The organism is Streptomyces sp. P9(2023) (genome assembly GCF_032436795.1).
GTDB lineage: Bacteria > Actinomycetota > Actinomycetes > Streptomycetales > Streptomycetaceae > Streptomyces.
In genome coordinates this window covers 1-51,479 of the sequence record NZ_JAUPWM010000048.1, presented here as the reverse complement: position 1 = coordinate 51,479, position 51,479 = coordinate 1, and the positions used below count along the sequence as shown (strand labels likewise).

Below are 51,479 nucleotides of genomic sequence, written 5' to 3'. Positions count from 1 at the left end.
ATGTCGAACTCGTTCGCGGACCAGACCCTGGCCCAGATCGAGCTCTTCACCAAGCCGGAGCAGTACCCGACCGACGTCTACGTCCTCCCCAAGCACCTGGACGAGAAGGTCGCCCGCCTCCACCTCGACGCCCTCGGCGTCAAGCTGACCGAACTCCGCCCCGAGCAGGCCTCGTACATCGGCGTGCCCGTCGACGGTCCGTACAAGCCCGACCACTACCGCTACTGATGTACGCGGCCGACGAAGTGGTGTGCGTGCGCGACCCGTGGCTTCCGGACCGGCTCCTTCGGACCGAGCGGGACGCGCTGATGCCGCTGCTGCGGCGGACGCCCGAGGCGCGGTTCGAGCTGCGTACCGCCTGCCCGGGGTGGACCGCCCGGCAGGTGCTCGCGCACTGCGCGGCGGCCCTCGTCCGGATCGTCGAGGGCCGCCTTGAGGAGGGCGTCTTCCTCCCGGAAGCCAACGCGGCCGACGTCGCCGAGCGGGAGCCGTGGAAGCTGGGCAGGGTCCTCGACGAGCTGGAGCGCGGCTTCTCGGAGGCCGGGCCGGTGATCGCGGCGACGGAGGACGGCACGCTGGACGCCGTCGCCCTGGGGGAGTGGGTCCACGCCGGTGACGTACGGGAGGCGTTCGGCGAGCCCGGTGCGTACGGCGGGGCCTCCCTCGACCTCGCCCTGCCGCTCCTCTCCGTCACGAGCCGCCGCCGGGACACCCCGGCGCTGGTGGCCGTGGTGCCGGACCGCCCTGAGCCGCTAGCCCTGGGGGGTCCGGTAGAGGGCCGGGCCCCGGCCCGCTACCGGGGTGACGCGGCGACGCTCGTACGGCTCTACTCGGGCCGCCCGCTGGTGGGGACGCGCTACGAGCTGACGGGCGCGACGGAGCAGGAACTCCTCATCTACCGCTGAGTTGGGAGTGGGTGCACGAGGCGCACAACGACTCGTCCGCGACAGGCCGGAACAGCGTCGCCTGATCGTGTGCGCCCGTGCACTCCCGTGTGCCGACGAGCCGCGCCGACAACTGAGGCCGGGGCGGCGTGGACGCGGGGGTGGGTACGGGAGTCCTGGGCACAACCTCACGGAGCAGATACCGCACCAGCCCACCGGGCCGGTGTACGGGCGTACCGGTACCGGGCAGACCGCGCAGGATGTGTTCGTGCACGTCGGCGGAGCTGTGCCCAGCGGCCAGCCAGCGGGTGGCAAGGAGCTTCAACTCCTGGTGCATGACAGGCGGGATGTGCCGCAGGACGGGAGAGAGGAGCGGAAGCGCACCGACGAGAGCCTGGGCCTCGTCGAGGTGCTCGTCTACGGCCCTGTCGGGCGCGTCGGGCCCGTCGGGCTCAGCGGCGGCGGACGGAAGGTTGGAGGTGTCTCCTTCAGGATGTTTCTTTGGATGACCGCCGGTCGACGGGGCCTCTGGTTCACCGGCGGCCGGAATCCCGTGCCCCGGTGCGACCTGCGACGACGCTCGTACGGTGCTGGTCCGCACCGTGCTGGTCCGTACGGGCGTCCCGGCCAGGATCTTGGCGGCCTCGCCGGGGCTCAACGGCGTGCTGGAGATGAGCTGTTGGGTCTCCCAGAGCCCGCCGGCCCCCTGCACCCGCCGTTCGTGGACAAAGCCCTCGGCCATGAGCTCCCGCTTGGCGCGGGTGAAGGCACATGACCCGATCCGGGCACGTTCGGCGGTACGGGAGAGGGACTCCTTCGCGCCTTGTGGGAGGGAGAGTTGCCAGGTGAGCAGGCGTACGGCGTCGGAGCTGAGGCGCGGATGCCGGATGAGCTCGTGGGCGAACTGGGAGAAGGCGCGCGAGGGCGCGATAAAGTTCCGGTAGATCACGGTGGACGGCTTTCCACTAGTGGTTCAGGCCCTCGCGCATGGCTGCGAACCATCGCGGGGGCCGTTTTGCGTGAACGTATCGCACGGAATATGCCAACACCGACACGCAGCGTGAAGAACCGCCCGTACGAGTGACCCTTCCGCATGGGGCGGCACCGGTTCCACTGCCGGGCCACCTACACGGTGTTGTCGACCGGGACGGTGCGGTGGAGACCGTCGTCCGGCTACGTTGCCACCATGGCTGACTTCTTGATCGTGGTGACGACGGTGGATTCCCAGGACGCAGCGCGGAAGCTCTCACGTTCGGCGGTGGAGGCCAGCCTGGCGGCCTCGGGGCAGGTGACTGGTCCCATCGAGACGACGTATCGCCATCTCGGAGAGGTCTGCGACAGCACCGAGTGGCAGGTGACGTTTCGCACGGCAGCGGACCGGAGCGCGGCGTTGGCGGAGCACTTGGTCGCTCAGCACCCCTATGACTCACCGGAGGTAGTCGCTCTTCGGATCGAGGAGGGCCGCGCGGAGTATCTGGACTGGATCGCGCGGGCCACCCGCTAGTTCTCCGCACCTTCCAGCAGCGCCTTCACGGGAGCGAGGCCCCGGTACGGCTCCAGACGTTTCAACAACATCCGGGCTCGTCCTGCCGGGCGGGTGGATGCCAGACCCATGGAGAGGTCGAGGACTCGGGACGTGATCGCCGCGGCGTGCTCGATCTCACCCGCGTCCATGTAGGCCGACGCCAGCCACGACAGATAGAGCGCCTTGTCTCGGGCCCTGGTGTCGTCGTACCTGCTGAGTGCGTCGTCGAGCGCGGGGATGGCGCGCAGAGGCCGACGAAGCTCCGCCCAGCAACGACCGGTCATGATCGCGATTTCGTCGTGGTCGACCCAGTAGGCCCAGTCCGGTGTCGGGAGGTCCGAGGGCTCGTTGATCGCTTCTTCGGCAACCTTGAGTGTGTAGTCCGCCTCGTGGGCATTCCCTGAAGTGGCGTGCTGCCAAGCGAGCCGGTCTGCCAGCAGTGCGCGTACGGCAGGCGCCGTCCCGGCGTCGATCGCTTGGAAGCCGGTGGTGGCGTATGCGACACCGGAGTCGCCGCCTACGGTCCACTCCAGATAGGCGAGAAAGGCGAGGGAGTTACCTTCAAGTGCCGGGTCCCCCGCCGCTTTGGAGGCTGCCAGAGCAGTCATGTAGTGGCGCCGGGCGTCCTCCAGAAGCCCGGCGTCGTACGCGGCCCATCCTGCAAGCTGAGCCTGTTCGGCGATGATGCCGCGAAGAGCCCGCCCCGTGTGCTCGGTGTAGACGCCTTCGCCGGCGAGCCTGGTCGTGGCAGCCAGCTCTTGCACGTACAGGCGGTAGGTATCGCCTCCGCCGACGAAGTCATCCAAACGGCGCAAACGGGCGGTACGTTCACTCAACTGCCGTGGCGCATCAGCCCCCAGTCTGCGGCCCGATGCCAGCAGGAGGGAAGGTTGAACAACGGCGATGCCGACGCTCGCCGACGCGGAGATGAAGGAGCGGCGATCCACATCCCGATCGCTTTGACGGGTGTTCTGTTGCTGGCGGCGCAGTCGCCGGGCAAGGACGACCGCTCGTCTCAGCGTTTCCTCTGGCACCCCGAACTCGGCGGAAAGCAGCCGACGCGACTCCGGGTCCGGGAGCCGCTCCTCGTTCTCCCACCTCGACACGGTCGCCTGTTCCAGCGGGTATCCCCGGCGAGCGGACAGGGCAGCCGCCACTTCTTCCTGCGTCCTGCCTGTCGCCATGCGCAGCCGTCGTAAAAGTGGACCGATCGTTTCCATTTGGCCCTCGCTCGTGTTCATCATCGCCTCCACCGGACCGCACGCAGCTTTGTATGGCCAGCCTGGCCATACGTCCTGGCCATGTCGCCGGAATGGCCATGTCCTCTGGCCCATCTGCCCAAACGCGGGGACCCGTTGACTGGTCACACGCCGTCCGGATGCTGAAGGACCTCCGGGCAGCATTCCCGAAGCAGCGGACCGCACGCGCCCCGTCTGCCGCACTGCGCGGCCCCCCTGCCCTGCCACCACCGAGGAGAAGCCGATGCCCGAGTCCCTCCCGTGCCGTGCGCCGGCCACGGTCGACGACGACATGCCTCCGCCGTACGGCGCGCCGAGCCCCGGCCTCGTAGCCCGTGCGCAGTCCGGGCTGGAGAAGTTCTTGGAGCGCTGCGTGGACGACGGCCAGGCCGAGGAGGCCGCCCCGTGAGCGGCGCGGGATCCTCCTTCCACGAGGACGATCACCCATGGCTGCACAAGACCGTGCGGGACATCGCGAGTCGATGCGAGGGCGAACTTACGGCTGTCGTCCACGAGGAGACCAAGGGTGGCCACGTCGTGAGGGTTGCCTTAATCCGCTCCGAGTCCGGGGTCGAGTGGACCACCGCGGCGGACAACGTCCAGTTCGTGCCGTGACCCCGCCATCCTCGAGGACGGCCCGCTCCACCACCTCTGCCCAGGCGACCGCCCGGCAGATGCAGCACAACCAACCGAAGGGACACGCCATGTCGAAAAGCAGCGGCAGCGGAAGCAGCGGAAGCGGGAACGGAGGGGGCGGCAGCCACAGCGGCGGGTCCGCGCCGATCTCCACCCCGCCCCCGCCGCCCCCGTCCAACCCGGACACGAGCACGCCGTCCGGCGGCGGGAAGCACCGGTAGCCCGTGACACCGGCAGCACACCAGGAGCGCCCCAGCCGAACTGAGCTGGGGCGTTGCCTCATCGCATCGGGAGCCCTGCGATCAGACTGGGTTCCCACGTTCTCGGCCGTCGACCGGGCCTGGTTCCTGCCCGACGTGATGTGGCCGTTCCTCCCGGACGAGCAGCCCGGCGGCGCGGGCGCCGCCTGCTCTGCTGCCGTAGACCGGCGCACAGACCCCGCCGCCTGGTACGGGCATGCCGACTCGGACGTGTCGATCGTCACCCAGTGGGACGACGGTCGGCACCAGGGACTGAAGCCGGGCACCGTCCCCACCTCGTCCTCGTCTCAGCCCGGTGTGGTGTACCAGATGCTCGGCGCACTCGACGCCGAGGCCGGCATGACGGTGTTCGACGCCGGCACCGGCACCGGGGAGACCGCCGGTCTCCTCGCTCACCGGTGCGGGGCCCGTCAGGTGACGACCTGCGACGTCGATCAGGCCGTCTCAAACGCGGCACGCGCCCGTCTGCAGGGCCACGGGCTTCACGTCGGCGCGGTCACGGCGGATGCCCTCGCCGGACATGCGGAGGGCGGTCCGTACGACCGATTCCTCTGCACCTTCGGCGTCCGTGCGGTCCCGGCCGCCTGGCTCCGCCAGGTACGGGCGGGCGGGGTGATCGTCGTCCCGTACGGCACCCACTACAGCAACCGCGACACCGTCGTCCGCCTCACCGTCCACCCGGACGGAACCGCGTCCGGCCCGTTCGTGGCCCCGGTCGAGTTCATGAAGGCCCGTGCCCACCGCCTCCGATGGCCGGACGCGGAGGAGTACGTGACCGACTGGCCCAAGCCGTCGAGCACGCATGTACGTCCCGACCGGCTTGCAGATGCCGCGTTCGTCCTCAGCCATGCGGTGCCCCATGTCGCGCACGCCGCCGACAGCAACCCCGACGGGGCGCCGGCCGTCTGGCTGTACTCGATGACGGACCGGTCTTGGGCGGCCGTCACCTGGCCCGACGAGCATGGGCCCGGGAAGGTCTACCAGCGAGGTCCACGCCGCCTGTGGGACGCGGTGGAGGCCGTGTGCGGATGGTGGGGGAGCCAGGGGTGTCCTGGTCTCGAACGCTTTGGTCTCACTGTCACGCCGGAGGGTGCTGCACCATGGTTGGACAGCCCCGGGAACGTCCTGCCCGGGTGGTGATCGAGGAGGCGGGCGTCATGGCCGAGGAGCCGTTGGAGGAGTGGGCCGCACGTCGTAACCGGCGGCAGGCCTCGGACCGTCAGATCACTGGGGCACGACGGGTCGTGCCCCTTGCCGCCGGCTCGAACGCCGCCCACCTGGCCCCCGACGCGCCGCGTCTCCTGCTCGAACGCGGCGATACTGGTGGGTGGGTCCCGGTCGGTGTCGCCGAGAACGCGGCCGAGGCGGCCGCATTTCTGCACCAGTCCTGACCTTCCGGCGCGTACGGCTCTACTCGGGCCGCCCGCTGGTGGGGACGCGCTACGAGCTGACGGGCGCGACGGAGCAGGAGCTGCTGATCTACCGGTGAGGTCTACCGGTGCGCGCGGTCGGTAGCTCGTTCGGTCCCGGCCGCGATGCGGGGTGGGTGGGGTGCTGCTCGACTGAGGAGTACTCCCCTCACCCCCACAAGGAACTGGAGCACCAGCATGGCGGTCATCGTCATCGTCGAGTTTCCGGGCGCCACACAGGAGATGTACGAGCAGTCCAGTGCCCAGGTCACAGCGGCGCCGTGGTGGCCGGCCGAGGGCTTCATCGCCCACGCGGCGGGCCCGGACGGCAGCGGCGGCTGGCGGGTGGTGGACTTCTGGGAGTCGCAGGAGTCGTTCGTGGCCTTCACGGAGAAGGCGATGCCGATCCTCCAGTCGAGCGGGATGCCGACGCCGATCCCGACGTTCCAGGACGCGGTGAACGTCATCCTGAGGTAAGGCGCGGCGCCACGGAAAATGCGTTGCCGGGCCGGGAGGCCGGGCGTCACCCTTCAGTGCATGACCTCCCACTCCTCCCCTTCCGTGGCAGCCTCCGTCGCCGACCTGTTCTCCGCCGAGGGGCGCCTGAAGGCGATCCCGCGCCGGGCGCCCCGCCGCGCGCAGCTCCTCGCGTACCTGGCCGAGACCCTCTTCGAGCCGGCCCGCTCCTACAGCGAGCGTGAGGTCAACGACGCGCTGCTCACCGTCCACGAGGACTTCCCGGCCCTGCGCCGCTACCTCGTGACCGGCGGCGAACTCTCCCGTACGAAGGACGGCGCCGCCTATCGCCGCGCCCTCAAGCCGGCCCAGAAGCAGCAGCCCGGCTCCCCCGGAGGCGCGATCCCGTCCGTCGCGTGAGCGGCGCGGTGGTGGCCGGTCTGCTGGCCGGCTACGGCATCGCGATCCCGGTCGGCGCGGTCGGCGCCTATCTGGTGGCGGTCACGGCGCGCACCGGCTGGCGTACGGGAGTTGGCGCGGCCCTCGGGGTCGCGACGGCGGACGGGGTGTACGCCCTGGTGGCCGTCCTCGGCGGCTCCGCCCTCGTACCGCCGCTCGCCCCGGTGATGACCCCGCTGCGGTGGGTCTCGGCGGTGGTCCTGGTGGGGCTCGCGGCCCGCGCGGCCCGGTCGGCGGTACGGGAGTACCGGGCGAGGTCCCAGGCGACCCGCGACGGCGGCGCCACCGAGCGCCCTCTCAGCCCGCTCCGGGCGTACGTCACGTTCCTCGGCATCACGATCCTGAACCCCATGACCGTGATCTACTTCGCGGCCCTGATCCTCGCGACCGGCCCCGCGGGTCCGGCGACGCCCGTGGACCGTACGGCCTTCGTCCTGGCGGCCCTGGCCGCCTCCGCCAGTTGGCAGCTCTTCCTCGCCTCCGGCGGCGCGCTTCTCGGTCGTGGCCTGACGGGTCCGCGCGGGCGGCTCGGGACGGCGCTGGTGTCGAGCGCGCTGATCGCGGGACTGGCGGTGCACCTCGTGAGCTGACCGGATCCCTGGAAGGACCGCCGATATCCTTTCCGTACGGGGGAGTTGGCATGCCGGGGGTCGCGGGACAGCTGGTCGGCGGGCGCTACCGACTGGTCGAGGCGGTCGGGCGCGGGGGCATGGGGCGCGTGTGGCGCGCCCATGACGAGGTGCTCGACCGCGAGGTGGCGGTCAAGGAGGTGCTCTTCGAGGCTGTACCGCCGGAACTGCGCGCCGAGTTGATCGCCCGCACGCAGCGGGAGGCGCGGACCGCGGCGCGGCTGCGGCATCCGGGGATCGTGACGGTGCACGACGTGACGGAGTACGAGGGCGCGCCGTGGATCGTGATGGAGTTCGTCGCCGGGCCCTCGCTGGGCGCGCTGCCGGCCCGTGAGGGTTGCCTGTCGTGGGAGCGTACGGTGGCGATCGCGGCCACGCTGGTGGACGCTCTCGGGCACGCCCACGCGGCCGGGATCGTGCACCGGGACCTCAAGCCGGACAACGTGCTGCTGGCCGGGGACCGGCCGGTCATCACGGACTTCGGGATCGCCCGGGTCCTGGACTCGACGTAGCAGTTGACGCGTACGAACACGGTCATCGGGACCCCGCAGTTCATGCCGCCCGAACAGCGAGGGCAAGCCGGTGGGGCCGCCGGCGGACATGTGGGCGCTGGGCGCGACGCTGTACGCGACGGTGGAGGGCCGGCCGCCGTTCGGCGGCCCGTCGCTGACGGCCCTGATCGTCGCCGTCCTCACCCAGCCCTTCCCGGACCCCCGTCACGCGGGCCCGCTCGCGGAGCTCCTCGCCTCCCTGATCTCCAAGCCGGCGTCGGACCGCCCGGACGCGGGAACGGTGGCGGAGAGGCTGCGGGCGCTGTCGGCGGGGTACGTGCCGACGGTGGTGTCGGAGCGGGGGGCGGCGCCGGACGCGGGCGCGGCGGCCGACTCGGCTCCCGACGACCCGCGCGCGGCTCTGGCGAGCGCCCCGACTGCATCGGCTGGGTCCGCGCCCGCCCCCGCGCCCGCTCCGGCGCCGCCGCCTCCGGCGCCTCCGCCTCCGCCTCCGCCGCCTCCGCCGTCTCCGACGTCGACTCCCGACGCACCCGCCCTCGGACCGAGCCGCCGCAAGCTTCTGAGCTGGGGCGCCGTGGGCCTGGCCACGACCGCGATGGGCATCATGGATGGCGGGGCTGGCCTTCAGCCCCGACGGTACGAAGCTGTACGGGCTTCCCGCCGAGGATCTCGAACAGTGGGACGTCGCCACGCGCAAACGTACCGGCTTCACGGGCTTCTCCCTCGGCGCCCGAGCCGTCGCGTTCAGGAGGGACGGAAAGACGCTGGTCACGGCTGGCGACGGCCGGACCATCGCCATGGGCAGGGAGGGGGCTGTCGACCTCTGCCGCCGGACCTGACGCCCACCACGCCACGGGCGTTTCCGGCACGGCTTCACCTCCGGTACGGGGCGGCCGGGAAGGTCCGGGAAGGGCGGATTGCCCGTAGGTCTGCCCTTGTGGACTGCGACAGAGCCGGTCAAAGGCCGCGATGATGCGTGGGCCCACGCCAAGCGGCAGAGATGAGGAGTGGTCGATGCGTCGGTCGGCTCGTGACGGGACACAGCGGCAGGGAGCGGCTCCCTCGCCGACCCGTGACCGTGACCGGGACCGGGACCGGGCGGAGGCAGCCCCGAGCACGCGGTCGGGTCCCCTTCATCCCGCTCACCCCTCGGACCTGCTGGCGATGCAGCGCAGCGTGGGGAACGCGGCGGTCACGGCGGTGATCCAGCGCATGGAGGCGGCGCCGGGCAAGCGCAGGCGATCCGGGTCGCCGGAGGAGCAGGGGGCGGCGAAGCACATGCGGGAAGCCGAGTCCTCCTCGGACGAGGAAATGGAGAGCGCCTCGTCCGAGGACGCCGACTACTCCTCCGAAGAGGAGGAGGCGGAGGATCAGTTCTCGGAGGAGGTCATGGATCAGATCGCCGCCGAACAGAACCGGGTGACCGGACTGCTGGAGCAGATGGACGAGAGAGGCGCCCCCGAGCACATCAAGAGGACTGCCGAAGACAAGCTGGAGATACTCACCCTGCTTCGGAACCTGGGGACCTTGCGGTCGGTGGACACCGTGCACGAGGCCATCAGGCTCGTCAGCGCGAAGCCGGCGAGCCCGGCGAGGGCCAAGTATCTGACGAAACTCAACGCACAGCTCGGCTATCTCGCACAGGACTTCCCGACCGAGGGGCCGCCGACCGCGCAGACCCTCCAGGCCCTGTGGCCCGGCCTTGCGTCCGCCTTCGGCAGCAGCAGCGGCGAGGTGGGCGAGGACGGCTGCGAGGACCGGGCCCACGCGATCTGCCTGGCCATCGCCGAGGCGTCGCCGGCTATCGCCGCCCACCATCTCTCGAAGCGGTGGGCAACGCCGTCGGGGGGCCGGCTGCACGCGGACCACCAGTGGAACCACCACGTCGCGGCCTCGGTGACGACCGCCGGCGGAATCCTGGTCATCGACCCGATCTTCGACCGCGGGGGTCCGCTGACCCTGAGCGAGTGGGCCGCGCGTGTCCAGGTGGACCTGGACACGAACGTCCACGCAACCGCCTGGGGCTTCCTCGGAAAGCCGGGTCAGGACAACCGGCCGGACATGGCGAGCGCCGTGGAGTACACGCCGCCGTCCTGACCCCGGCCGCCATGCACGGGCCCCACGCCTCACACCCTGAGCGTCCGCCTGGAGTGGGCGCTGAGCGCGACCGTGACTGCGACCGCGGCCGTGGCGACGGCTCCGGCGGTCATCACGCCGCACCGGGAGCGCCAGGACATGACCGACCAGCACGACTGCGCCGACAGCAGCGACCCGGCGCTCAGCCAGGAGCCAACGGAGGCCACGGACGCGGCGGACCCGACGGAGCCGACGGAGAGCACGGATCCGACGGACCCGATCGACAGCACGGATCCCACGGACCCGATGGAGAGCACGGAGTCCCGTGACCAGAGGGAGAGCGCGGCAGCCATGTTCCGATCGTAGGCCCGGCCCGGCCTCGGGGCCCGGTCGACGGATGGCCGGAAACCGCTGGCGGTGAAGGATAGTGACGCTATCCTTCACCTGGTCGAAAGTGGTCACAAAGCTTCGGGGGAACGCGATGCACCGCTGGTCCGTACGTCACACCGCCACCGCCACGGCCCTTGCCGTCTGCGGCGCGCTCGCGCTGGCCGGCTGCTCCTCCGTTGAGGAGGTGGGTTTCGGGAAGACGGCCAACGTCGAGGTGGAGAAGGGGTATTCGGTCGATGTCACCGTCCTCGGTCTGGAGGCGGGCACGTCCGCCGACCTCGACCAGTTGAAGGACGCGTCCACGTACGAAGGCCGTACGCCGTACTACCTGCGCTACCGCTTCACCAAGACCGACGACGGTGCGGCGGCCGACTGGTCGGCCGACTTCGAAGTCCGGGACGGAGAGGGGTCGTTGACCCGGCTCAGCGTCCTGCCCTCGATCGACGCGACGGGCGACCTCGACGATCCCTTCGACGTCAACACCTTCGACAAGTGCCAGGGCAGCACCGGCTTCGACAAGCTGCCCAAGGGTGGCAGCGTGGAGGGCTGCGAGATATACCTCGCCGACTCCGGCGGCGGCGCCCCGGAGTCCGTGAACTGGGTCCTCGGCGACAAGACGCTCGTGACCTGGGAATAGCCCGGCCGCTCGGTACGCCGCTCGGCGCCCCGCGGCGATCCACGGGCGGGTGAAGAAGGGCGACCGTCCGGCGCACCGAGGCGTCGCTCACGCGGCGTCGCGAGAGTCCGGCGGCAAGGCTGATGGGCACGACCATCAGAGGAGGCAGGCGTGCCGGCCCACGACCAGGATTCCGTACTCTCCCGGCGGCGGTTCCTCGCCGCTGCCGCCGCCACCGGTGCCGCGTGCGCGGGCGCCCTCGCCGTGCCGTCCGTCGCCGGCGCGCGACCGGCCGCGGCGGCGACGTCGTACACCCTCAAGGTCACCAACGACTCGCCCCAGTACCAGAGCTTCTGCCTCTACCAGAAGCCGGTGAACCTCGGCCTCCCCGGCGCGTTCCCGTTGGCCTGGATGGTCGCGCCGCTCTGGCCGCGCAACTCCACGACCTTCACATGGTCCCTGGACTACAGCTTCGCCTGGGCGGTGACCGGCCCGCTCGCACCCGGCGGCACGTTCCAGCCCTGGCAGCAGGTCGCCGCCGACCCGGAGAACGAGTCCCAGAACCGGATCGGGTTCGACTTCGACAACGGAGTGTACGAGTTCGTGCCCCCCGCCTCCGGAGGAAGCCCTCAGCCGGGCTCGCTCGGCATCGAGGTCCATGCCGACGTGCCGGACGACACCGCCTCGGTCGGCATCGGCATGGCGTCCGGCCCGGTCTTCGCGGCGCAGGCCGAGCCCGGCGCGAACCCGGTGTTCACCCCGCATCCCCAGTACTGGATCACCGCCGGCACCTTCACCCGCGGCGAGATCCTGGACATCGAGGAGATCACGAACGAGATCGAGGTCCCCTTCGTCGACACCTTCTCGATGCGGGTCGTCCTCGGGGTGAGCGGCCAGTGGTCGGTGCTCCCCGGCTGAGGGCGGCCTTTCGCGCGAACGGGTGTGGTCGGCGTGGGAGCGGCGTGTTGGGGTCGGGGTCGAGAAGCGTGATTGGCAGAGCCACCCGGCCATGTGGACCACGGAACTGCTCGCCCGCCTCCAGGCCACCGACCAGCGCTACGACACCGACCGGGACGGGACCGTGTCGGCCGCCGAGATCAGGACGCCTTACCGCCTCAGTCGATGTGGACGATCTGGAAGGCCTCCGCCATGCGGCCCGGGGGGAGGCCGCCGGTTGTGGCGTGTTCGGTCAGCCAGGTGCGGAGGAGGCCTGCCAGGTCGTCGAAGTGGGCCGTCTGGGAGGTGTGGATGCGGAGGGCTTCCACCTTGCGGTCGAAGACCGTGGTGACGTCGACGTACTGGTTGGGCGTCGGGCCCGTCATCAGCCACAGTTCGTGGACGGTCCACGGCTCCAGGCCCTCCTCCTTCAGCAGGGAGGGGTGGGCGAAGGGGTTGCGGGCCTCCGGGTAGATCGCGCGGAGGCCGGCGTCGCCGACCGCGCGGTGGTCGGGGTGGAGGTCGGCCGCGCGGGCCCAGTTGATCTCCGGGGAGGGGATGATCACGCGCTGCGGGCGCACCTGGCGGATGACCCGGCACAGGTCGCGGCGGAGTTCCGCGCTCGGCTCCACGAAGCTGTCGGGGTAGCCGAGGAAGCGGACGTCCGCGACGCCGCTGAGCTTGGCGGAGTGGACCTGTTCGGCGCGGCGCAGGTCCGCCATCGCCTGGCGCGGCAGCCGTTCGTCGTAACCGCCCGCGTCGCCGTCCGTGACGATGCAGTACGTGACGCGGGTGCCGCGCTCGATCCACCGCATGACCGTGCCGCTGACGCAGAACTCGATGTCGTCCGGGTGCGCGGCCACCACCAGCAGGGACTCGGGGGGTGTGCGGTTGAAGTCCTCCATGGGGTCAGCGTGTTGGTGGGGGCGGGGGCGTCGCAAGGCCATGCCGTGGCGTGAACTGGACATGGCACTTACGCGCCATTCAAAAAGTTGGTAGGTTCAAATCAGCGAGTGAGTAGGTGTGACAGGGATGCAAGGGATGTCGACGATCCGGAGGCGACCGTCATGTGCAGGATTTTCGGCTCCTTCGCCGCTGGTGCCGGTGCTGGTGCCGGTGCGGCGGCTGCCCGAGCGGCCCGGCCCGACGCCGCCGAGCTCGCGGCGGTCTCCGCGCGTCAGCGCCACGGCGGCCCCGACGAACACGAGGTGCTCAGCGGGGCCGGCTGGTCGCTCGGCTGCGACCGGCTCGCCGTCACCGACCCCTGTGGCGGGCAACAGCCGTACCGGCTGGCGCACATGCCCGGCATCCTCGCCGTCCTCAACGGCGAGCTCTACAACCACACCGAGTTACGGCTGCACCTCGCCGCCCGCGGCCACCGCTTCCCGGACAAGTGCGACGGCACCCTGCTGCCCGCGCTGTACGCCGAGTACGGGCCCGCGTTCACCGAGCACCTGGAGGGCATGTTCGCCGTCGCCGTCCTCGACCTCAGGCCCGGACGTACCCAACTCGTGCTCGCCGTCGACGACATGGGCATGAAGCCCGTCCACTGGCACCACGACCCGGCCGACGGCTCCACCAGGTTCGCCTCCGAGATCCCCGCGCTGCTCGCCTTCGAGGGCGTACGGATCGCCCCGCGCGAGGACTCCCTCGACACGGTCCTCGCGACCCGCACCTCGTTCTCCTCCCGTACGGCCCTGGACGGCATCGAGGTCCTCGCGCCGGGCGCCACCGCCGTCGTACGGCCCGGGTGCCGGCCTGTCGTTCGTCGCCGAGCGCCTCAACCAGCCCAAAGCAGCCTTCAGTTCGATACCCAGGACGTCCTGCGCCGCGAAGTCCGCCGGCTCGCCGAGTCCGAGCTGCCCGTCTGCGCGATCACCAGCGGCGGGCTCGACTCGGGGCTCGTCACCGCCCTCGCCGCCGAGTACGCCCGCGAGACCGACGCGCCGCCGCTGCACACCTTCCACCTCACCTACAAGGGCCGCTGGCCCGACTCCGAGGTGGCGCACGCCCGCTCCGTCGCCCGCCGCGCCCGTACCGTCCACCACGAAGTCGCTCTGGATCCGGACGAGTTCGGCTCGCTCCTGACCCGTACGGTCCGCCACCTCGGCCAGCCCAACGCCGACCCGATCGCCCTCTCGACGTACGCCCTCTTCCGCGCCGTACGCGAGGCGGGCTTCACGGTCGCGCTCGCCGGGGACGGCGCGGACGAGCTGTTCGGCGGGTACGAACGGATGCGGGCCGCCCTCGACGCGCCCGAGGCCGACTGGGTCGGGGCGTACGTGGACGCGCTGTCGGCGGCGCCGCGGCTGCTGCGGGAGCACCTGTACACCCCCGCGTACCGCGCCTACATCGCCGAACAGGGCTCGGCCGCCGACCGCATCGAGCAGGAGCTGCGCGGACACGGAGGTGCCGGCGGGCCGGACCGGATGACAGCCCTGACCGCCTTCGAGACGCGCTGGCGGCTGCCCGCGTACCACCTGCGGCGGGTGGACCACCTGTCGATGGCGTGGGCGGTCGAGACCCGGCTGCCGTTCTGCCAGCCGGGCGTCGTCGCGCACGCCCGCTCCCTGCCGCCGGGGGCGCTGCGCGGCAAGCGGGCGCTGTACGAGGCGGGGCGCGAGCTGCTGCCGGCGTCGGTACTCGCCCGGCCCAAGCAGCCGTTCACGCTCCCGATCGCGGCGATGCTGACCCCGGGCAGCCCGCTCCTCGACACGGTCCGCGAACTCCTCTCGCCGGGCCGCCTGGTCCTCGGCGGCAAACTCCGCGCCGACCGCGTACGGAAGCTGCTCACCCGCCAGTTGGAACGCCCCAACCAGCGCGACGCCCAGGCCCTGTGGGCCCTGGCCGTGCACGAGCTGTGGACGGACGTGGTCCAGGGCATGCGGATCCCGGTCGGCTGCGTGGCGTGAGAGCCGCGGATCCCGGTCGGCCGCGTGGCGCGAGCGGCGGAAGACGCCGAACCGGGCTCGTCCCGGTCAGCGTCGTCCGGGCCGAGGACGCGCCCGGGCCGACGCTCGTCGTCGAGGTGGAGCGGCTGCCGTACGGGGCGATGGCGGTCGGCGAGGAGCTGTCCGCCCTGCGCGCGGCGCTCGAAGCCCGCACGCCGTACGGCCACCTCGACAAGATCGCGCTGTACGGGCCCTCGGCCCGCCCGGACAGCGACCTCGACTACCGCTTCGTGCAGGCCCTCCCGGGCGGCGGCTTCGACTTCCGTACCGGCTGCGGCCACTCGCTCCTCGCCTGCGTCGTCGCCGCCGCCCGCCCCGGCCCGGTCACGGTCCACGCGGTGACGACGGGAGACCTCGTCCGCTGCACACCCGAACCATCGGTGAAGAGTCCGGGCGGGGCCCACACCCTCCGCTTCCTCCGCGCCCCCACCGCCCCCGGCACCCTCCCCACCGGCCGCCCCCTCGACGTCCTGCGCGGCGGCGTCCCCGTGTCCCTCGTCCGGTACGGGAATCCGTACGTCTTCGTGGACGGCCGACACCTCGGCGTACGCACCGAACGCGCCCTCTTCCGCGCCGGGGACGACGTCCGGCGCGCCCTGCTCGGGCTCCGCGCTCATGCCGCCCGCCTCCTCGGCCACGACGACGCCTCCGCCCTCCCCAAGATCGCCGCGTTCACCCACCAGCAGACCGGAATCGCCGTCCGCGCCCTCACCGTCGGCGGCTGGCACCCCCGGCTCGCGCTCACCGGCGCCGCCGCGCTCGCCGCCGCCGGGGCGCTCCCCGGGACCGTCGTGCCGGACCTCGCCGGGCGGGCCGTCCGCACCCCCGGCGGGCGGACCGTCACCGTCTCCGCCGGCGCCCAGCACGTCGCCGTCCGGCACAAGCGCGCCACCGTGCTCGATCGCTTCGAACTGCCCTGGCGTATCCACGCAACGGCGTGAATGCGCACCCCTCTCACCGGGCCTTCACCGCCTTTCCTCTGCCACGCTGAAATCCGACCGGAAACCGGTATCCAGGGCATGGGGAGAGCGGACCAGTATGAAATTCGAGAACCTGCGTGTCGTCGTGACCGGAGCCTCCCGCTATTTCGGCCGCGCGCTCGCCGTCGGATTCGCCCATCTCGGCGCCGAGGTCTACGTCTCGGCCCGCACCGTCGAGGCCGCCGAACGCACCCGTACGGAAGTCATGGGCTCCGCCCGCGACCGCATCCACGCCTTCGGCTGCGACCTGTCCCGCCCCGCCGAGATCCGCGCCTTCGCCGCGCAGGTCGGCGAGCGCACCGACCGGGTCGACCTGCTCGTCAACAACGGCGCCCGCTGGCTCGACGCCATGGACCTGGAGGCGGCCAGCGACGAGAAGATCGTCGAGACGATCGAGTCGACGGCCGGCGGCACGGTCCTGATGGTCAAGCACTTCCTGCCGCTGCTGCGCGGCTCGCACCGCCCCGACATCGTCAACATGGTGGCCGTCCGCGACGCCGAGGGCGCCTCCGCCGCGGCCACCGGAGCCGGCGCCGCCCACGAGGCGTTCTGGGCGGCGAAGAGCGCGCAGGCCGGCTTCGCGGACATCCTCGCGCGCCGGCTGCGCCCCTCCGGCGTCCGGGTCTTCTCCCTCTACCCGCCGGACTTCTCCACCTCCGACCCGAGGTTCACGGAATGGGACGGAGTGCAGCCGGCCGACGGAATAGGGCCCGACGAAAAACTCACCACGCAGGCCCTTTTCGAATGCGTCGTCTACGCCGTCGAACAGCCCCGTGACTGCTTCATCCGCTCCTTCCATTTCGAACCCCGCTGAACCCCGCTCAACCCCGTGTCAAGGAGGTCCCATGAGCACCCCTGTCTGGATCACCGCGACCCCTCCGGCCACCCATGGCGAACTGCACATCGGTCATCTCGCGGGGCCGTACGTCGCCGCCGACGTCCTCACCCGGTTCCTGCGCGCCGAGGGCGAGCCCGTACGGTTCACCACCGGCACCGCCGACCACGCCAGCTCCGTCGAGGTCCGGGCGCTGCGTCACCACCGCAAGCCCGAGGAGGTCGCCGAGGGCTATCGCGCCGCGATCACCGCCGACTGGCTGCGCTCGGGCGTGGAGTTCGACCACATCGTGCGCCCGCGCCGGGACCGCGGCTACGGCCGCTGGGTGCAGGAGCTCTTCAGCCGGCTGTACGCGCAAGGCGTCATCGCGCCCCGGACCCGCCTGCTGCCCTACTGCGAGCCGTGCGAACGCTGGCTGTACGGCGCCCACGTCACCGGCACCTGCCCGCACTGCGGCGCGGTCAGCGGCGGCGGGACGTGCCACGAGTGCGCCCGCCCCAACGACGGCGGCGACCTCATCGCGCCCCGCTGCTCGCTCTGCGAGACCCCGGCGCTCTCTCGCCGCTGCCGCAGGCTCTACGTCCCCCTGGAGCCGTTCCGCGAGACGCTCGCCGAGTACTGGGCGACCGCCGGCCTCCCGCCCCGGCTCGCCGCGCTGTGCGAGTCGCTCGTGGAGGACGGGCTGCCGGACATCGCCGTCGGCCACCCGGCCGACTGGGGGCTCCAGGTGTCCGTCGAGGGCTTCCCCGACCACCGGATCGACGGCTGCTTCGAGGCAGCGGCGATGCACCTCTTCGGCTACGACGTGAAGGGGCCGCTGCCGCGCCGCGCCATCCACTTCTGCGGCTTCGGCCACGCCTTCTGCCACGCCGTGCTGCTGCCGGTGCTGCTTCTCGCCCAGGACATCAAGCTGCCGCAGGACTTCTGCGTCAACGAGTCGTACGTGGTCGAGGAGGGTGTCCAGGAGGGCAACGTCTGGGCGCTCGACCTGCTCACCGAGTACGGCTCCGACACCCTGCGCCGGCACGTCCTCCAGGCCCGCCCGCTGGGCCGCCGTACGGTCTTCCACCGGGACCGGCTCGCCGCCGCCCGCCGCGAGCTGGACGAGAGCTGGAACAGCTGGCTGGCCCGGCTCTTCACCGCCGTACGGGAGGAGTGCGCCGGGCTCGCCCCGCCGGCGCTGCCCGGTGGCACCGGCTGGGAGATCCTGGAGCGGCGGCTGCACCGGGCGGTCGAGGACCTGCGCGAGGCGTACGGCCCCGATGCCTTCGACCCGCGCCGTGCGGTCGCCGTCCTGGACGAGATGGTCCGCTCGGTGGCCGACTTCGGCCACGTCAACGCGCACGAACGCTGCCGCCCCAGCACCGCGTGCCCCCATCTGCCCGCGCTGTCGGCCCAGTTGGCGGTCGCCTCGGCGCTCTCCGCCTGGGCGCGGCCGGTGATGCCGGAGGGCGCCGACCGGCTGGCCGCCGCGCTCAAGACCGAGCCGGGCCGCGCGATCGACACGACGGCGCTCACCCCGCCCGCCCCGGGCACCCGGCTGGCACCCCCGTCGGGCCCGGTCTTCGGCTTCTGACGGGTCGGCCCCCCGACAAGCACCGCGCCCCCCACAAGCACCGCCCCCCAGCACCCCCCAGCGTCTCCGCCCGAGCACCCCCACCCCAGCGCCGCCCCCCACCCCATCCCTGCCGCGTGGACCGTGCGCGCGCGACGCGCGGGGGCACGTGGCCCGCCCTCACAGGAGCCCCACGTGTCCCTGCGCGTCGCCATGCTCAGCGTCCACACCTCCCCGCTGCACCAGCCGGGCACCGGGGACGCCGGTGGCATGAACGTCTACATGGTCGAACTCTCCCGCGCCCTCGCCGAACAGGGCGCCCAGGTCGACCTGTTCACCCGCTGCCGGGGCGAGGGCCGGCCCCCGCTGGTCGAGCTCGCTCCCGGCGTCCGGGTCCGCCATCTGCACGCGGGCCCGCGCCGGGCGCTCCCCAAGGAGGCGATGCCCGGCCTGGTCGTGCCGTTCTCGCTGGCCCTGCTCAAGGAGAGCACCCGCTACGACCTGGTCCACTCCCACTACTGGCTCTCCGGGCAGGCCGGCCGCATCGCCTCGGCCGGCTGGCGAATACCCCTGGTGCACACCGCGCACACCCTGGCCCGCGTGAAGAACGCGGCGCTCGCAGCGGGCGACACCCCCGAGCCGGAGCTCCGGGTCCGGGGCGAGCACCAAGTGGTCGAATCCGCCGACCGGTTGATCGCCAACACGGCGGACGAGGCCACGGCGCTCCAGACGCTCTACGGGGCGGCGGGCCCCCGCACGGAGGTCGTACGACCCGGGGTCGACCTGCGGACCTTCGGGCCGGGCGAGGGCGGCCGGGCGGCGGCCCGGGTCCGGCTCGGGCTGCCCGCCGACGCCTTCGTCCCCCTCTACGCCGGCCGCATCCAGCCCCTCAAGGGGCCCGACGTACTCGTCCGGGCCGTGGCGGAGCTGCTGCTCATGGCACCCGATCTGCGCCGGAGGCTGCTGGTGCCGGTGGTCGGGGGTCACTCGGGGGCGACCCGGGAGGGTTCGGCCTGGCGGCTCGCGCAGGAGCTCGGGGTCGCCGATGTGCTGCGGCCCTGTCCTCCCGTACCGCAGGAGCTGCTCGCGGACTGGTACCGGGCGGCCGACGTGCTCGTGGTGCCCTCGCGCAGCGAGTCCTTCGGGCTTGTGGCACTGGAGGCGCAGGCGTGCGGGACCCCGGTGCTCGCGGCGGCGGTCGGCGGGCTGCCGACGGCGGTGTGGGACGGGGTGACCGGGCTGCTCGTACGGGGGCACGACCCGGTGGAGTACGCCCGCAGGCTGCGGTGGCTCGCGGCGCATCCGCGGGCGCGGGCCACGATGGGCGAGGCGGCGGTCGCGCACGCCCGGGGGATGAGCTGGCGGGCGTCGGCCGCGCGGACGGTCGAGGTGTACGAGGCCGCCAGGCGGGATTCGGAGCATGGGCTCGGGGTGCGGGTGGGGCAGGGGCGGCGGCACGCCCCTGCCCCGGCGGCCCCTCTCTCCTGGAGGAACGAGAAGGCCGTCGTGCAAGTCTAGCATTTCTTTTGGTCCAACCAAAAGAGTGAGGAGTCCCGGATTCCTCAATTCCGATACGGCGAAAGCGGATTGGCGCTTTGACGCATCTACGCCATGGCAGATCCACGCATGGAGAAACTCTGGATCTGATTCCCGGGGCAGGCCACGATGGAGATGTCTTCAGGGAACGCCCGGCGGCACGGGCCCCCCGAAGCCGGAATTCGCTTTCCAACTCCTGGAGGAAACATGTCTGCTGCGCGTATCGCAGGAATTCGGAAGACCGTCCGCCAGTTCGCCGTCGCCATCGCCGCCTGTACGGCGGTCGCCGGCGGCGCCGCGCTGGTCGCGGCCCCCGACGCCCCCGCGCCGGCCGGCCCGAGCGCGGTGGCCGACGGCCAGGACAACGGCTGGCCCGTCCCGCCGCCGTCCCCGGCCCCGGTGCCCGTCAACTGATCGTCTGCCGAGCTGAATTCGTAAACGTAGTGCCAGGGAGTCGCAGAGGGCCCCGCAATCGCGCGCAGCGATTGCGGGGCCCTTCGCATGACGGGATGTGTGACGGAATATGCCGCGTCAGTCCAGCCAGCCGAGCTGAACGGCCCGCGCGCCCGCCTCGAAACGGCTCGACGCGCCCAATTCCTGCATGAGTTCGGAGATCATCCGGCTCACCGTCCGCAGCGACACCCCTAGGGTGCGCGCGATCTTCTCGTCCTTCATCCCCGAGGCGAGCATGTGCAGCGCCGCCCGCTGCTGCTCCGAGAGCCCGTCCCCGCCCCGCTCGGGCGCCACGTCGTTCCCGTAGGGGGTGGCCGTGTGCCAGCAATGCTCGTACAGGCTCAGATACGGCCGTACGAGCGCGCTGCCGCGGGCCAGGATCGCGCCCTCGCCCGGGTCCTCGGGCCGGATGGGGACCAGCGCGAACTGCCGGTCGGCGATGATCAGGTTCATCGGCACGGACGGCGCGAGCCGGATCTCCACGCCCAGCTCGGCGCGCTTGCCGAGGAACTCCGCCATGTCCGGCAGCGCCGCCTCCTGCCGCCCGTAGATGGCGCGGACCCGCACCCCGTTGCCGATCTGCCGGCGGTCGCGGTCGAGCATCCGCTCCGGGTTCTGCCGCCCGGGCGTCCCCGGGTGCAGGGAGGCCGAACTCTCCTGCATCACATCGGTGATGTCCTCGATGGCCTGCTGGATGCGGCGGTAGTCGGTGAGCGCCTCGACCTCCGCCTCGGCCCGGGTCAGCGCGTCGGCCCGCAGGAACGTGCCGGCCAGCGTCTCCAGCGTGCTGTACGCCCGGTCGGCCTCGGCGAGGTGCTCGCGAAGCCGCTCGCGCTCCCGCTCAAGGAGGCGGAGGAGCGCGATCTCGGGGTCGATCGCTGCGACGACGTCCGGGTCCGAGCGCCAACTGCCGTCCTGGACCGCGGTGATGGTGGCGTGCGCGGCGCCGGTCGGGACGATCAGGCCCAGCGAGACGAGGTCGTCACGACATCGCTCGTACTCCTCGGGCGCGAGCCCTAACTCTTTGCAGACCTCGCCGAAGCTCGACACACCGCGCCTGCGCAGCTCCTGATAGACGGTCAGGATCGGGTCGGATCGCTCGTCCCCGCCGCATCCGTCGCCAGCCGTGCCCGCTCCCAAGCCCGTGACCATGGCGAAGTGACCCCCCTCTTCGTCCGCGCCGCCGCCCCGCCTCACCTTGTCACAAGGCTCGGCGGGAGTCCGAGATGCCGATCTTGGATGTGTCGTGCCTCACGCGTCGGCTTCACCGTCCAGGAGGCCGATCCTGGCCGCCTTCACCCCGGCCTCGAAGCGGCTCGCCGCGCCCAGCTCCTGCATGACCTCGGAGAGCAGCCGGCTGACCGTCCGCAGCGACACCCCCAGGTTCTTCGCGATCTGCTCGTCCTTGATGCCGGAGGCGAGCATCCGCAGGGCCGCCCGCTGCTGTTCGGAGAGCCCGTCGCCGCCGCGCTCGGGCTTCTCCTCGTCGCCGTACCGGCCGGCGGCCTGCCAGCAGTACGCGTAGAGGGACAGGTACGAGCGGACCAGACCGGGCCCACGGGCCAGGATCGTCGCGGAGTCGGGGTCGTGGGGATCGGTGGGCAGCAGCGCGAAGTTCTCGTCGGCGAGCACCATGTTCATCGGCACGACCGGGGAGAGCCGGATCTCCACGCCGAGCGCGGCCCGCTCCTCCAGGTGCTGCGCCATGTCCGGTACGGAGCTGATCCGGCGGCTGTACATGGCGTGGACGCGCACCCCGCGCGCGGCCCAGCGGCAGTCGCGCGCCAGCTCGTCGGCCATGTCCTCACGCCGTACCGACCCGGTGTGCATGGAGTGCACGGAGGTGCGGACGGCGTCGGTGAGCGCGGCCAGTTCCTGGCGTACGCGCGCGGTGTCGGCGACGACCTCGACGTCGACCTCGGAGCGGGGCGCCGCACCGGCCCGCAGGAACGGTCCTGCCAGCGTCGCGAGGGTGGCCTGCGCCCGGCTGGTCTCGGCGAGCCGGTGCTCCAGCCGGTCGCGCTCGCGCTGGAGGAGGCGTACGAGAGCGGTGTCGGGCTCGACGACGGTGTGGGTGGCGGTGTCCGTGACGTCCGTGATCAGTCCGAGGGCGGTGAGTTCGGCGCGGCAGCGCAGCCGTTCGTCGGCGGAGAGCCCGAGGCCGTCCGCCACGTCTTCGAACGCGGTGCCGGAGCCGGAGTCGGAGGCGGGCCGGGCACGGAGTTCGAGATAGACCGCGAGAGCCTGTTCGCTTCCCGTACGCGTCCCGGTGGCGTGTTTGGACACTGAGCAGCAGACTCCCCTCGGACCAGCGGGTCCCGTTGAATCGCCCCGCTAGACCCTGCCACAAAATCGAACGACACGCACGGTGTTCAACCGGCTGCGCAGTCGGGGCACAGCCCCTTGAAGACGATCTCGGCGTCGTTCGTCCGCCAGTCGGGCAGGGCGCCGCGCGGCGGTTCGGGGGCGGGGGCGTCGACGTTCTCGACGCGGCCGCAGCGGACGCAGAGGGCGTGCTGGTGGGGCGGGCCGGTGATCTCGAAGACGGCGGGCAGGCCGGGGCGGTCGAACTTGGTGACCAGGCCGGTCTCCTGGAAGTGCCGCAGCATCTCGTAGACCGCCTGGCTGGTGAGCGTGCCGAGGCGTTCGCGGGCGGCGGCGGCGATGGCCTCCACGTCGAGGTGGGCGGCCGAGGCGAGCACCGTGAGCACTTCGAGGCGCGGGCCCGTGACCCGGAGGCCGACGTCGCGCAGCCGCTGGATCACCGCCTCGCGGTCCGAGAGTTCTTCCACGACTGCCTCTGGTCGATCGGGTCGATCTGGTCGGCTCAAACTTTTGCGGGCATCGTACCTCTTGTCTCCCCGGCGCGGCAGATGAGGAGCACGCTCTCGGTCCGTTCGTCGATACGGTGCCGCCGCCGGCCCTCGATGCGCAGGCCCGCGGAGTGCAGCTCGGCCGAGAGGTGTTCGGGGTCGACGATCCACTTGTCGGTGGTGAGCACGGCCCGCTCGGTGGAGAGCTTGCCGGTTCGGGCCGCGTAGTAGGTGATCCGCTCGCTCATCGTGGGCAGGTCGAAGACCTGCTGGGCGACGACCCACTCGTCGATGCCGTCGAACCTGGGGACCTGGAAGGCCCAGGTGCGCCGGGGCTCGGCGACCAGGCCGGGGCGCAGGTGGGAGGTGTAGTCGAGGGCGAGGGCGCCGCCGGTGTCCAGGTGCGTGGCGATCTCGCGCAGCAGGGCGGGGCGGGTGCGCGGGGGGACGGCGGAGACCATGGCGCCGGCGAGGAGGGCGAGGCGGTAGCTGCGGTGCAGGCGGAGTGCGGTGAGGTCGGCGCGGGTGGTGACGACGAGCCCGGCGACCTGGGGGCCGATGCGGCGCGCCCAGGCGTCGATCCGGGCCAGGGCGGCGGGGTCCCGGTCGACGGCCTCGACGGCGTAGCCGTGCCGGGCGAACGGGACGGCGAGCCGCCCGGCGCCGGCGCCGAGGTCGAGGACGGGGCCGTGGCCGTGGGTCGTGCGTGCGAGGTGGAGATAGCGGACGATGTCGGCGCTGTGGGGGCCGAGGAGGGCGTCGCACAGCCAGACGGCGTCCTCGCCCCAGGAGTCGACGGACTCGAGGCCGGGCAGCGCGTCGTCGTCGTACCGGGACGGCAGGACCGGCGCGAGCGCGGCGCCGCTCGGTGTGTGCATCGCTCCTCCAGGGGCTCGCTCGGTCCATGCCGTCCGGAACGCGCCGTCGCCCGTGCCGCCGGGCGCCGTACGCGTCGCGCATCCCATGCTGCCGGTGCGGCGGCGCGGCCTCCACCGTTCCCGACGGCGCAAACACGCGATGGCGTCCATCTGCCACGCCCGCGCCACGCTGCCCACAACCGGTCGGGCGGGCGGGTTACAGCTCCCGCGCCAGGCGCGTCGGGGTCAAAGGAGTGAAGCCCTGGTGGGTGTAGAAGGGGAGGGAGGGGTCCGGGGTCGACGGGAGCGTCACGTGCTGGGAGCCCGCTCCGAACGTTCGCATGCGTTCCGTCGCCGCCGACAGCAGCGCCGCCCCCACCCCCCGCCGCCGCGCCGCCTCCGCCACGCACAGCGCGTACAGCTCGCCCTCACCCGGCACCGGCACCCCGCCCGCCACCGCTCCGACGATCGCGCCGGAACCGTCCGTGGCCACCAGCCAGCCCAGCCACCCCGGCGCGCCACCCGGAATTTCAATTTCCGCGCGGATACGCGGAAGTGCACATTGAGTGGAGACCAGACGGTGCACCGGGATTTCCCCGAGGATTTCGTGGTAACTGCCCCGAATGGCATCCGCCAGCAGCCGGGATATCGTCGCCGCGTCGGCGGCCGCCGCCGCCCGCACGTCAGCCAGCTGCATTGGAAGTACCCTTCGACGTGCCGAGCCCCAGCGTCAACATACCCACACTAGCCGGGAATTCAGGGCCGTGTGACCGATGTGAAATCTACGAATTCACTTAGTAATGAGCTGCTGAAACGAGTCGCTTAACCGGGTACGGAACAACACGCGATGATCAGCGGCGCCATCGCCCCCGACGCCGTCCCCATCGCGAACAGCCCCCGCAGTACGGGGTGTCCCGCGCTCTGCGGAGTGAGAATGCGCCGCATCCGCAGCACCGCCGACGGTCCGCCCGCCGCGAACGCCTCACGCGGCGCGTGCCCCGCCGCCAGCGCGTACAGCGCCGTCGCCAGCGCGTCGCGCGAACAGCGCCGCAACGCCCGGTCGTCCGCGACCATTTCGAGCAGCAGCGGTACGGACGTGCCGCCGTGGCGCGCGAGGGGCAGCCCCGGGAACACCGTCGCGAAGGCCTCCGCCGCCGCGACGAGGAGATGGTGCCGGCCGGCGATGTGCGCGCGCTCGTGCGCCAGCGCCGCCGCCAACTGGGCCGTGGTGAGCGTGTCCAGGGCCCCGGACGAGACGACGACCCGGCGGGAGCGGCCCGGCAGGCAGTAGACGGCCGGCCGCGCGTGGTCGAGCACGGTCGCCCGCAGCTCCGGGTCGTACCGCCCCACCAGCCGCAGGACCCCCGCGTGCCGCAGCCGCGTCCGCCGCGCCCGCAGCAACTCCCGTACGAAACCGGCGGCGGGCAGCGCGAGTACGGCGAGGGCCAGCGCGGCCGCCACGTACTGGCGGGCCGTCAGGTCGAGCAGGGCGCCGGGAGAGGGGAAGGAGAGCGTGAGGACCATGTCGGTCAGCCGGTGACTGCTGCGCCCGTCGAGGACGAGCTGCATGGGCAGGAGCGCGGCCGAACCGGCGAACATCGTGCCCGTCGCCGCCCACGCGGCGAGTCCGAGCCGCGGCGCCTGCTGGGCCCAGCGGGCCGGGACGAGGAGCCAGGGGATCAGCACCCCGGAGACGAGGATGAACCCGAGTGGGATCAGCAGGTGATGACTCACGCGCCGCCACCCCCGAGCCCCTCGCCCAGGGAGCCGCCCCCGCCCCCGTCCCGACCACGCGCCGTCCTCAGCGCCGCGTCCAGGGCCTGGATGTCCTCCGGGGAGATGGTCTCCACGAAGCGGAGCAGCGCCGCCGGGCGGTCGGCGCTGTCGCCGAGGGCGTCCTGCATCAGGGCCGCGGTGTACTCCTCGCGGCTGCGGACCGGTTCGTACAGCCAGGCCCGGCCCGCCTTCTCGCGGCGGAGCCAGCCCTTGCGGTGGAGGATGTCCGCCACCGTCATCACCGTCGTGTAGGCGACCCTGCGCCCCCGATTGATGTCGTCGACGATCTCCCGGACCGTGGCGGGCCGTTGCCAGGCCCACAGTCGGTCCATGATCTCGGCCTCCAGCTCTCCCAGCCGGCGCACGCGCATCCCCTTCCCCTACGGAGCGGCCCATCGTACGGGCCGTCAACCCGGCGCAGATATACCCCCCAGGGGTACGATGGCGGGATGTCGATCCTTACGGAGACCCTCATGAGGAACCGCCCCTGCGCGAAGGTCTGCGGCCCCGGTCTGCCCGGTTCGGTGGAGCTGACGCTCCTCCGTTCGGTGCTCGGGCTCTGTCTTCGCCTGAGCGTCCGACTGTCCGCCGACTGCCCTTCGCACAAGGGCGGTTGATCCCCGGAGGGATGTCGTGCCTACGCCGCCTACGTCCTGATCAGGCGGGCGATCGCCTTCGACGCCTCGCCCACCTTCACCTTCGCCTGGTCCCCGCCCTGGGCGATCGCCTCGGTGACGCAGCAGCTGAGGTGCTCGTCCAGGAGGGCCACGGCGCAGGACTGCAGGGCCGCGTTGATGGCCGAGACCTGGGTCAGGACGTCGATGCAGTACACGTCCTCGTCCACCATCCGCTGCACGCCCCTCACCTGCCCCTCGATCCGCCTCAGCCGTCTGATGATGTCTTCCTTGTGCTGTCCGTACCCGGCCATGGCGGGCTCCTCGTCTAGTCGGCGGCCTGGAAGCCGCGCAGCCGCAGGCTGTTGCCGACCACGAAGACCGAGGAGAAGGCCATCGCGGCGCCCGCGATCATCGGGTTGAGCAGCCCGGCCGCGGCGAGCGGCAGAGCGGCCACGTTGTAGGCGAAGGCCCAGAACAGGTTCGAGCGGATCGTGCCGAGCGTGCGCCGGGAGAGCCGGATCGCGTCGGCGGCGGCCCGCAGGTCCCCCCGTACCAGCGTCAGGTCGCCGGCCTCGATCGCCGCGTCCGTGCCCGTACCCATCGCCAGGCCCAGGTCGGCCTGGGCGAGCGCGGCGGCGTCGTTGACGCCGTCGCCGACCATGGCGACCGAACGCCCCTCGCCCTGAAGGCGCTTGACGACGTCGACCTTGTCCTGCGGCATGACCTCCGCGATGACCTCGTCGATGCCGACCTCGGCCGCGACGGCCTCCGCGACCGCCTTGTTGTCACCGGTGAGCAGGATCGGGGTCAGCCCCAGGCCGCGCAGCCGGCGGATCGCCTCCGCGCTGGTCTCCTTGACGGCGTCGGCGACCTCCAGGACCGCGCGGGCCTCGCCGTCCCAGGCGACCACGATCGCGGTCTTGCCGGTCTTCTCCGCCGCGTCCTTCGCGGACTTCAGCGAGCCCGGCAGCTCCATCGCCCACTCCGTGAGCAGCTTCTCGCGGCCGACGAGGACCGCGTGGCCCTCGACGACGCCCTGGACGCCGAGTCCGGGGAGGTTGGCGAAGTCCTCGGGGGTGGGGAGCGTACCGACCTTGGCGGCGGCGCCGGTGGCGACGGCCTGCGCGATCGGGTGCTCGGAGGAGTGCTCCAGGGCGCCCGCGAGCCGCAGTACGTCCGTCTCGTCCGTGCCGACGGCGGTGTGGACCTTGATGAGCGTCATCCGGCCGGTGGTGACCGTGCCGGTCTTGTCGAGCACGATGGTGTCGACCTTGCGGGTGGTCTCCAGGACCTCGGGGCCCTTGATCAGGATGCCGAGCTGCGCGCCGCGTCCGGTGCCGACCATGAGCGCGGTCGGCGTGGCCAGGCCCAGGGCGCAGGGGCAGGCGATGATCAGTACGGCGACGGCGGCGGTGAACGCGGCCGTCAGGCCGGAGCCGGTGCCGAGCCAGAAGCCGAGCGTGCCGAGCGCGAGCGCGATGACGATCGGTACGAAGACGGCGGAGATCCGGTCGGCGAGCCGCTGGGCCGCCGCCTTGCCGTTCTGGGCGTCCTCCACCAGCTTGGCCATCCGGGCCAGTTGGGTGTCGGCGCCGACGCGGGTGGCCTCCACGACGAGTCGGCCGCCGGCGTTCAGGGTGGCGCCGGTGACGGAGTCGCCGACCCCGACCTCGACCGGTACGGACTCGCCGGTGAGCATCGAGGCGTCGACGGCGGAGGAACCTTCGACCACGGTGCCGTCGGTGGCGATCTTCTCGCCGGGGCGGACCAGGAAGCGCATCCCGACCTGGAGTTCGGCCGTCGGTACGGTCACCTCGGTGGAGCCGCGCAGGACGGTGACCTCCTTGGCGCCCAGCTGCATCAGCGCCTTGAGCGCCGCGCCCGCCTTGCGCTTGGAGCGGGCCTCGAAGTAGCGGCCGGCCAGGATGAAGGCGGTGACACCGGCCGCGGCCTCCAGGTAGATGTTCCCGGCGCCGTCACTGCGGGCGATCGTGAACTCGAAGGGGTGGGTCATCCCCGGCGTACCGGCGGTGCCGAAGAACAGCGCCCACAGCGACCACAGGAACGCGGCGATCGTGCCCACCGAGATCAGGGTGTCCATGGTCGCGGCGCCGTGCTTGGCGTTGGTCCAGGCGGCCTTGTGGAAGGGCCAGGCGGCGTAGACGACGACCGGCGCGGCGAGCGTGAGGCTGAGCCACTGCCAGTACTCGATCTGCAGCGCCGGGACCATCGCCATCGCGATGACGGGGAGGGCGAGCGCGACGGCGGTGATCAGGCGCTGCTTGAGGGGGCGCAGCTCCTCGTCGGCCTTCTCCTCGTCGGTGGGGCCGCTGTCGGTCGCGTCCGTCTGCGGGGGAGCGGGCTCGGCGGCGGTGTATCCGGTGGCCTCGACGGTGGCGATGAGGTCGGCGACGTCGATGTCGGCGTCGAAGGTGACCTTCGCCTTCTCGGTGGCGTAGTTGACGGTCGCCTCGACCCCGTCCATGCGGTTGAGCTTCTTCTCGATCCGGGCGGCGCACGAGGCGCAGGTCATGCCGCCGATGGCGAGCTCGACCTGGGCGGCGCCTGGGGTGGTGGTGGTCATTTCCTGCTCCTCGGTACAGCGGGTTCGGGGGCCGGGGCCCGTGGCCCTGGTGGACGGGCGGGCCCCGGCGGCCGGATGTGGCGTGGGCCGGCGGTCAGGCGCGGCCGGTGAGGTCGTAGCCGGCGTCCTCGACGGCGGCGGCGATCGCGGTGTCGTCGGGCGCGCCGCCGGTGGTCACGGTCACCAGGCCGCCGGCGACGTCGACGTCGACGGAGATGACGCCGTCGAGCGCGGAGACGGAGGTGGTGATCGCGGTCTTGCAGTGCCCGCAGGTCATGCCGGACACGGCGTAGACGGTGGTGGTGGCGTCGGCGACGGCGGTGGCCGTGGTGGCCTCGGCGGCGTCGGTGGAGCAGCTGCCGTCAGGAGTACAGCAGGAAGACATGGGTTCCTCCTTGATGATGGCGATACCCTGTGGGGGTATCCCGAACTGAGTCCAATGTATACCCCCCAGTGGTATCCGACGCAAGGGTGGATCCGGCTTGACTTGATACCCCCCAGGGGTATGGTGAAATGCATCGAAGCGTCATCGCGCGACCACTCATCACTCACGTACGTACGGGAGAGCAGTCATGAACACCGGAGTGAAGATCACCGCCTTCGCCGCCGCGCTCGCCGCGACCTTCGGGACCGCGTACGGCGTCGGCAAGGGCGTCGGACCCGTGGGCGAACCGGCGAAGGCGGGCCACGGGGAGCACGCGGCCGCGGAGCCGGGCTCGGGGTCGGGGTCCGACGCGGCCGCGAACGCGCCCGCCGCCGGCGGCCTCCAGGTCTCCGAGGGCGGTTACACGCTGGCCCTGGAGACGCGGACCCCGGCGCAGGGTAAGAGCGTCCTGAAGTTCTCGGTCAAGGACGCGGGCGGCAAGAAGGTCACCGCGTACACCACCGAGCACGGCAAGGAGCTGCACTTCATCGTGGCCTCGCGCGACCTCACGGTCTACCGCCACCTGCACCCGGTGCGGGCGGCCGACGGCACCTGGACGACGCCGGTCGACCTGCCCGACGCGGGCGGCTACAAGGCCTTCGCCGACTTCAAGCCGGCGGGGAAGAACGCGAAGGGCGTGACGCTGGGCGCGGACCTGTCGGTACCCGGGGCGTACGCACCCCGGCCGCTGCCGGCCGCCGCGCGGACCGCGACCGTCGAGGACGGCTACGAGGTCCGGCTGGGCGGCACCCTCACCCCGGGCCGGGCGGGCGAGCTGAAGCTCACCGTCAGCAAGGACGGGAAGCCGGTACGGGACCTGGAGCCGTACCTCGGCGCGTACGGCCACCTCGTCGCCCTGCGCGACGGCGACCTCGCCTACCTGCACGTGCACCCCAACGAGGGCGGCCCCGGACCGGACGTCTCCTTCACGGCGACGGCGCCGAGCGCCGGTTCGTACCGCCTCTTCTTCGACTTCCAGCACGGCGGGAAGGTGCGGACCGCGGCCTTCACGGTGCAGGCGGGACCGGGCCAGGCGCCTGCGACCGGTGCGTCGGACGGTGCGTCGGATGGGGCGTCGCACGATGCGGGAGGGCGCGCGCACGGCTAGGGTGGTCATTGGACTAGACCTGTAGCCGTCATTCATGGAGGAATCGGCTCGATGAGCAACCGTGCAGTCCTTGAGGTGATCGCCCTCGACGAGAAGGACGCGGTCGCCGCCCAGGCCGGTGGGGCGGACCGCCTTGAGCTGGTCACCGACATGGCGGCCGACGGGCTGACCCCGTCACGGACCGGCTTCGCCGCGATCCGCGCCGCCGTGGACATTCCGCTGCGCGTGATGCTCAGGCTGACGGACGGCTTCGCGGCGGGAGACATCGCCGCGCTGGTGTCCCGTGCGTCCGAACTCCGGGAGGCGGGCGCGGACCAGTTCGTGCTCGGCTTCCTGACGGCGGACGGCGACGCGGACCTGGTGGCGATGGAGCGGCTGATCGCGGTCCTGGACGGCTGCCGGTGGACCTTCCACCGGGCGATCGACCGCACGGGCGACCGCGACGCACTGCGCAAGCAGCTCGCGGACCTGCCCGGACTCGACACCTACCTCACGGCGGGCGCGGCGACCGGCGTCGACGACGGCCTCCCCGTCCTCAAGGCGGAGGCCGCCCGGTCCGGCGAGCCGGGGTACGAGCCCCAGATCCTGGTGGGCGGCGGCCTGCGCCTCGACCACCTCCCGGAACTCCGCGCGGCCGGCCTCGACGCCTTCCACATCGGCGGCGCAGCCCGTCCCCGGGGCTGGACGTCCCCGGTCGACGCGGCGGCGGTCCGGGTGTGGCGCGAGGCGCTGGGCGGGTAGGGCGCCGGGCGCTCGGTTGGTTCCTTGACCTTGACCTTGGGGCAGGGCTCAGACTCCTCGGCATGGCGTCGGCCGCAACGGCCGACGCGTCCTGCCGAGCGAGGGGGAACGACCATGAGCGAGCCCGTCCAGACCGTCGAGAACAGGAACGACACCAAGCGGGCCCGGCGGATGCCGTTGGCCGTGGCGGCCGCGGGGGTGGTGGTCGCGCTGGTGGGCGGGGTGGCCGCGCCCGGGATGGCCGCCGCGGACAGCCGGGTGGCGGCCGCGCCGAAGGCCGCCGCCGGGCAGGAGCGGCCCGAACTGCGGGAGACCATGCGGGCGTTGGTCGAGGCCGGTTTCGCCGGGGTGCAGGTGCGCGTGCGCGACGAGCGGGGCGACTGGGTCGGCAGCGCCGGGGTGCGTAAGCTGGGCGGGAGCGCCAAGCCGTCGACCGACGGAGCGTTCCGGGTGGGCAGTTCCACCAAGACCTTCGTCTCGACCGTGATGCTCCAGCTGGTGGCCGAGGGCAAGGTCGGCCTCGACGCCCCCGCGGCCGACTACCTGCCCCGGTTCGAGCTGGACCGGCGGATCACCGTACGGATGCTGCTCCAGCACACCAGCGGGCTCTTCAACTTCACCGGCGAGTACTACCCCGACGGGACGGTCGTGCCCGGGATCCCCTGGCAGGGCCAGGAGTGGGTGGACAAGCGGTTCCACACCTACCAGCCGGAAGAGCTCGTACGGTTCTCCCTGGCCAGGCCGACGCGGTTCGAGCCGGGGACGGACTGGAGCTACGCCAACACCAACTACGTACTGGCCGCGCTGCTGATCGAGCAGGTCACCGGGCGTCCGTACGGCGACGAGATCGCGCGCCGGATCCTTCGGCCGCTCGGGCTGCGGGACACCCTGGTGCCCGGCACCGCGCCGGGGATCCCCGGGCCGTACGCCCACGGCTACCACCGGTACCAGGACGCCACCGGCGCGTGGAAGACGCTCGACGTCTCCCGCCAGAACCCGTCCTGGATCTCCGCGGGCGGCGAGATGATCTCGACCACCGAGGACCTCGCGACGTTCGCGTCCGCGCTCAACGGCGGCCGGCTCCTGCCGGACCACCTGCTGGCCGAGATGCGCGTTCCGCACCCCAAGAGCGGTGAACACCGGTACGGGCTCGGGCTGTTCGTGCAGGATATGGGCGAGGACTGCGGTGGCGGTACGGTCTTCCACCACAACGGCGGGGTCAACGGCTACGGGACGCTGATGTACAGCTCGCCCGACGGCAGCAGGACCCTGACCGCCTCGGTGACCATGGGGGACAAGGAGATCGACTTGGTGAAGACCTTTCCGAAGCTGCGGGAGAGGCTCGTCAAGGAGGTCTTCTGCGACGGGCCGACGACGAACTGAGGGTGGGCGAGCGGGGATGGCGGGGAAGACGGCCGGCGGCGTCACGATCGGGCAGGCGGCGGCGTTCGCCGGCGTCACGGTGAAGACCGTGCGCCACTACCACCAGCACGGCCTGGTCGGCGAGCCACGCCGGGACAGCTCCGGCTACCGGCGGTACGGATCGGCCGACCTGCTGCGCCTTGTCCAGGTCCGGACCCTGGCCGCCGCCGGCGTACCGCTGGCCGAGGTCGGGCCGCTGCTCGACGCGGACGCCGAGCGGTTCGCCGTCGCGCTCGCCGACGTCGAGCAACGGCTCACCGACCGGATCGCCGACCTCGCCGCCCGGCGGGACACCCTGCGCCAACTCGCCGACGGCGACCGGCTCCTGCTGCCCGCCCCCGCCCTCGCGGTCCTGGACCGGCTCACCGAGCTCGGCTTCGACCCCGAGTACGTGGCCGCCCAGCGGGAAGCCCTCGTCCTGGCCAGGGCGATGGCGCCGGCGGTCTACGACAGCTTCCTGACCCAGCTCGCCCACCGCCTCGACGATCCCGAGTACGTCCGGCTCACGAAGCTCTGCCTGGAGGCCGAGGGCTGGCGACCGGACGACCCGCGGATCGAGGAGCTGGCCTCCGCCCTGGCCGACAACCTGCTGGCCCGCCCCGAGCTGCTGGCTGTGCCGAAGGGCTTCCGGGCCCAGCCCGACGCCGACACCCGGTACGAGATGATCAACTCGCACCGGGAGGAGCAGCTGCCGAACTCGGTCCGGGTGACCGCCCTGGTCGAGGAGAAGCTGCGCGCGGCCGGCTTCCCGGTCCCGCGCCACTGACGGCCTCAGCACGGCGCTTCCGGGGAATCGTAGATCCCCAGCTCCAGGCGGTCGTTGGGCCGCCGCACAGCATGCGCCGCCGTCAGGCTGGGCGCTCGGCCAGCCGGAGCGTCAGCAGCCCCAAGTAGCAGCCGAGCAGGAACCGGTCGTTCTCCAGGGACCGTTCCGTGAGGAACATGGCGCTGGGCACCGTGCAGGCGACGGTGGGCGGGACGGCCGCCCTCGGCTGGTTCGCCACCCTGTGGTGGCTGGGCCCGGCCCGCCGCCGCCGGGCCCGCCGCCGCCCGGCCCGCCGCCGCCGGGCCCGCCGCCGCCGGGCCCGGCGGCGCGGATGAGGGCCCAGGGCCGGACTCTCAGCGGCCGCCGGCCACCCTCAGTACCGTTCCGGTCGTGTACGAGGCGTCGGCGGACAGCAGCCACGCCACCGCCGCCGCGATCTCGTCCGGCCGCCCCGGGCGGCCCAGCGGGATCGTCGCCGCCGCCCGCGTGGGGCGGTCCGGGTCGCCCATCGCCGCGTGCATGTCGGTCTCGACGAGGCCGGGGGCCACCGCGTTGACCCGGATGCCGTCCGGGCCCAGCTCCTTCGAGAGGCCCACGGTCAGCGCGTCGGTCGCCGCCTTCGCCGCCGCGTAGTGGACGTAGTCGCCGGGGCTGCCGAGGGTGGCGGCGGCGGAGGAGATGTTCACGATCGCCCCGCCGCCCCGGGCGGCCATGTCGCGGGCGGCTCGGCGGCAACAGAGCAGGTAGCCGAGGAGGTTGACCTCCACCACCCGGCGCAGGTCCTCGGTCGTGGCGTCCGCCAGGCGCCCGAGCGGCCCGGTCACACCGGCGTTGTTGACGAGCCCGGTCACCGGACCGCCCAGTTCCGCCTCGGCCGTGTCGAAGAGCCGCTCGACGTCGGCCTCGACCGACGTGTCCACCCGCACGACCACGCACCGCGCACCGGCCGCCCGGACGGCTGCCGCCGTCTCCTCGGCGGCGGTGACATCCCGTACGTAACCGAGCACGAGATCGTGCCCCTCCGATGCCAGCCGTACGCAGGTCGCGGCGCCGATCCCCCGGCTGCCGCCCGTGACGACGGTCGTACGTGACATGGTGTCCCACCCTTCTCGCGGTCGCGCCGCCCCCACCGTAAATCGCTCGCCGCAAATCGCTCGCCGCGCCGACGGCCCGCTGGCTACCCTGCGCGCCATGGCCGAGCTCGTACGCAGACTGATCGCAGCCCAGTTCCCGCAGTGGGCGGAGCTGCCTGTCACGCGCGTGCGCTCGGCCGGCACGGACAACGACATGTACCGCCTCGGCGAGCGCCTCGCGGTCCGGCTGCCCAAGAACGCCGGGAGCGCCGGGTCCATCGCCAAGGAGCAGCGCTGGCTGCCGTACCTGGCCCCGCACCTGCCGCTGCCCGTACCGGTGCCGGTGGGCCACGGCGTGCCCGGGGAGGGCTTCGGCCTGCCCTGGTCGGTGTACGACTGGCTCGACGGCGCCAACGCCTACGACGAGCCGATCGCCGATCTCGCCCACGCGGCCGTCGAGTTGGGCCGGTTCGGTGCGGCGATGCGCCGCGTGGACGCGACCGGCGGCCCGAGGTCGTTCCGGGGCGGCCATGTCACCGAGTGGGCGGAGGGCGCCACCGAGGGCGCGATCCGGGACCTCGGCGCGGACGGCCTGTTCGACCCGGACCAGGTGACCGAGGCCTGGGAGTCGGTGCTGCGGCTGCCGCAGTGGGACGGGCCGCCCCGGTGGGTCCACGGCGATCTGCTGCCCGGCAACCTGCTGGCCCGCGCCGGCCGGCTGAGCGCCGTCATCGACTTCGGCGCCGTCGGCACCGGCGACCCCGCCTGCGACATGATGGCCGCCTGGACCCTCCTCACCGCCGAGACCCGCCCGCTCTTCCGGGGGGCGGCGGAGGTCGACGACGCGACGTGGGCGCGCGGGCGCGGCTGGGCGCTGTGCTGGGGCGTGGTGACGGAGCGCGAGTACGCCGGCGTCAACCCGGTCCTGGCGGCGGTGGCACGCCGGTCGTGGTCGGAGGCGCTCGCCGAGTTCTGACCGGAACGTGGGGGCAGGGGGCTTCTCATCGCTGCCCTCAGGTCTCACCATGCACCTGACTACTCGTGCGTAACACCGCGTAGGGGGAAGCGTGTTGAGGCTCCGTGTCAGTTTCGTGGCGTTGCCGGCCCTGGTGACATCCATGCTCGTCGCCCAGGCCGCCGCCCCTGCTCAAGCGTCCGCCCGTACCCCCGTCGTCTTCGTCCACGGCTACAACGCCGACCCGGGTGTCTGGGGCGGCCTGCGCGAGGACCTCAAGGCGGACGGCTACACGGACGCCGAGCTGTTCTCCTTCGGCTACGACACCCACCGGTCGGTCAACGAGTCCATCGCCGGCGAGCTGGCCGCGTACGTGGAGGACGTCAAGCAGCGTACGGGCGCGAGCCGGGTCGACCTCGTCGCCCACTCCTTCGGCAGCCTGGTCACGCGCTGGTACGTGAAGTTCGACGGCGCCGGTCAGTCGTCCGTCGCCCACTGGGTCTCGCTCGCGGGCCCCAACCACGGCACCGGCACCGCCTGGGCCTGCGCGCTGTGGGACCAGGCCTGCCGCGACATGACCCCGGGCTCGTACGTACAGAAGAAGCTCGCGGAGGGCGACGAGACACCCGGCGCCGTCCGCTACGCCACCTGGTGGTCCAACTGCGACGAGGTCATCAACCCGGACGACAGCGTCCCCCTGACCGGCGCCACCAACAACGCGGCGGGCTGCCTCGACCACAACGCGCTGCTGGGCGACGACGGGGTGTCCCAGGGGGTACGAGCCTTCCTCGCGTCCTGAGCGCCCGGCTGAGCCGGCGCTATGCGTCCAACTGCTCGGGCAGCGGCGAGGAGTGGACGACCGTCAGCCCGGAGACGGCACGCGTCAGGGCCACGTACAGCCGCCGCAGGCCCGTCCGCTCGTCCGGTTCGCCGTCCACGACGGCGGCCGGGTCGTCCAGGACCACGTAGTCGTACTCCAGGCCCTTGGCGAGCGAGGCGGGGACGAGGGTCAGCCGGGACTCGGCCGTCGTCTCCTCGCCGGGGGAGAGGTACGCGAGGCCCGCGCCGGTCAGCGCCTCGGCGAGCGGCGCGATCCGGGCGTCGGCGGCGATCAGGCCGATGGAGCCCTCGCGCTCCAGGGCCTCCAGGCAGGCCGCGACGACCGCCGTGTCCAGCTCCTGCGGTTCGCGGTGGCGGATCGACAGGGAGCCCGGGTTCTCCCGGACCGACTCGACGGCCGCGAGCCCCGGCGACATGTGCGGCAGCAGCCTCGACGCGTACGCGATGACCTCGCGCGGCACACGGAAACCGGCGGTCAGCTCCTCGACCACGGCCTCCGGCTTGCCCAGGTGCCCGAGGGCCTGTGCCCAACTCCCGGTCGCCCAGGGCGTGGTGCCCTGCGCCAGGTCGCCGAGGATCGTCGCCGAACCGGTCGTACAGCGGCGGCCCACGGCCCGGTACTGCATCGGGGACAGGTCCTGCGCCTCGTCGATGACCACGTGGCCGAGCGAGTGCGTGCGCTCCACCAGGTCCTTCGCCTCGTCGATGAGGACGGCGTCCGCCGCCGACCACTTCGCCGACTTCACCGACCGGGCGGGCTTCGCCCACAGCAGCAGCTTCTGCTCGTCGTCGGTCAGGATGCCGGCCGCGTGCTCGGCGAGGAAGTCGGCATCGCTCAGGAGCCGCAGCACCAGCTTCGCCGGGTCGACCGGCGGCCAGAGCGTCTTGACGGCCGCCTTCACGGCCGCGTTGCGGGCGACCGCGTCCTGCACCCGGTCGTCGGGGGCCTCGCCCGCCTGCTCCATGCGGACCAGGACGGTGTGGGCGATGCGCTGCGGGAGGGCGTCGCGGGCGGCGCCGTAACGGATGTCGCGGTCGAGCAGCTCGCGGACGATCTCCTCCAGTTCGTACGCGGGGACGCGCCAGCGGCGCGAGCCGCGCACCACGACCAGCGGCTCGGTCGGCAGCGTGACGTGCGAGCGGACCGCCCGCCGCAGCACCTCCGCCATCCGCGCGTCGCCCTTGACGACCGCCGTCGCCGCCTCGTCCGTACCCCGGACCTCGACGTGCGCGACGAGGTCGTCGACGGTCGACTGCTGCACCTCCAACTCGCCGAGGGCGGGGAGAACCTGCTCGATGTAGTGAAGGAAGGACCGGTTCGGCCCGATGACGAGCGTGCCGGTACGGGCGAGCCGCTCCCGGTGCGCGTAGAGCAGGTACGCGACCCGGTGCAGGCCCACGGCGGTCTTTCCGGTGCCGGGGCCGCCCTGCACACAGACGCTGCCGGCGAGCCCGGACCGGACGATCTCGTCCTGCTCGGGCTGGATGGTGGCGACGATGTCCCGCATCGGCCCGACGCGGGGCCGCTCGATCTCGGCCTGGAGCAGCTTGCTGGTCTGTTCCAGCTCGGCCGGGTCGGAGAGGTGCTCGTCCTCGTACGCGGTGAGGTCACCGCCCGTGTAACCGAACCGGCGCCGCAGCCCGACGTCCTGCGGGTCCTTCTTCGAGGCCCGGTAGAAGGGCTGGGAGACGGGTGCGCGCCAGTCGATGACCATGGGGTCGCCGCCGGCGTCGTGCACGTGCCGGCGCCCGATGTACAGCGCTGAATCAGCTGCCTCCGGCAGCGGGCGCTGCCCCTCCTGGATGGTGTGCAGATAGTCGAGCCGCCCGAAGAAGAGGGGCGTGTGGGACAGGTCGGCGAGCGCCTTGATGCGCTCCTCGATCTGGCGGCCGAGGACGGCGGCGTTGACCCAGTTCGCGGTGACGTCCTTGATGTCGAGCGCCTCGACGTCCTCACGCATCGCGCGCAGCGCGGCACGCGAGTCGGCGAGATGGGCGCGCTCGCGCGCGAGCGGGTCGGACATGGCGGTGCCTCCGGTGGGCGTACATGTGCGGGCATGCGGACATGACAGGGCGGCCGCCGGTTTCCGACCGGGCGAAACCAATGGGGCTGCCCGTAGGGCATCAGTTGAGGGTGGTGGTGGGAGACGGGCGGGAGCGCTCCACGGGGGAGGCGGGGGAAGTCGGAGATTGTAGCTTCGGGGGTGAGGGGGAGGCGAACGATTATTTACGGCCGGCGCCCCGTAGGGGACGGTCTCCGACCTGAGGGGGACGAGAGTTCCACCCCCAGCCGGATGTGTTCGGAATGTCCGGATTCCATCATGGAGGCATGGCTACAGCGACCTTCACCCCGGACCGTACGATCCCCCACCCCCGCTCCCACCACCCGGTCGGCCTCGCGCTCCGCGCGATACGCGCCTACGGCGCGGCCGCCGTCGGCGTCGTCGTCCTCGGCGAGTACCCGGAGGAGGCGGGGGTGCGGAACCCCCGCCCCCGCTACCGGGGCCACCCGGACTGAGCGTCAGTCCTCCGGCAGCAGGATGTCGGCGTCGTCGAAGATCCGCAGCACGACGAGCAGCAACCGCCCCCGGGACACCACGTACTCCGCCAGGATCTGCGAGGTCAGCCGGATCTCCCGGTCCTGCTCTCCAGGCCCTATGGGCCGGGAGAGCTCGGTGTACGGGTCACGGGCCAGGATCTCGACAGCCTTGTCGAACGAGGCTCGCCGCGCAGGGTCCAGGCGATCGCGGGAACTCGCGGCCGACTCGGTGAACAGCACCTCGTAGATGTCCTGATGAGGCATGGCTCCTCCCGCCCTCCTACTCGTCCCGCTCCAGCGTACCGAGCGCCGACGGGGCGCGGCACGGCTTGGGCGGGCCGCCCTGGCCCGCCTGATCAGCCCGCCTGCTCGCCGTCGGTCTGCTTCCCGTCGGTCTGCTTCCCGTCGGCCGCCAGCAGCTCGTCCGCGTCGACGATCCGGTACGCGTACCCCTGCTCCGCCAGGAACCGCTGCCGGTGGGCGGCGAAGTCCTGGTCGATCGTGTCGCGGGCGACGACGGAGTAGAAGTGCGCCTGGTGGCCGTCGGCCTTCGGCCGGAGCACGCGCCCGAGCCGCTGCGCCTCCTCCTGCCGGGACCCGAAGGTGCCGGACACCTGGATGGCGACGGTGGCCTCGGGCAGGTCGATGGAGAAGTTGGCGACCTTCGAGACGACGAGGACGCTGATCTCGCCGTTCCGGAAGGCGTCGAAGAGCTTCTCGCGCTGCGCGTTCGAGGTCTCGCCCTTGATGACGGGCGCGTCCAGGTGCTCGCCGAGCTCGTCGAGCTGGTCGATGTACTGGCCGATGACGAGGATCTGCTGCCCGGCGAACTTCCGTACCAGCGCCTCGGTGACCTTGCGCTTCGTCGCCGTCGTGGCGCAGAAGCGGTACTTCTCCTCCTGTTCGGCGGTCGCGTACGCGAGCCGCTCGGAGTCGGTGAGGTTGACCCGTACCTCGACGCAGTCGGCGGGCGCGATGTACCCCTGCGCCTCGATCTCCTTCCACGGCGCGTCGAACCGCTTCGGCCCGATGAGCGAGAAGACGTCCGACTCGCGCCCGTCCTCGCGCACGAGGGTGGCGGTGAGCCCGAGCCGCCGCCGGGCCTGCAGGTCGGCGGTGAACTTGAAGACGGGCGCGGGCAGCAGGTGCACCTCGTCGTAGACGATGAGGCCCCAGTCGCGGGAGTCGAAGAGTTCCAGGTGGGGGTAGATCCCCTTCCGCTTGGTCGTCAGCACCTGGTAGGTGGCGATGGTGACCGGGCGGATCTCCTTCTTCGTACCGGAGTACTCGCCGATCTCGTCCTCGGTGAGCGAGGTCCGCTTGACGAGCTCGTGCTTCCACTGGCGGGCGGAGACGGTGTTGGTCACGAGGATGAGCGTGGTGGCCTTGGCCTGAGCCATGGCACCGGCTCCGACCAGCGTCTTTCCTGCGCCACAGGGCAGCACGACGACCCCGGAGCCGCCGTGCCAGAAGCCCTCGACGGCCTGCTTCTGGTACGGGCGGAGGGCCCAGCCGTCCTCGGCGAGGTCGATCCGGTGGGCCTCGCCGTCGACGTAACCGGCGAGGTCCTCGGCCGGCCAGCCCAATTTCAGCAGGGTCTGCTTGATCTGCCCGCGCTCGGAGGGGTGCACGGCGACGGTGTCCTGGTCGATCCGGACGCCGACGAGCGGCTGCACCTTCTTCGACCGGAGGATCTCCTCCAGGACGGGCCGGTCGGTGCTGGTCAGGACGAGCCCGTGGGTGGGGTGCTTGGAGAGCGTGAGCCGCCCGTACCGCGCCATGGTCTCGGCGACGTCCACGAGGAGCGCGTGCGGCACGGGGTACCGCGAGAACTCCACGAGCGCGTCGACGACCTGCTCGGCGTCGTGCCCGGCGGCCCGCGCGTTCCACAGCCCGAGCGGCGTGACCCGGTACGTATGAATGTGCTCGGGCGCCCGCTCCAGCTCCGCGAACGGCGCGATGGCCCGCCGGCAGGCATCGGCCTGCTCGTGGTCGACCTCCAGGAGCAGCGTCTTGTCGCTCTGGACGATGAGTGGTCCGTTCACGTACGTACATCCCTTCGCACGGGCCAAACATCCAGTGTGCCTGAGGTCCGGCCGTTGTCGGTGTGGCCTGCCACACTGAAGGCGACCGGTTCCGCGAGAGGGAGGTGGCGAGATGAGCGTCGCGCACGATCCGCACTATGGGCCCTGGACCATAGAAGAAGTCCTGGCATTGGGGGAGGACCGTGGTCAGCGTCGTGAATTGATGGGGGAAGCGCTCGTGATGTCTCCGGCTCCGGGATTCAAGCACCAGCGGGCGTCGCTCCGCCTGGCGATGCTGCTGGATAGCGCCGTTCAAGCCTCGGGAGCCCCGGCCGAAGTCCTCGAAGCGGTCAATCTCGTCCTGCCCGACGGGCTCTTCATCCCGGACATCGTGGTGGTCGAGGCGGCCGCCGCCGCCGAGAACCCGGTGACGTGCGACGCCGACGACGTGCTGCTCGTCGTGGAGATCGTCTCGCCCTCGTCGTCCGGCCGCCGCACCGACCGGCTGCTGAAGCCGCCGTACTACGCGGAGGCGGGCATCGAGCACCTGTGGCGGCTCGAACTGGAGCCGGTGCCGACGCTGGTCGTCTGCGAGCTGCAGGACGGCCGCTATGTGGAGCGGACCGTCGCGGAGGCGGGGCGGACGACGCTGATCGAGAAGCCGTTCCCGGCGGAGGTCGATCCAGCGGCCCTCGTCGCCCCCAGGACCTAGACCTGGTCCTCCGCCAGTTCCGCCACCCCTGTGATCCGGTGCAGCGGGTACGTGCGGACCTCGTCCGCCGTGTGGTCGTAGCCGGTGACGAAGCCGCCCTCCACGCGGACCGGGGCGATCACGCGCTGGCTGGCCGCGCCCTCCGCGTTGACGTAGCCGATCCAGACGGCCGAGCCCGTCATCGCCGCGGCCTGGACCGTGGCCAGGGTCTCGGCCGACGAGGTGCGGGGGAGTTCGCCCGCCGCGCGGGCCGGGGCTTCCGGGCGTTCCTTCCGGACGGCCGTCGACGCCAGGTCGCCCGCCCGGATCGCCCGGACCGCCGCCCCGAGCAGCGTCGCGTCCGGGGCGGGCGGGCCGTCGGGGACGGGGGCGGGCGCGGTGCGGGCGCCCGTGCGGTACGCGTCGGCGCGGGTGATCAGGACGTCGCCGGCGGCGGACTCGGCGGCCGGGGCGTACCCCATCGACCGCAGCCCGTCGAGCAGCGCCCCCGGGTCCGTCTGCGCGGCCAGCACCGTCGGCGCGAGGCGCCGCAGCCGCAGCGACGCGGACCGCTTGTCGGCCAGGATCTCGCCCAGCATCGCGTCGTCGTCGCACCGTACGTACGCCGACGCCGCGCCGATCCGGAGGTGGCCGTGCCGCCGCGCCACGTCGTCGATCAGGTACGAGAGCGGCTGCGGCACCGGCGTACGGGAGTGGGCCGTCAGGAAATCCTGCAGGTCGGAGGCGCTGCGACCGGCGTCGAGCGCGCGCCGGACCGAGCCGGGGGTGAACCGGTACACCGTCGCGCCACCCTTCGACTCCACGTCCGCGAGCACGGACAGCGTGTCGGCGAGCGGCCGCCGGAGGGGTCCTGGCGCCACGGCGGTCAGGTCGGCCTGGAGGAGGACGTGGTCCACGGCCTCCGGGAGCAGCGGGGCGAGCAGCGTCGCCGCCCGTGCGGCGGCGACCGACAGCTCCACGCCGTGCTCCGCCACCGGCTCGGCGACCGCCTCCGCGAGCGGCAGGTTCAGCAGCGCCCGCGCGGGCGAGGCGAGGGCCCCGCGCCCGGTGATCCCGAGCATCTCGGCCTCCCCGAGCGTCCAGAGGGCCAGCCGGGAGCGGAGGTCGGTGGGGCCGGGGGTGGTGCCGTACGCGGTGGGCGCCATGCCCATCCCTGTGCCCGCGCTCGCGCCCCTGCCCGCCCCATCCTGCGCCTGCGCCTGCGCCGTCCCGCCCCGCAGCGGGCGTTCCCACCGCAGCCGGGCCAGCAGCGCCGCCGGGTCCGCCGCCGCGCCCGGCTCCAGCGTCGCCTGCAGCGTCAGGACCCGGCGCCGTACCTCCGGGGCCGCGCCCCGGTCGAGGTCCGGGCCCAGGGTCGAGAGCGTGCGGCCCTTCGCGTCCTGGCCGCCCACCAGGCCCGCCGTGCGCGTCGCGGTCAGCCAGGCCGTGGCGAGGCGGGCCCAGCGTTCGGCGGGCGGCAGGTCGAGCCAGTCGTCGTACGCGGGCGTCGGCGCGTACCGCTCGTCCGCCTCGCCGTCCGAGGCCAGCAGCCCCGCCCCGTAACAGAGCTCCAGCCAGAACGCGGCGACCGGCTCCGCCACGTCCAGGGCGACGGCGGTCCGCTTGAGGTCCCGTACGGACAACCCGCCCGCCCGGAGCACGGCGGGGCCGCCCTGGTCCCAGCTCTTCAGCAGCTCCTCGACCGTCGCCAGCGCCGCGTGCGCCTGGCCCGCCGCCGCGTTGTCCACAACCTGGGGACGGTACTCGCGCAGAACCGTCAGCTCGGGCGCGCGCGGCTCCGGCGACCGGTGCGCGCGGCCGCCGCGCAGATGCAGGGCGGCCTCCCGGGGCAGCACGACCGTACGGGGCGAGGCGGGCAGCAGCAGACCGCGGTCGCGCAGCCAGCGCACCGGCGGGGCGGGGTTCGCCGTCACCTCGCCGTACGGCGGGCCCCAGACCAGCCGGTCGAGGACCGCCAGGGCCTCCGGCGGCGCGGTGTCGAGCAGCGCGCCCATCCGGTCCCGGTCGGTGAACAGCTCCGTCAGCGCGGCGACGGCCGAGACGGGATCGTGGGTCGCCGGCAGCCCGGCGGCGGCGATGATCTCCTGGATCCGGCCGGGCGACATGCCGGCCGTCGACTCGGAGACCGTCGGCCCGAGACCGGTCGGGGACGGGTGCTGCGGCGACGGCGCGAGCAGCTCGCGAGCGGTTCGGACGAGCCGCAGCCGGTCGTCCTCGCCCCAGACCAGGGCCTGTTCGCGCAGCGACTCGACGGCCCGGGGCAGCGCCGCCTCGATGTCCGGGTCACCGTCGTCGCCGGTGAGGAGGGCGAGGAGTACGGCGTACGGGGCGGGGTCCGGGGCCACCGCGAGCGCCTCGGCGGTCTGGAGCGCGAACCGGTCGAGCCGTTCGAGCGCGCGGACGACGGAACCGCGGGTACCGGCCCGGGTCGCCAGCTGGGTCAGGTCGTTCGGCACCGGGGAGAGCAGGTCCGGGCGGGCGCGCAGCAGCGCGACGAGCCCCTCGTCGCCCCGCGCGCGCAGCGCCTCCGCGAGCGTGCGCGGCGCGGCGGCGGCACTGGTTTCTCCGGGCACGTGCGCCTCCCGATCGAGCTCACCGATCCCCATCCGGACCACGTTAGCCCCTGCGCGGGCGCTAACGTCGGGGCGTACCGGCTGTGAAGGGGACTGAAGGGGACTGGTGGGGGACTGTGGGGATCGAGAGCGACCAGTTGGTCTTCGACTATCTGAGCCGGGTGGGCGATCTGGCGCAGCAGCGACAGCTGCCGTCGGCGGCGCGGATGAAGCTCGTCTCGTCGCTCCGGGGCGAGATCGACCGCCGGCGCGCCACGTTCGGCCGGCAGAGTCCGGCGGCGATACGGGGCATCCTCGACGAACTCGGCTCGCCGGACGAGGTGGTGGACCGGGCGGCGGGTACGGCGCCGCAGCCGGAGGTACGGGAGGTTCTTCCGGAGGTACCGGCGCAGCGGCGTGGCGGCCTGTCGCGGAAGAAGAAGCCCCCCGTACCGAAGCCGCGTCGTGCGGAGGACGCCGAGTCCTGGCCGACGCCGCCGCACCTCGCGGGGACGGACGAGGTCGGCGCGGCGGACACGGATCCGGACTGGTGGCGGCTTGACGACGAGGTCGAGGAGTCGCTGCCGGGGGACGAGCTGGTGCCGGGGTTCCGGGGCGGGGTGGAGATCCCGGACCTGCTGAAGCCGCCGGTGGTGGAGGGGGAGGAGGACGGGGAGCCCGGAGAGGCCGACGGGTCCGAAGAGTGGGAAGGGTCCGACGAGGAGGCTGAGCGGCCGCCGCTGTGGCGACGCGTCCTGCGGGTGCGCCGGCCCGCGGCGGAGGAGGGCGGCGGCGGCTTCCGCCTGGGCAGCCCGGTCCTCGTCCTGGCGGCACTCCTGCTCCTGGGCGGCGTGATCTTCGGCAACCTGCTGGCCCTGGCCCTGGGCTGGCTCCTGGCCTACGCCTCGCGCCGCCTGTCCCGTACGGAGTCCCAGTGGGCGGTCGTCGTCCTCCCGGCCCTGGCCGCCGCGGCGGGCGCGGCCTGGCTCTGGGGCCGCGTGGAGGGCCGCTGGGGGGAGCCGGTCGGGGCGGGCGGCGAGGCGATGGGGGCGGCGGTCTCGGAGACCTGGCCGTGGACGCTCAAGGGCGCGGCCCTCGCCTCGGCCGCCTTCCTCCTCTGGCGCGCCCGCCGCACCTCGTAGGACGGCTCAGGGCGTCCGCCGGACCGGCAGCGGTCCGCGCCGGGCGGACGGCCTCGGGCAGGGACGGCCCGGGCACGTACAGGGTGGCCGGCCAGGGCGGTACGCCGTCGGCGTCGGCGTCGATCAGCTCGGCGGTATAGGCGCCGCGGACCCGTCGAGCCGCCGTGATCTCCCGGCGGGACCGGTGCCGGAAGTCCGGGTCGCCGGCCGGCTCCGGCCGTACGACCTTGATGGCCACCGCCCGGCCGCCCGGTGTGTGCGACGGATGGACCCGGCCCATGCCGCCCGCGCCGAGCCTGGCGGCGAGGCGGTAACCCGCCTCCACGAGCGGATCCTCCGGCCCCAGTGGCTGGAACACCTCGGTCGCGTCGCGCATCGGCATGTCGTCCCCCTGAACCCCGGATTCCCCTGATCAGCCCCGCCAGGGTTCGCGGTCAAGGACCGTACGATCCCTCGCCCTCCAGCGCCTCGCCCTTCAGCGCCTCGCCCTTCAGCGCCTCGCCCTTCAGCGCCCCGGCCTCCAGCGCCCCGGCCTCCAGCGCCCCGGCCTCCCGTGCCGCGTCCCCCGCCCACGGCGCCCCCGGCACGACGAGCGGCGAGCCCGTCACCGGGTCCGGGACCACCACCGACTCCAGGCCGAAGACGTCCCGTACCAGGTCCGCCGTCACGATCTCCGCCGGCGGGCCCTCCGCCACCACCCGGCCCGCCTTCATGGCGACCAGGTGGTCCGCGTACCGCGCCGCCTGGTTCAGGTCGTGCAGGACGACGACCACCGTCCGGCCCCGCGTCACGTTCAGGCGCCGTACCAGGTCCAGGACCTCCACCTGGTGGGCGATGTCCAGGTACGTCGTCGGCTCGTCGAGCAGCAACAGCTCCGTCTCCTGCGCGAGCGCCATCGCGATCCAGACCCGCTGCCGCTGCCCGCCCGACAGCTCGTCCACCGACCGGTCGGCGAGCGCGGCGACGTCCGTCCGCTCCATCGCCTCCACGACCGCCCGCTCGTCCGCCTCCGACCACTGCTTCCACCACGCCTGGTGCGGCTGGCGGCCCCGCGACACCAGGTCGCCGACCGTGATCGCGTCCGGCGCCACCGGCGTCTGCGGCAGCAGCCCGATCGACTGCGCGATCCGCTTCGTCGGCAGCTTCGCCAGCGACTCCCCGTCGAGCAGCACCGCCCCGCCCGCCGGCTTGAGCAGCCGCCCGAGCGCCCGCAGCGTCGTCGACTTCCCGCACGCGTTCGGTCCGACGATCACCGTCACCCTACCGTCCGGAACGCCCAGGTCGAGGTCCTCCACGACCGTACGGTCCTCGTACGCGAGCGTCAGCCCACGCGCGGTCAGCCGGCTCTGGCCCAGGCTCACGTCGTTCCTCCCACAGTTCGGCTCCGCACGATGAGCCAGATCAGATACGGCGCGCCCACCGCCGCCGTCAGCACACCCACCGGCAGCTCGGTCGGCGAGAACAGCCGCTTGCCCAGCAGGTCCGCCAGGACCACCACGAACGCCCCCATCAGGGCCGACGACAGCAGCGGGATCTGTGCCGTACGCGTCATCCGCCGGGCGATCTGCGGAGCGAGCAGCGCCACGAAGTCCACCGGCCCGGCCACCCCCGTCGCCACCGACGCGAGCACCACGCCCACCACCACGAGCCCGAGCCGGACCCGCCCCAGCGAGACGCCCAGCGCCGTCGCCGTGTCGTCGTCGAGCGACACCGTGCGCTGCGCCCGCGCCGCCCACAGGATCGCGGGGAGCGCGAGCAGCAGCGTCCAGCGGATCGGCGCGGCCTCGTCCCAGCCGCGCCCGTTGAGCGAGCCGGTCATCCAGACCTGGGCCTGCTGGGCGACCAGGTAGTCGCCCTTCGTCATGAAGAGGGTGATCAGGGAGCGCAGCGCGATCGCGAAGCCGATGCCGATGAGTACGAACCGGGTCGCGTGCAGCCCGCCGCGCCAGGCGAAGGCGTACACGAGCGCGGCCGCGGCGATCCCGCCGACGATCGAGAGGTACGGCAGGACGGTGAACGACGTGAGGCCGAAGGTCATCGCGCCGACCGTCAGCGCGCCCGCGCCCTGGCTGATGCCGATGATGTCGGGGCTGGCGAGCGGGTTGCGGGCGACGGTCTGGATGAGCGCGCCCGCGACGCCGAACGCGGCGCCGACCATCAGGCCCACCGCGAGCCGGGGCATCCGCAGCTCCTCGACGACGAACGCGGACCGCGAGTCCTGCCCCAGGAGCACCTTCAGCACCTCGGACGGCTCGACGAACTTCTCGCCGACACAGAGGTACGCGACCGAGACGGCCGCGAGCAGCACCACAAGCCCCACGGCCACCACCGCGGACCGCCGGTGCAGCAGGAACGATCCGCTGCCCGCGCGTACGACCCCGTACCCAGCAGGCCTGACCTTGAGGCCGGTGGTCGTCACGCCGGCACCGCCTTCCGCCGCACCAGCGTCACCAGGAACGGCACCCCGATGAGCGCCGTCATCACCCCCGCCGGGACCTCGCCCGGCGGGAAGAGGATCCGCCCGATCACATCCGCGACCAGCAGCATCACGGGCCCCACGAGCGCCGCCATCGGCAGCACCCAGCGGTGGTCGCTGCCCACGATCGCGCGGGCGATGTGCGGGACCGCGAGGCCGACGAACGCGAGCGGACCGGCCGCCGCGACCGCCGCGCCGGTCAGTACGGTCGCCCCGAGCCCGCCGACGATCCGTACGGTCGCGACCCGCTGGCCGAGCCCCTTCGCCACGTCCTCGCCGAGCGCGAGCGCGTCCAGGCCGCGGGCCACGGACACCACGAGCACCGCGCCGAGGATCAGGAAGGGCCAGACCTGGCCGACGACCTCCGCGTCCCGCCCGTCGAGCGAGCCCATCTGCCAGAACCGGAACTCGTCGAGCGCCGACGCCTTCGTCGTGAGGATCCCGGTCGTCACCGACAGCAGCAGCGCGTTGATCGCGGCGCCGCCGAGCGCCAGCTTCACCGGGGTCGCCCCGCCGCGCCCGCCGGAGGCGATGGCGTACGCCGCGACCGAGGCGAGCGCCGCGCCGGCGAAGCCGAACCAGACGTACCCGGTCAGCGTGTGCACCCCGGCGAAGGCGATCGCGACGACCACACCCACCGAGGCGCCCTGGCTGATGCCGAGGATGCCGGGGTCGGCGATCGGGTTGCGGGTGATGCCCTGGAGGGCCGTACCGGCCAGCGCGAGCGCGGCGCCGACCATCAGCCCGATCAGCGTCCGCGGCACCCGCATCTGCCGTACGACCTCGGCGTCGGGGCTCGTCCCACCGCGCAGCAGGGCGTCCAGGACGGTGGAGGGGGCCACGGGCCTGGCCCCCACGGCGAGGCTCAGCAGGACCGCCACGAGCAGGGCGACGACGGCGACGGCGGTGGCCAGAACGCGTCTGGAACGGAGAGCGGCGGTCATCGAGGCCCATCGGGAGGTGCGCGGTCGGTTCGGTAAGGCTTGGCTCAGTGCGCCCACAGTCTAAGCAGCGGCCGGATTCGAACACCCAGGCACAATGTCCCTCATGACTCCCACCGTCGGCTTCGACCTCGACATGACGCTCATCGACTCCCGCCCCGGCATCAAGGCCACCTACCAGGCCTTCTCCGCGCAGGTCGGCGTCCCGATCGACGCCGACCTCGCCGTGTCCCGGCTCGGCCCGCCGCTGGAGCACGAGCTGGCGAACTGGTTCCCGGCGGTGGAGATAGCGGAGCGGGTCGTCCAGTACCGCGCGCTCTACCCGACGTACGCGATCGAGCCCTCGCTCGCGCTGCCCGGCGCCAGGGATGCGATTCAAGCCGTTCGCGAGGCGGGTGGCCGGGCGATCGTCGTCACCGCCAAGAACGAGCCGCACGCCAAGCTGCACCTCTCCCACCTCGGCATCGACCCCGACGCCGTCATCGGCGGACTGTGGGCCGAGGGCAAGGCGGAGGCGCTGCGCGAGTACGGCGCGGGGGTGTACGTCGGCGACCACACCGGCGACGTACGCGGCGCCGCGACCGCGGGCGCCCTGTCGGTGGCCGTGGCGACCGGCCCGTGCGACGAGAACGAGCTGCGCGGGGCGGGCGCGGACGTCGTCCTGGCCGACCTGACGGAGTTCCGTGCCTGGTGGGAGGCGTACCGGGGCTAGTTGCCCCCGGCCGCGACCGCCTTCGCCTGGCGCCGCTGGGCGCCGATCGACCGCAGCACGCCGGCGCCCGCGACCAGGAATCCGACGCCCATCAGCATGCACACGCCGTACGCGATCGGCGGGAACGGGTCGGTGCCCAGGAACAGCGGCGCGACCGTGACCAGCGTGGCCACCGCGCCGATGATGAAGACGATCGCACCGGCACGGACGAGACCGTCACCCGGAGCGGAGTCGTCCGACGAGGCGTCCGACGGGGCCGAAGGGGTATTCAAGAGCTGGCTCTTTTCTGCGTGTCACTACTGAGTGTTGGCACGGGGCCGTGGAAGGGCTGGGCGTTCGGTTGGGACCGGTGAGCTCTCCCGGCCTGTTTCGCTGACCAGTCCAGTGTGAGGCCTGGGGGCCTGAGGGTGTGGACGGGGTTCGAGTCCCGTCTCCCCGGTGTGGAGCGTTGCCGCACCCCTGCGCCCCCACGCCCACGTGGTGAAGCTGAGCGGTGCGAACACGTGTTCCGTGAGTCGCTGGATCGCGTACTGGAGTACGGAATCCGCGTGCTTGTGTGACATGCAGGCCTATTGTCTGGTCTCGTGAAGCTGGTGGTGCAGGTGAAGCTGCTGCCGTCGTCCGAGCAGGCGGCGGCACTGGAGGCGACCCTGCGCGCCTGCAACCGCGCCGCCACCCATGTCGCTGCCGTCGCCTTCGAGCAGGGTGTGAAGGACCGCAACGGGCTGCATAAGCTCCTGTACACCAACATCAAGGCCACCTTCGGTCTGTCGGCGCAGCCTGCGGTGCGGGTGGTGAAGAAGGTGGTCGACGCCTACACCGCTCTGGCGGCCCAGGCGAAGGCCGGTCTGCTCGGCAAGCCGACGTCGAAGCGGTACCTCAAGGCGATGAGCGGCCCGGTCTCCTTCCGCCCGGAGGCGGCGCAGCCCTTCGATGACCGATGCCTGTCCTGGCAGGCCGATGCCTGCACGGTGTCGATCTGGACGGTTGATGGGCGTCTGAAGGGAATCCGGTACACCGCGTCCGCCGACCAGCTCAAGACCTTGACGGAGCACCGGCGGGGCGAGTCCGATCTCGTGCAGCGCAAGGGCAAGTGGTACCTGCTCGCCACCTGCGAGGTCCCCGAGCTTGAGGTGTACGAACCGGTCGACTGGATTGGTGTCGATCGCGGCATCGTCAACCTTGCCACGACCAGCGACGGTACCAATTATCAGGGCCGTCGCCTCACCCGCTACCGCCGCTGGCAGGCGCGGAAGCGCGCGGAGTTGCAGGCGAAGGGCACCCGGTCGGCCAAGCGGCGGCTGGCCCGCCGCTCGGGGAAGGAGCAGCGTCATGCCATGCACGTGAACCATCGGATCAGCAAGGAGATCGTGTCTGTCGCGCAACGCACCGGTCGGGGGATTGCCGTCGAAGTGCTCGACGGGATCCGGGACCGGGTACGGCTTCGACGCGACCAGCGGGGCAGGATCTCCTCTTGGCCGTTCCATCAACTGGGGCAGCACCTTGCCTATAAGGCCCGCAGGGCCGGGGTGCCATATCTGGAGGTGGATCCGGCCTACACATCGCAGCGCTGCCCCCGTTGTGGACATACCGAGCGGTCCAACCGGCCCACTCGGGACCACTTCTGTTGTCGTCGGTGCGGCCTCGCTGGGCCCTCCGACCACGTCGCCGGGGTCAACGTGCGCGATCGCGCACGCTCGGCGTGGGCATTCGTCACCATGCCCGTCCCCGCCCGGCCTGAGCGATCAATCAGGGAGCCGTCGGGGAGATGCGACCCGTGACCGTCCTGTCGTAGGGGGCAGTCGGGAGCGCGACGAAGCGTGAACGCAGGGCCGAGCGCACAAGCTCGGCCGTTCACGGCCGAGAAGGTGACTACGCATTCGGCCTGAGCAGCCCGTCGGAACGAACCGCCGATGTCGTGGCCCAAAGATTTTTTGCCGCCGACGGTCACGCAGGAGAGCGGTAACTGGACAGGGCTGACTGTCGGCTCCCCTAGTACTCCAGCTGTAGATCGTGATCCTGCTGGTGGGGGCGGGTTCGGGAACGGGTACGGCCACCGATGATCATCG

General features: G+C 72.4%; 57 protein-coding genes and 1 pseudogene. 34 read left to right on the top strand and 24 right to left on the bottom strand.

What is annotated here, in order from left to right:
- On the top strand, positions 1–228 hold a 228-nt coding region (locus tag Q5762_RS33925; RefSeq protein WP_315896148.1), incomplete at its 5' end, for an adenosylhomocysteinase.
- Positions 228–905: a maleylpyruvate isomerase family mycothiol-dependent enzyme gene (locus Q5762_RS33920; protein WP_315896147.1), complete on the top strand. Its 678-nt coding sequence runs from the start codon at positions 228–230 to the stop codon at positions 903–905. The genes Q5762_RS33925 and Q5762_RS33920, both read left to right, overlap by 1 nt.
- On the opposite strand, the gene Q5762_RS33915 is transcribed toward Q5762_RS33920, so the two are convergent.
- Positions 892–1,833, bottom strand: a complete 942-nt coding sequence (locus Q5762_RS33915) for a hypothetical protein (RefSeq protein ID WP_315896146.1) — start codon at positions 1,831–1,833, stop codon at positions 892–894. The two genes, Q5762_RS33920 and Q5762_RS33915, sit on opposite strands and share 14 nt — an antisense overlap.
- A gap of 237 nt (positions 1,834–2,070) precedes the next feature.
- Between Q5762_RS33915 and cutA the strand changes: the two genes are divergently transcribed.
- Positions 2,071–2,388, top strand: coding sequence for a divalent-cation tolerance protein CutA (gene cutA / locus Q5762_RS33910; protein WP_315896145.1), 318 nt, complete (start codon positions 2,071–2,073; stop codon positions 2,386–2,388).
- On the opposite strand, the gene Q5762_RS33905 is transcribed toward cutA, so the two are convergent.
- Positions 2,385–3,650: a helix-turn-helix transcriptional regulator gene (locus tag Q5762_RS33905; RefSeq protein ID WP_315896144.1), complete on the bottom strand. Its 1,266-nt coding sequence runs from the start codon at positions 3,648–3,650 to the stop codon at positions 2,385–2,387. The genes cutA and Q5762_RS33905 overlap by 4 nt on opposite strands.
- Before the next feature lie 241 nt (positions 3,651–3,891).
- On the opposite strand from Q5762_RS33905, the gene Q5762_RS33900 reads away from it, so the two are divergent.
- The 10 genes from Q5762_RS33900 to Q5762_RS33855 all read left to right on the top strand — a co-directional run bounded on the left by Q5762_RS33900 (position 3,892) and on the right by Q5762_RS33855 (position 10,105).
- Complete coding sequence (locus Q5762_RS33900) at positions 3,892–4,056, top strand: hypothetical protein (protein ID WP_315896143.1); 165 nt, start codon at positions 3,892–3,894, stop codon at positions 4,054–4,056.
- Positions 4,053–4,262 carry a hypothetical protein gene (locus Q5762_RS33895; RefSeq protein WP_315896142.1) on the top strand — a complete coding sequence of 70 codons (210 nt, stop codon included), beginning with the start codon at positions 4,053–4,055 and terminating at the stop codon, positions 4,260–4,262. The genes Q5762_RS33900 and Q5762_RS33895 overlap by 4 nt, the downstream gene beginning before the upstream one ends.
- 245 nt (positions 4,263–4,507) lie before the next feature.
- Entirely contained in the window at positions 4,508–5,683 is a 1,176-nt protein-coding gene (locus tag Q5762_RS33890; RefSeq protein WP_315896141.1) for a methyltransferase domain-containing protein, read from the top strand.
- Complete coding sequence (locus tag Q5762_RS33885) at positions 5,644–5,934, top strand: DUF6087 family protein (protein WP_315896140.1); 291 nt, start codon at positions 5,644–5,646, stop codon at positions 5,932–5,934. Before Q5762_RS33890 ends, Q5762_RS33885 begins: the two co-directional genes overlap by 40 nt.
- A 216-nt stretch (positions 5,935–6,150) precedes the next feature.
- Positions 6,151–6,429 (top strand): hypothetical protein, encoded by a 279-nt coding sequence (locus tag Q5762_RS33880; RefSeq protein WP_315896139.1) that lies wholly within the window; start codon positions 6,151–6,153, stop codon positions 6,427–6,429.
- A 60-nt stretch (positions 6,430–6,489) separates the two neighbouring features.
- Entirely contained in the window at positions 6,490–6,828 is a 339-nt protein-coding gene (locus Q5762_RS33875) for a DUF2087 domain-containing protein (protein ID WP_315896138.1), read from the top strand.
- Positions 6,825–7,457, top strand: a complete 633-nt coding sequence (locus Q5762_RS33870) for a LysE family transporter (RefSeq protein ID WP_315896137.1) — start codon at positions 6,825–6,827, stop codon at positions 7,455–7,457. Before Q5762_RS33875 ends, Q5762_RS33870 begins: the two co-directional genes overlap by 4 nt.
- Before the next feature lie 50 nt (positions 7,458–7,507).
- A complete protein-coding gene (locus tag Q5762_RS33865) occupies positions 7,508–8,008 on the top strand; it encodes a serine/threonine-protein kinase (RefSeq protein ID WP_315896136.1) in 501 nt (166 codons plus the stop codon).
- 608 nt (positions 8,009–8,616) lie between these two features.
- The gene (locus Q5762_RS33860) at positions 8,617–8,847 is read left to right on the top strand and encodes a hypothetical protein (protein WP_315896135.1); all 231 of its coding nucleotides are present in this window, start codon (positions 8,617–8,619) and stop codon (positions 8,845–8,847) included.
- A gap of 325 nt (positions 8,848–9,172) precedes the next feature.
- Complete coding sequence (locus tag Q5762_RS33855; RefSeq protein ID WP_315896134.1) at positions 9,173–10,105, top strand: protein-glutamine glutaminase family protein; 933 nt, start codon at positions 9,173–9,175, stop codon at positions 10,103–10,105.
- A gap of 29 nt (positions 10,106–10,134) precedes the next feature.
- Here Q5762_RS33855 and Q5762_RS33850 read toward each other — a convergent pair whose 3' ends face one another.
- The gene (locus Q5762_RS33850) at positions 10,135–10,437 is read right to left on the bottom strand and encodes a hypothetical protein (protein ID WP_315896133.1); all 303 of its coding nucleotides are present in this window, start codon (positions 10,435–10,437) and stop codon (positions 10,135–10,137) included.
- Positions 10,438–10,538: 101 nt separating this feature from the next.
- On the opposite strand from Q5762_RS33850, the gene Q5762_RS33845 reads away from it, so the two are divergent.
- Together Q5762_RS33845 and Q5762_RS33840 are read left to right on the top strand one after the other, a co-directional pair.
- Positions 10,539–11,111 (top strand): hypothetical protein, encoded by a 573-nt coding sequence (locus tag Q5762_RS33845; protein WP_315896132.1) that lies wholly within the window; start codon positions 10,539–10,541, stop codon positions 11,109–11,111.
- A gap of 150 nt (positions 11,112–11,261) precedes the next feature.
- The gene (locus Q5762_RS33840; protein ID WP_315896131.1) at positions 11,262–12,008 is read left to right on the top strand and encodes a twin-arginine translocation signal domain-containing protein; all 747 of its coding nucleotides are present in this window, start codon (positions 11,262–11,264) and stop codon (positions 12,006–12,008) included.
- A 197-nt stretch (positions 12,009–12,205) separates the two neighbouring features.
- Here Q5762_RS33840 and Q5762_RS33835 read toward each other — a convergent pair whose 3' ends face one another.
- Positions 12,206–12,931, bottom strand: coding sequence for a PIG-L deacetylase family protein (locus Q5762_RS33835; RefSeq protein WP_315896130.1), 726 nt, complete (start codon positions 12,929–12,931; stop codon positions 12,206–12,208).
- A gap of 162 nt (positions 12,932–13,093) precedes the next feature.
- Between Q5762_RS33835 and asnB the strand changes: the two genes are divergently transcribed.
- The 6 genes from asnB (at position 13,094) to Q5762_RS33805 (ending at position 20,297) form a co-directional block, all read left to right on the top strand.
- Positions 13,094–14,938: an asparagine synthase (glutamine-hydrolyzing) gene (gene asnB / locus Q5762_RS33830; protein ID WP_315896129.1), complete on the top strand. Its 1,845-nt coding sequence runs from the start codon at positions 13,094–13,096 to the stop codon at positions 14,936–14,938.
- On the top strand, positions 14,935–15,918 hold the full coding sequence (locus tag Q5762_RS33825) for a PrpF domain-containing protein (RefSeq protein ID WP_315896128.1): 984 nt from the start codon (positions 14,935–14,937) through the stop codon (positions 15,916–15,918). The genes asnB and Q5762_RS33825 overlap by 4 nt, the downstream gene beginning before the upstream one ends.
- A gap of 97 nt (positions 15,919–16,015) precedes the next feature.
- Positions 16,016–16,771: an SDR family oxidoreductase gene (locus Q5762_RS33820; RefSeq protein ID WP_315896127.1), complete on the top strand. Its 756-nt coding sequence runs from the start codon at positions 16,016–16,018 to the stop codon at positions 16,769–16,771.
- A 31-nt stretch (positions 16,772–16,802) separates the two neighbouring features.
- Positions 16,803–18,368 carry a class I tRNA ligase family protein gene (locus tag Q5762_RS33815; protein ID WP_315896126.1) on the top strand — a complete coding sequence of 522 codons (1,566 nt, stop codon included), beginning with the start codon at positions 16,803–16,805 and terminating at the stop codon, positions 18,366–18,368.
- Between the two features lie 192 nt (positions 18,369–18,560).
- Positions 18,561–19,865 (top strand): D-inositol-3-phosphate glycosyltransferase, encoded by a 1,305-nt coding sequence (gene mshA, locus Q5762_RS33810; RefSeq protein ID WP_315896150.1) that lies wholly within the window; start codon positions 18,561–18,563, stop codon positions 19,863–19,865.
- Positions 19,866–20,090: 225 nt separating this feature from the next.
- The gene (locus tag Q5762_RS33805; protein ID WP_315896125.1) at positions 20,091–20,297 is read left to right on the top strand and encodes a hypothetical protein; all 207 of its coding nucleotides are present in this window, start codon (positions 20,091–20,093) and stop codon (positions 20,295–20,297) included.
- Positions 20,298–20,414: 117 nt separating this feature from the next.
- Here the strand turns inward: Q5762_RS33805 and Q5762_RS33800 are convergent, their stop codons facing one another.
- The 7 genes from Q5762_RS33800 to Q5762_RS33770 all read right to left on the bottom strand — a co-directional run bounded on the left by Q5762_RS33800 (position 20,415) and on the right by Q5762_RS33770 (position 26,147).
- Complete coding sequence (locus Q5762_RS33800) at positions 20,415–21,488, bottom strand: helix-turn-helix transcriptional regulator (protein ID WP_315896124.1); 1,074 nt, start codon at positions 21,486–21,488, stop codon at positions 20,415–20,417.
- Positions 21,489–21,587: 99 nt separating this feature from the next.
- A complete protein-coding gene (locus Q5762_RS33795) occupies positions 21,588–22,622 on the bottom strand; it encodes a helix-turn-helix domain-containing protein (protein WP_315896123.1) in 1,035 nt (344 codons plus the stop codon).
- Between the two features lie 86 nt (positions 22,623–22,708).
- Positions 22,709–23,128, bottom strand: a complete 420-nt coding sequence (locus Q5762_RS33790; RefSeq protein ID WP_315896122.1) for a transcriptional repressor — start codon at positions 23,126–23,128, stop codon at positions 22,709–22,711.
- Between the two features lie 35 nt (positions 23,129–23,163).
- Entirely contained in the window at positions 23,164–24,027 is an 864-nt protein-coding gene (locus Q5762_RS33785; protein ID WP_315896121.1) for a class I SAM-dependent methyltransferase, read from the bottom strand.
- A 196-nt stretch (positions 24,028–24,223) separates the two neighbouring features.
- The gene (locus Q5762_RS33780; protein ID WP_315896120.1) at positions 24,224–24,703 is read right to left on the bottom strand and encodes a GNAT family N-acetyltransferase; all 480 of its coding nucleotides are present in this window, start codon (positions 24,701–24,703) and stop codon (positions 24,224–24,226) included.
- Between the two features lie 125 nt (positions 24,704–24,828).
- Positions 24,829–25,740: a M56 family metallopeptidase gene (locus Q5762_RS33775; RefSeq protein WP_315896119.1), complete on the bottom strand. Its 912-nt coding sequence runs from the start codon at positions 25,738–25,740 to the stop codon at positions 24,829–24,831.
- The gene (locus tag Q5762_RS33770; RefSeq protein WP_315896118.1) at positions 25,737–26,147 is read right to left on the bottom strand and encodes a BlaI/MecI/CopY family transcriptional regulator; all 411 of its coding nucleotides are present in this window, start codon (positions 26,145–26,147) and stop codon (positions 25,737–25,739) included. The genes Q5762_RS33775 and Q5762_RS33770 overlap by 4 nt, the downstream gene beginning before the upstream one ends.
- An 84-nt stretch (positions 26,148–26,231) precedes the next feature.
- Here Q5762_RS33770 and Q5762_RS33765 point away from each other — a divergent pair, with 84 nt between their 5' ends.
- Positions 26,232–26,399 (top strand): hypothetical protein, encoded by a 168-nt coding sequence (locus Q5762_RS33765; protein WP_315896117.1) that lies wholly within the window; start codon positions 26,232–26,234, stop codon positions 26,397–26,399.
- A 29-nt stretch (positions 26,400–26,428) separates the two neighbouring features.
- Here Q5762_RS33765 and Q5762_RS33760 read toward each other — a convergent pair whose 3' ends face one another.
- The 3 genes from Q5762_RS33760 to Q5762_RS33750 all read right to left on the bottom strand — a co-directional run bounded on the left by Q5762_RS33760 (position 26,429) and on the right by Q5762_RS33750 (position 29,368).
- The gene (locus Q5762_RS33760; protein ID WP_015035316.1) at positions 26,429–26,710 is read right to left on the bottom strand and encodes a metal-sensitive transcriptional regulator; all 282 of its coding nucleotides are present in this window, start codon (positions 26,708–26,710) and stop codon (positions 26,429–26,431) included.
- 14 nt (positions 26,711–26,724) lie between these two features.
- Entirely contained in the window at positions 26,725–28,983 is a 2,259-nt protein-coding gene (locus tag Q5762_RS33755) for a heavy metal translocating P-type ATPase (protein WP_315896116.1), read from the bottom strand.
- A gap of 94 nt (positions 28,984–29,077) precedes the next feature.
- Positions 29,078–29,368 (bottom strand): heavy-metal-associated domain-containing protein, encoded by a 291-nt coding sequence (locus Q5762_RS33750; protein ID WP_315896115.1) that lies wholly within the window; start codon positions 29,366–29,368, stop codon positions 29,078–29,080.
- Between the two features lie 187 nt (positions 29,369–29,555).
- Between Q5762_RS33750 and Q5762_RS33745 the strand changes: the two genes are divergently transcribed.
- The 5 genes from Q5762_RS33745 to Q5762_RS33725 all read left to right on the top strand — a co-directional run bounded on the left by Q5762_RS33745 (position 29,556) and on the right by Q5762_RS33725 (position 33,779).
- Positions 29,556–30,515 (top strand): hypothetical protein, encoded by a 960-nt coding sequence (locus Q5762_RS33745; protein WP_315896114.1) that lies wholly within the window; start codon positions 29,556–29,558, stop codon positions 30,513–30,515.
- Positions 30,516–30,566: 51 nt separating this feature from the next.
- A complete protein-coding gene (locus Q5762_RS33740; RefSeq protein WP_315896113.1) occupies positions 30,567–31,256 on the top strand; it encodes a copper homeostasis protein CutC in 690 nt (229 codons plus the stop codon).
- A 237-nt stretch (positions 31,257–31,493) separates the two neighbouring features.
- Positions 31,494–32,639 carry a serine hydrolase domain-containing protein gene (locus Q5762_RS33735; RefSeq protein ID WP_315896149.1) on the top strand — a complete coding sequence of 382 codons (1,146 nt, stop codon included), beginning with the start codon at positions 31,494–31,496 and terminating at the stop codon, positions 32,637–32,639.
- A 16-nt stretch (positions 32,640–32,655) separates the two neighbouring features.
- The gene (locus Q5762_RS33730; protein ID WP_315896112.1) at positions 32,656–33,444 is read left to right on the top strand and encodes a MerR family transcriptional regulator; all 789 of its coding nucleotides are present in this window, start codon (positions 32,656–32,658) and stop codon (positions 33,442–33,444) included.
- 176 nt (positions 33,445–33,620) lie between these two features.
- The gene (locus Q5762_RS33725) at positions 33,621–33,779 is read left to right on the top strand and encodes a hypothetical protein (RefSeq protein ID WP_315896111.1); all 159 of its coding nucleotides are present in this window, start codon (positions 33,621–33,623) and stop codon (positions 33,777–33,779) included.
- Between the two features lie 18 nt (positions 33,780–33,797).
- Here the strand turns inward: Q5762_RS33725 and Q5762_RS33720 are convergent, their stop codons facing one another.
- Complete coding sequence (locus Q5762_RS33720; protein ID WP_315896110.1) at positions 33,798–34,538, bottom strand: SDR family oxidoreductase; 741 nt, start codon at positions 34,536–34,538, stop codon at positions 33,798–33,800.
- 97 nt (positions 34,539–34,635) lie between these two features.
- On the opposite strand from Q5762_RS33720, the gene Q5762_RS33715 reads away from it, so the two are divergent.
- Together Q5762_RS33715 and Q5762_RS33710 are read left to right on the top strand one after the other, a co-directional pair.
- Positions 34,636–35,493: an aminoglycoside phosphotransferase family protein gene (locus Q5762_RS33715; RefSeq protein ID WP_315896109.1), complete on the top strand. Its 858-nt coding sequence runs from the start codon at positions 34,636–34,638 to the stop codon at positions 35,491–35,493.
- A gap of 142 nt (positions 35,494–35,635) precedes the next feature.
- Positions 35,636–36,271 carry an alpha/beta fold hydrolase gene (locus tag Q5762_RS33710; RefSeq protein ID WP_315896108.1) on the top strand — a complete coding sequence of 212 codons (636 nt, stop codon included), beginning with the start codon at positions 35,636–35,638 and terminating at the stop codon, positions 36,269–36,271.
- A 19-nt stretch (positions 36,272–36,290) separates the two neighbouring features.
- Here the strand turns inward: Q5762_RS33710 and Q5762_RS33705 are convergent, their stop codons facing one another.
- The gene (locus Q5762_RS33705; RefSeq protein WP_315896107.1) at positions 36,291–38,336 is read right to left on the bottom strand and encodes an ATP-binding domain-containing protein; all 2,046 of its coding nucleotides are present in this window, start codon (positions 38,334–38,336) and stop codon (positions 36,291–36,293) included.
- A gap of 305 nt (positions 38,337–38,641) precedes the next feature.
- Between Q5762_RS33705 and Q5762_RS33700 the strand changes: the two genes are divergently transcribed.
- Entirely contained in the window at positions 38,642–38,830 is a 189-nt protein-coding gene (locus Q5762_RS33700; RefSeq protein ID WP_315896106.1) for a hypothetical protein, read from the top strand.
- 3 nt (positions 38,831–38,833) lie between these two features.
- Here the strand turns inward: Q5762_RS33700 and Q5762_RS33695 are convergent, their stop codons facing one another.
- Together Q5762_RS33695 and Q5762_RS33690 are read right to left on the bottom strand one after the other, a co-directional pair.
- Positions 38,834–39,115 carry a hypothetical protein gene (locus tag Q5762_RS33695; protein WP_315896105.1) on the bottom strand — a complete coding sequence of 94 codons (282 nt, stop codon included), beginning with the start codon at positions 39,113–39,115 and terminating at the stop codon, positions 38,834–38,836.
- A 92-nt stretch (positions 39,116–39,207) separates the two neighbouring features.
- Positions 39,208–40,896, bottom strand: coding sequence for a DNA repair helicase XPB (locus tag Q5762_RS33690; RefSeq protein ID WP_315896104.1), 1,689 nt, complete (start codon positions 40,894–40,896; stop codon positions 39,208–39,210).
- Positions 40,897–41,008: 112 nt separating this feature from the next.
- Here Q5762_RS33690 and Q5762_RS33685 point away from each other — a divergent pair, with 112 nt between their 5' ends.
- Positions 41,009–41,587, top strand: a complete 579-nt coding sequence (locus tag Q5762_RS33685) for a Uma2 family endonuclease (RefSeq protein WP_315896103.1) — start codon at positions 41,009–41,011, stop codon at positions 41,585–41,587.
- Here Q5762_RS33685 and Q5762_RS33680 read toward each other — a convergent pair.
- On the bottom strand, positions 41,584–44,193 hold the full coding sequence (locus Q5762_RS33680; protein ID WP_315896102.1) for a helicase C-terminal domain-containing protein: 2,610 nt from the start codon (positions 44,191–44,193) through the stop codon (positions 41,584–41,586). The genes Q5762_RS33685 and Q5762_RS33680 overlap by 4 nt on opposite strands.
- Before the next feature lie 83 nt (positions 44,194–44,276).
- On the opposite strand from Q5762_RS33680, the gene Q5762_RS33675 reads away from it, so the two are divergent.
- A complete protein-coding gene (locus tag Q5762_RS33675; RefSeq protein ID WP_315896101.1) occupies positions 44,277–45,281 on the top strand; it encodes a hypothetical protein in 1,005 nt (334 codons plus the stop codon).
- A 21-nt stretch (positions 45,282–45,302) separates the two neighbouring features.
- Here Q5762_RS33675 and Q5762_RS33670 read toward each other — a convergent pair.
- From Q5762_RS33670 to Q5762_RS33655, 4 genes and pseudogenes are all read right to left on the bottom strand, one after another.
- A pseudogene (locus Q5762_RS33670) lies at positions 45,303–45,657 on the bottom strand (serine/threonine protein kinase); the annotation flags it as partial.
- Positions 45,658–45,715: 58 nt separating this feature from the next.
- Positions 45,716–46,642, bottom strand: a complete 927-nt coding sequence (locus tag Q5762_RS33665; RefSeq protein WP_315896100.1) for an ABC transporter ATP-binding protein — start codon at positions 46,640–46,642, stop codon at positions 45,716–45,718.
- Positions 46,639–47,700 carry an iron chelate uptake ABC transporter family permease subunit gene (locus Q5762_RS33660; protein ID WP_315896099.1) on the bottom strand — a complete coding sequence of 354 codons (1,062 nt, stop codon included), beginning with the start codon at positions 47,698–47,700 and terminating at the stop codon, positions 46,639–46,641. Before Q5762_RS33660 ends, Q5762_RS33665 begins: the two co-directional genes overlap by 4 nt.
- Positions 47,697–48,701: an iron chelate uptake ABC transporter family permease subunit gene (locus Q5762_RS33655; protein WP_315896098.1), complete on the bottom strand. Its 1,005-nt coding sequence runs from the start codon at positions 48,699–48,701 to the stop codon at positions 47,697–47,699. Before Q5762_RS33655 ends, Q5762_RS33660 begins: the two co-directional genes overlap by 4 nt.
- A 103-nt stretch (positions 48,702–48,804) precedes the next feature.
- Between Q5762_RS33655 and Q5762_RS33650 the strand changes: the two genes are divergently transcribed.
- A complete protein-coding gene (locus tag Q5762_RS33650) occupies positions 48,805–49,410 on the top strand; it encodes a haloacid dehalogenase-like hydrolase (RefSeq protein WP_315896097.1) in 606 nt (201 codons plus the stop codon).
- On the opposite strand, the gene Q5762_RS33645 is transcribed toward Q5762_RS33650, so the two are convergent.
- Positions 49,407–49,682 carry a hypothetical protein gene (locus Q5762_RS33645; RefSeq protein ID WP_315896096.1) on the bottom strand — a complete coding sequence of 92 codons (276 nt, stop codon included), beginning with the start codon at positions 49,680–49,682 and terminating at the stop codon, positions 49,407–49,409. The two genes, Q5762_RS33650 and Q5762_RS33645, sit on opposite strands and share 4 nt — an antisense overlap.
- A 312-nt stretch (positions 49,683–49,994) precedes the next feature.
- Here Q5762_RS33645 and Q5762_RS33640 point away from each other — a divergent pair, with 312 nt between their 5' ends.
- The gene (locus tag Q5762_RS33640; RefSeq protein ID WP_315896095.1) at positions 49,995–51,191 is read left to right on the top strand and encodes a transposase; all 1,197 of its coding nucleotides are present in this window, start codon (positions 49,995–49,997) and stop codon (positions 51,189–51,191) included.
- Positions 51,192–51,479: the final 288 nt, after the last annotated feature.

What these genes read in the sequence shown, in the direction of transcription:
- Q5762_RS33650 (WP_315896097.1), top strand. Translation starts at nt 48,805, where the DNA reads ATGACTCCCACCGTCGGCTTCGACCTCGACATGACGCTCATCGACTCC.
- Q5762_RS33860 (WP_315896135.1), top strand. Translation starts at nt 8,617, where the DNA reads ATGGCGGGGCTGGCCTTCAGCCCCGACGGTACGAAGCTGTACGGGCTT.
- Q5762_RS33755 (WP_315896116.1), bottom strand. Translation starts at nt 28,983, where the DNA reads ATGACCACCACCACCCCAGGCGCCGCCCAGGTCGAGCTCGCCATCGGC.
- Q5762_RS33655 (WP_315896098.1), bottom strand. Translation starts at nt 48,701, where the DNA reads ATGACCGCCGCTCTCCGTTCCAGACGCGTTCTGGCCACCGCCGTCGCC.
- Q5762_RS33730 (WP_315896112.1), top strand. Translation starts at nt 32,656, where the DNA reads ATGGCGGGGAAGACGGCCGGCGGCGTCACGATCGGGCAGGCGGCGGCG.
- Q5762_RS33765 (WP_315896117.1), top strand. Translation starts at nt 26,232, where the DNA reads ATGTCGATCCTTACGGAGACCCTCATGAGGAACCGCCCCTGCGCGAAG.
- Q5762_RS33750 (WP_315896115.1), bottom strand. Translation starts at nt 29,368, where the DNA reads ATGTCTTCCTGCTGTACTCCTGACGGCAGCTGCTCCACCGACGCCGCC.
- Q5762_RS33880 (WP_315896139.1), top strand. Translation starts at nt 6,151, where the DNA reads ATGGCGGTCATCGTCATCGTCGAGTTTCCGGGCGCCACACAGGAGATG.
- cutA (WP_315896145.1), top strand. Translation starts at nt 2,071, where the DNA reads ATGGCTGACTTCTTGATCGTGGTGACGACGGTGGATTCCCAGGACGCA.
- Q5762_RS33815 (WP_315896126.1), top strand. Translation starts at nt 16,803, where the DNA reads ATGAGCACCCCTGTCTGGATCACCGCGACCCCTCCGGCCACCCATGGC.
- Q5762_RS33800 (WP_315896124.1), bottom strand. Translation starts at nt 21,488, where the DNA reads ATGGTCACGGGCTTGGGAGCGGGCACGGCTGGCGACGGATGCGGCGGG.
- Q5762_RS33715 (WP_315896109.1), top strand. Translation starts at nt 34,636, where the DNA reads ATGGCCGAGCTCGTACGCAGACTGATCGCAGCCCAGTTCCCGCAGTGG.
- Q5762_RS33820 (WP_315896127.1), top strand. Translation starts at nt 16,016, where the DNA reads ATGAAATTCGAGAACCTGCGTGTCGTCGTGACCGGAGCCTCCCGCTAT.
- Q5762_RS33740 (WP_315896113.1), top strand. Translation starts at nt 30,567, where the DNA reads ATGAGCAACCGTGCAGTCCTTGAGGTGATCGCCCTCGACGAGAAGGAC.
- Q5762_RS33720 (WP_315896110.1), bottom strand. Translation starts at nt 34,538, where the DNA reads ATGTCACGTACGACCGTCGTCACGGGCGGCAGCCGGGGGATCGGCGCC.
- Q5762_RS33805 (WP_315896125.1), top strand. Translation starts at nt 20,091, where the DNA reads ATGTCTGCTGCGCGTATCGCAGGAATTCGGAAGACCGTCCGCCAGTTC.
- Q5762_RS33735 (WP_315896149.1), top strand. Translation starts at nt 31,494, where the DNA reads ATGGCCGCCGCGGACAGCCGGGTGGCGGCCGCGCCGAAGGCCGCCGCC.
- mshA (WP_315896150.1), top strand. Translation starts at nt 18,561, where the DNA reads ATGCTCAGCGTCCACACCTCCCCGCTGCACCAGCCGGGCACCGGGGAC.
- Q5762_RS33745 (WP_315896114.1), top strand. Translation starts at nt 29,556, where the DNA reads ATGAACACCGGAGTGAAGATCACCGCCTTCGCCGCCGCGCTCGCCGCG.
- Q5762_RS33710 (WP_315896108.1), top strand. Translation starts at nt 35,636, where the DNA reads ATGCTCGTCGCCCAGGCCGCCGCCCCTGCTCAAGCGTCCGCCCGTACC.
- Q5762_RS33785 (WP_315896121.1), bottom strand. Translation starts at nt 24,027, where the DNA reads ATGCACACACCGAGCGGCGCCGCGCTCGCGCCGGTCCTGCCGTCCCGG.
- Q5762_RS33875 (WP_315896138.1), top strand. Translation starts at nt 6,490, where the DNA reads ATGACCTCCCACTCCTCCCCTTCCGTGGCAGCCTCCGTCGCCGACCTG.
- Q5762_RS33725 (WP_315896111.1), top strand. Translation starts at nt 33,621, where the DNA reads ATGGCGCTGGGCACCGTGCAGGCGACGGTGGGCGGGACGGCCGCCCTC.
- Q5762_RS33705 (WP_315896107.1), bottom strand. Translation starts at nt 38,336, where the DNA reads ATGTCCGACCCGCTCGCGCGCGAGCGCGCCCATCTCGCCGACTCGCGT.
- Q5762_RS33685 (WP_315896103.1), top strand. Translation starts at nt 41,009, where the DNA reads ATGAGCGTCGCGCACGATCCGCACTATGGGCCCTGGACCATAGAAGAA.
- Q5762_RS33920 (WP_315896147.1), top strand. Translation starts at nt 228, where the DNA reads ATGTACGCGGCCGACGAAGTGGTGTGCGTGCGCGACCCGTGGCTTCCG.
- Q5762_RS33885 (WP_315896140.1), top strand. Translation starts at nt 5,644, where the DNA reads ATGGTTGGACAGCCCCGGGAACGTCCTGCCCGGGTGGTGATCGAGGAG.
- Q5762_RS33780 (WP_315896120.1), bottom strand. Translation starts at nt 24,703, where the DNA reads ATGCAGCTGGCTGACGTGCGGGCGGCGGCGGCCGCCGACGCGGCGACG.
- Q5762_RS33680 (WP_315896102.1), bottom strand. Translation starts at nt 44,193, where the DNA reads ATGGGGATCGGTGAGCTCGATCGGGAGGCGCACGTGCCCGGAGAAACC.
- Q5762_RS33760 (WP_015035316.1), bottom strand. Translation starts at nt 26,710, where the DNA reads ATGGCCGGGTACGGACAGCACAAGGAAGACATCATCAGACGGCTGAGG.
- Q5762_RS33700 (WP_315896106.1), top strand. Translation starts at nt 38,642, where the DNA reads ATGGCTACAGCGACCTTCACCCCGGACCGTACGATCCCCCACCCCCGC.
- Q5762_RS33835 (WP_315896130.1), bottom strand. Translation starts at nt 12,931, where the DNA reads ATGGAGGACTTCAACCGCACACCCCCCGAGTCCCTGCTGGTGGTGGCC.
- Q5762_RS33865 (WP_315896136.1), top strand. Translation starts at nt 7,508, where the DNA reads ATGCCGGGGGTCGCGGGACAGCTGGTCGGCGGGCGCTACCGACTGGTC.
- Q5762_RS33855 (WP_315896134.1), top strand. Translation starts at nt 9,173, where the DNA reads ATGCAGCGCAGCGTGGGGAACGCGGCGGTCACGGCGGTGATCCAGCGC.
- Q5762_RS33850 (WP_315896133.1), bottom strand. Translation starts at nt 10,437, where the DNA reads ATGGCTGCCGCGCTCTCCCTCTGGTCACGGGACTCCGTGCTCTCCATC.
- Q5762_RS33905 (WP_315896144.1), bottom strand. Translation starts at nt 3,650, where the DNA reads ATGAACACGAGCGAGGGCCAAATGGAAACGATCGGTCCACTTTTACGA.
- Q5762_RS33695 (WP_315896105.1), bottom strand. Translation starts at nt 39,115, where the DNA reads ATGCCTCATCAGGACATCTACGAGGTGCTGTTCACCGAGTCGGCCGCG.
- asnB (WP_315896129.1), top strand. Translation starts at nt 13,094, where the DNA reads ATGTGCAGGATTTTCGGCTCCTTCGCCGCTGGTGCCGGTGCTGGTGCC.
- Q5762_RS33900 (WP_315896143.1), top strand. Translation starts at nt 3,892, where the DNA reads ATGCCCGAGTCCCTCCCGTGCCGTGCGCCGGCCACGGTCGACGACGAC.